The organism is Arthrobacter sp. Soil764 (assembly GCF_001428075.1).
In the GTDB taxonomy this organism is placed as follows: Bacteria; Actinomycetota; Actinomycetes; order Actinomycetales; family Micrococcaceae; genus Arthrobacter.
Genome location: NZ_LMSI01000025.1, coordinates 171,266 through 219,835 on the forward strand (window position 1 = coordinate 171,266; position 48,570 = coordinate 219,835).

General features: G+C 67.5%; 33 protein-coding genes, 2 pseudogenes and 2 riboswitches (1 of these 37 running past the window's edge). Of the genes and pseudogenes, 5 read left to right on the top strand and 30 right to left on the bottom strand.

Annotation, left to right across the window (positions count from 1 at the left end; genetic code table 11):
* Positions 1-105, bottom strand: partial view of a homoserine O-acetyltransferase MetX gene (gene metX / locus ASG86_RS19830; RefSeq protein ID WP_056338621.1) — the 5' portion only. The gene continues 1,011 nt to the left of window position 1, outside the view; the window shows 105 of its 1,116 coding nt (coding positions 1-105); its start codon is at positions 103-105; the stop codon falls past the left edge of the window.
* Positions 106-117: 12 nt separating this feature from the next.
* Positions 118-233: riboswitch (SAM riboswitch) on the bottom strand.
* Between the two features lie 102 nt (positions 234-335).
* Positions 336-1,658: a bifunctional o-acetylhomoserine/o-acetylserine sulfhydrylase gene (locus ASG86_RS19835; RefSeq protein WP_056338624.1), complete on the bottom strand. Its 1,323-nt coding sequence runs from the start codon at positions 1,656-1,658 to the stop codon at positions 336-338.
* Between the two features lie 43 nt (positions 1,659-1,701).
* Positions 1,702-1,816: riboswitch (SAM riboswitch) on the bottom strand.
* 217 nt (positions 1,817-2,033) lie between these two features.
* On the opposite strand from ASG86_RS19835, the gene ASG86_RS19840 reads away from it, so the two are divergent.
* On the top strand, positions 2,034-2,672 hold the full coding sequence (locus ASG86_RS19840; RefSeq protein WP_056338627.1) for a VOC family protein: 639 nt from the start codon (positions 2,034-2,036) through the stop codon (positions 2,670-2,672).
* A 192-nt stretch (positions 2,673-2,864) separates the two neighbouring features.
* A complete protein-coding gene (locus ASG86_RS19845; protein WP_056338631.1) occupies positions 2,865-4,736 on the top strand; it encodes an HNH endonuclease signature motif containing protein in 1,872 nt (623 codons plus the stop codon).
* A 534-nt stretch (positions 4,737-5,270) separates the two neighbouring features.
* Here ASG86_RS19845 and ASG86_RS19855 read toward each other — a convergent pair.
* The 6 genes from ASG86_RS19855 to tdh form a co-directional block, all read right to left on the bottom strand.
* A complete protein-coding gene (locus tag ASG86_RS19855) occupies positions 5,271-6,050 on the bottom strand; it encodes a CPBP family intramembrane glutamic endopeptidase (protein ID WP_056338638.1) in 780 nt (259 codons plus the stop codon).
* A 69-nt stretch (positions 6,051-6,119) separates the two neighbouring features.
* Positions 6,120-6,908 (bottom strand): DeoR/GlpR family DNA-binding transcription regulator, encoded by a 789-nt coding sequence (locus ASG86_RS19860; protein WP_056338641.1) that lies wholly within the window; start codon positions 6,906-6,908, stop codon positions 6,120-6,122.
* 100 nt (positions 6,909-7,008) lie between these two features.
* Positions 7,009-8,220, bottom strand: a complete 1,212-nt coding sequence (hutI, locus tag ASG86_RS19865) for an imidazolonepropionase (protein WP_056338643.1) — start codon at positions 8,218-8,220, stop codon at positions 7,009-7,011.
* A gap of 11 nt (positions 8,221-8,231) precedes the next feature.
* Positions 8,232-9,362, bottom strand: a complete 1,131-nt coding sequence (locus ASG86_RS19870; protein ID WP_056338646.1) for an NAD(P)/FAD-dependent oxidoreductase — start codon at positions 9,360-9,362, stop codon at positions 8,232-8,234.
* A 40-nt stretch (positions 9,363-9,402) separates the two neighbouring features.
* On the bottom strand, positions 9,403-10,599 hold the full coding sequence (locus tag ASG86_RS19875; protein WP_056338649.1) for a glycine C-acetyltransferase: 1,197 nt from the start codon (positions 10,597-10,599) through the stop codon (positions 9,403-9,405).
* 9 nt (positions 10,600-10,608) lie between these two features.
* Entirely contained in the window at positions 10,609-11,655 is a 1,047-nt protein-coding gene (gene tdh / locus ASG86_RS19880; RefSeq protein WP_056338652.1) for an L-threonine 3-dehydrogenase, read from the bottom strand.
* 129 nt (positions 11,656-11,784) lie between these two features.
* On the opposite strand from tdh, the gene ASG86_RS19885 reads away from it, so the two are divergent.
* Positions 11,785-12,696, top strand: a complete 912-nt coding sequence (locus tag ASG86_RS19885) for a LysR family transcriptional regulator (protein WP_056338654.1) — start codon at positions 11,785-11,787, stop codon at positions 12,694-12,696.
* A gap of 48 nt (positions 12,697-12,744) precedes the next feature.
* Here the strand turns inward: ASG86_RS19885 and ASG86_RS19890 are convergent, their stop codons facing one another.
* The 5 genes from ASG86_RS19890 to ASG86_RS19910 form a co-directional block, all read right to left on the bottom strand.
* Positions 12,745-13,455: a hypothetical protein gene (locus tag ASG86_RS19890; RefSeq protein ID WP_056338657.1), complete on the bottom strand. Its 711-nt coding sequence runs from the start codon at positions 13,453-13,455 to the stop codon at positions 12,745-12,747.
* 206 nt (positions 13,456-13,661) lie between these two features.
* On the bottom strand, positions 13,662-15,170 hold the full coding sequence (gatB, locus tag ASG86_RS19895) for an Asp-tRNA(Asn)/Glu-tRNA(Gln) amidotransferase subunit GatB (protein ID WP_056338661.1): 1,509 nt from the start codon (positions 15,168-15,170) through the stop codon (positions 13,662-13,664).
* Positions 15,170-16,744: an Asp-tRNA(Asn)/Glu-tRNA(Gln) amidotransferase subunit GatA gene (gatA, locus tag ASG86_RS19900; protein WP_056338664.1), complete on the bottom strand. Its 1,575-nt coding sequence runs from the start codon at positions 16,742-16,744 to the stop codon at positions 15,170-15,172. The genes gatB and gatA overlap by 1 nt, the downstream gene beginning before the upstream one ends.
* Positions 16,745-16,746: 2 nt before the next feature.
* The gene (gene gatC, locus ASG86_RS19905) at positions 16,747-17,043 is read right to left on the bottom strand and encodes an Asp-tRNA(Asn)/Glu-tRNA(Gln) amidotransferase subunit GatC (protein WP_043455998.1); all 297 of its coding nucleotides are present in this window, start codon (positions 17,041-17,043) and stop codon (positions 16,747-16,749) included.
* 146 nt (positions 17,044-17,189) lie between these two features.
* Entirely contained in the window at positions 17,190-18,644 is a 1,455-nt protein-coding gene (locus ASG86_RS19910; RefSeq protein ID WP_056338667.1) for a CitMHS family transporter, read from the bottom strand.
* A 200-nt stretch (positions 18,645-18,844) separates the two neighbouring features.
* On the opposite strand from ASG86_RS19910, the gene ASG86_RS19915 reads away from it, so the two are divergent.
* Both ASG86_RS19915 and ASG86_RS19920 read left to right on the top strand, forming a co-directional pair.
* Entirely contained in the window at positions 18,845-20,569 is a 1,725-nt protein-coding gene (locus ASG86_RS19915; protein ID WP_056338670.1) for a sensor histidine kinase, read from the top strand.
* Positions 20,562-21,224: a response regulator gene (locus tag ASG86_RS19920; RefSeq protein ID WP_056338674.1), complete on the top strand. Its 663-nt coding sequence runs from the start codon at positions 20,562-20,564 to the stop codon at positions 21,222-21,224. The genes ASG86_RS19915 and ASG86_RS19920 overlap by 8 nt, the downstream gene beginning before the upstream one ends.
* A 23-nt stretch (positions 21,225-21,247) precedes the next feature.
* Here the strand turns inward: ASG86_RS19920 and ASG86_RS19925 are convergent, their stop codons facing one another.
* The 17 genes and pseudogenes from ASG86_RS19925 to ASG86_RS21080 all read right to left on the bottom strand — a co-directional run.
* Positions 21,248-21,628 (bottom strand): RidA family protein, encoded by a 381-nt coding sequence (locus tag ASG86_RS19925; RefSeq protein ID WP_056338677.1) that lies wholly within the window; start codon positions 21,626-21,628, stop codon positions 21,248-21,250.
* Between the two features lie 46 nt (positions 21,629-21,674).
* Positions 21,675-22,178 (bottom strand): GNAT family N-acetyltransferase, encoded by a 504-nt coding sequence (locus ASG86_RS19930; protein WP_056338679.1) that lies wholly within the window; start codon positions 22,176-22,178, stop codon positions 21,675-21,677.
* A gap of 130 nt (positions 22,179-22,308) precedes the next feature.
* A complete protein-coding gene (locus ASG86_RS19935) occupies positions 22,309-23,118 on the bottom strand; it encodes an inositol monophosphatase family protein (protein ID WP_056338682.1) in 810 nt (269 codons plus the stop codon).
* Entirely contained in the window at positions 23,115-25,457 is a 2,343-nt protein-coding gene (ligA, locus tag ASG86_RS19940) for an NAD-dependent DNA ligase LigA (RefSeq protein ID WP_056338685.1), read from the bottom strand. Before ligA ends, ASG86_RS19935 begins: the two co-directional genes overlap by 4 nt.
* A gap of 56 nt (positions 25,458-25,513) precedes the next feature.
* Positions 25,514-26,119, bottom strand: a complete 606-nt coding sequence (locus ASG86_RS19945; protein ID WP_056338688.1) for a hypothetical protein — start codon at positions 26,117-26,119, stop codon at positions 25,514-25,516.
* A 121-nt stretch (positions 26,120-26,240) separates the two neighbouring features.
* A complete protein-coding gene (locus tag ASG86_RS19950) occupies positions 26,241-30,686 on the bottom strand; it encodes an FtsK/SpoIIIE domain-containing protein (RefSeq protein ID WP_056338691.1) in 4,446 nt (1,481 codons plus the stop codon).
* Positions 30,683-31,387, bottom strand: coding sequence for a hypothetical protein (locus ASG86_RS19955; protein ID WP_056338693.1), 705 nt, complete (start codon positions 31,385-31,387; stop codon positions 30,683-30,685). Before ASG86_RS19955 ends, ASG86_RS19950 begins: the two co-directional genes overlap by 4 nt.
* An 85-nt stretch (positions 31,388-31,472) precedes the next feature.
* The gene (locus tag ASG86_RS19960; protein WP_056338696.1) at positions 31,473-33,275 is read right to left on the bottom strand and encodes a serine/threonine-protein kinase; all 1,803 of its coding nucleotides are present in this window, start codon (positions 33,273-33,275) and stop codon (positions 31,473-31,475) included.
* Positions 33,272-35,371, bottom strand: a complete 2,100-nt coding sequence (locus ASG86_RS19965; RefSeq protein WP_056338699.1) for an FHA domain-containing protein — start codon at positions 35,369-35,371, stop codon at positions 33,272-33,274. Before ASG86_RS19965 ends, ASG86_RS19960 begins: the two co-directional genes overlap by 4 nt.
* On the bottom strand, positions 35,358-36,308 hold the full coding sequence (locus ASG86_RS19970; RefSeq protein WP_056338702.1) for a PP2C family protein-serine/threonine phosphatase: 951 nt from the start codon (positions 36,306-36,308) through the stop codon (positions 35,358-35,360). The genes ASG86_RS19965 and ASG86_RS19970 overlap by 14 nt, the downstream gene beginning before the upstream one ends.
* Positions 36,305-37,663: an RDD family protein gene (locus ASG86_RS19975; protein WP_056338705.1), complete on the bottom strand. Its 1,359-nt coding sequence runs from the start codon at positions 37,661-37,663 to the stop codon at positions 36,305-36,307. Before ASG86_RS19975 ends, ASG86_RS19970 begins: the two co-directional genes overlap by 4 nt.
* Before the next feature lie 288 nt (positions 37,664-37,951).
* Positions 37,952-38,008: pseudogene (locus ASG86_RS21240) on the bottom strand (hypothetical protein); the annotation flags it as partial.
* The gene (locus tag ASG86_RS19980; RefSeq protein ID WP_056338707.1) at positions 38,005-40,563 is read right to left on the bottom strand and encodes a transglutaminase-like domain-containing protein; all 2,559 of its coding nucleotides are present in this window, start codon (positions 40,561-40,563) and stop codon (positions 38,005-38,007) included. The gene ASG86_RS19980 and the pseudogene ASG86_RS21240, both read right to left, overlap by 4 nt.
* Positions 40,560-41,903 (bottom strand): DUF58 domain-containing protein, encoded by a 1,344-nt coding sequence (locus tag ASG86_RS19985; RefSeq protein WP_056338710.1) that lies wholly within the window; start codon positions 41,901-41,903, stop codon positions 40,560-40,562. The genes ASG86_RS19980 and ASG86_RS19985 overlap by 4 nt, the downstream gene beginning before the upstream one ends.
* A 73-nt stretch (positions 41,904-41,976) precedes the next feature.
* A complete protein-coding gene (locus ASG86_RS19990; RefSeq protein ID WP_056338713.1) occupies positions 41,977-42,948 on the bottom strand; it encodes an AAA family ATPase in 972 nt (323 codons plus the stop codon).
* A 77-nt stretch (positions 42,949-43,025) separates the two neighbouring features.
* Complete coding sequence (locus ASG86_RS19995; protein ID WP_442854312.1) at positions 43,026-48,173, bottom strand: Ig-like domain-containing protein; 5,148 nt, start codon at positions 48,171-48,173, stop codon at positions 43,026-43,028.
* 25 nt (positions 48,174-48,198) lie between these two features.
* A pseudogene (locus ASG86_RS21080) lies at positions 48,199-48,570 on the bottom strand (hypothetical protein); the annotation flags it as partial.

The window sequence follows — 48,570 nt, forward strand, 5'->3', positions numbered from 1 at the left end:
GACGTCCGGCAGGTAGCCGCCGGCTTCAAGGTCCAGTCCCCCGATCGAGGCGTAGCGGACGATTCCGTGTTCGGGGATGGTGGTTCGGGCGACGGTAACCGTCATGGCAAGACCTCTTCTACGCGCTTGCCCGCCGTCATTTGACCGGCAGGCCAGGTCCTCACCCGGGGCACCCCACCGCGGATGGAGGGTTGCCGGCCAGCAAGCCGGGGCTGTCACTGGCACTCATGACCTGGTTCGAGTGTACGAAACACCCCCCGTTCCAAGCCAAGAGTGTGACTGGTTGTGACTTTCCCGGCTTGCCGGCGGCACTCACTGCAGCCCCGGCTGTTGTCTTAGGCCGCGGCGCCCTTGGCTGCGCGGAAGCCCGCTTCCAGGTCGGCCAGGATGTCATCGATGTGCTCCAGGCCGACGGACAGCCGGACCAGTCCCGGGGTCACCCCCGCCACTGCCTGCTGCTCAGGCGAAAGCTGGCTGTGGGTGGTCGACGCCGGGTGGATGACAAGGGAGCGGACGTCGCCGATGTTCGCAACATGGGAGTGCAGTTCAAGGGCGTCGACGAAGCGCTTGCCCGCTTCCGCCCCGCCGGCCAGGTTGAAAGCCACCACGGCCCCCGTCCCCTTGGGCCCGTACTTGCGGCCACGTTCGTACCAGGGGCTGGAGGGCAGCCCCGCGTAGGCGACGGATTCGACGTCGTCCCTTCCTTCCAGCCAGCGCGCCACCTCCGTGGCGTTGGCAACGTGACGCTCCACCCGCAGGCTCAGCGTCTCCAGGCCCTGGGAGATCAGGAAGGCGTTGAACGGGGATACCGCCGAGCCAAGATCTCGCAGCAGCTGGACCCGGGCCTTGAGGATGTAGGAGAGGTTGGCTCCCAGCGCACCACCCTCGCCAAGGTCACGTGCGTAGACCAGGCCGTTGTACGTTGGGTCAGGAGTGTTGAAGCCGGGGAATCGTTCAGGATCCTTGCTGAAGTCGAACTTTCCGGAATCGACAATGACGCCGGCAATGGCCGAACCGTGGCCGCCCAGGTATTTGGTGGCCGAGTGGATCACGATGTCGGCGCCCCACTCCAGCGGGCGGATCAGGTACGGGGTGGACAGGGTATTGTCCACGATCAGCGGCACGCCCGCCTGGTGGGCCACCCCGGAGATGCCTTCGATATCCAGGACGTCCTGGCGGGGATTGGACACCACTTCGCCGAAAAAGAGCTTGGTGTTCGGCTGCACGGCGCCGCGCCACTGGTCCAGGTTGTCCGGATCGTCCACGAAGGTGACCGAAATGCCGAACTTCTTCAGGGTGTGGGCGAACAGGTTGTACGTTCCGCCGTAAAGGCTGGGGCTGGCCACGATGTGGTCCCCGGCCTCCGCGATGTTCAGGACTGCGAAGGTCTCCGCCGCCTGCCCCGAGCTGAGCAGCAAAGCGGCCAGGCCTCCCTCAAGGCTGGCGATCCGCTGTTCGACGGCGTCCTGCGTGGGGTTGCCGATTCGGGTGTAGATGGGCGCAAGTTCAGCCAGGGCAAAGCGGTTGGCTGCACTTTCGGCGCTGGGGAACACGAACGACGTGGTCTGGTAGATCGGCAGCGCGCGGGCTCCAGTGGCACTGTCCACTTCCTGGCCTGCATGGATCTGGCGGGTTTCGAAGGACCATCCGTTGGACATCCAAATCTCCTTTGACATGGGCCCGGCATGCATGGAGCAGTACGGGCCGCGCTTGCTTCCGGCTGGTGCCGGACAGCCAGGTCCTCACCCGGGGCACCCCACCGCGGATGGAGGGTTGCCGGCCAGCGAGCCGGGGCTTGGCGCTGGCGCTCATGACCTGCGCCCAGTCTAGGAACCGGGCGGCCGCTGAGGACAGCATTGTGACGAACAAGGTCTTCGGGTGTGCCTTCGTGCTCGCGCGGTGGCCCTCCGGCATCCGCTCGGGAACGCCGCCGTCGTCCTGCTTGCCACTGTTTCCGGCACTTTCGGCAGGACGCGTTTCCAGTAAGGGTACCCTTAGCTGAGAGCCCGATCACAAAGTGCCAAGATGTTGCCATGCGCATGGATCACGTCTCTTACGCCTGTGAAACCGATGGCCTCGCGGCCACTACCGAACGTATTTCATCTGCCCTCGGCGTTGAGGCAGTGAAGGGCGGGGTCCACCCCCGGTTCGGAACCCGGAATATGATCATCCCGCTCGCCGGGCACAAGTACCTGGAAGTCGTGGAGGTCCTGGACCACCCGGCATCGGACAAGGCACCGTTCGGGCAGGCAGTCCGTGCCCGTTCCGCAGCCGGTGGCGGCTGGATGGGCTGGTGCGTCGAAGTGGACGACCTCGCCCCCTTCGAGACCCGCCTTGGCCGCGCCGCCGTAAACGGCAACCGCAAGTTCCCGGACGGCCGGGAGCTGGTCTGGAAGCAGATTGGCATCCTTGGCCTTATCGCCGACCCCCAGGTCCCGTACATGCTCAAGTGGGAAGGTGACCCGTCGCTGCACCCGTCCAACGCCTACCCCAGCAACATCAAGATGAGCTGCCTGACCATCGCCGGTTCCGCCTCGCGCGTGACCGAGTGGCTGGGTGAGCCGGTGGAGAAGCCGCTTGAGGACGTTGCGGTTGAGTGGGTGGCCCCACACGGAACGCCGGGAATCCTGTCGGTCACGTTCGAAACCGCCAACGGAGCCGTCACCATCTAAACGCTCCGGCCCTCTTTCCCGGCATGTCCGGGAGTGGGTTTGCCGGGCCCTTGCCCGGATATGCTTCGGCCGCCATCAGGTGGTGACAACGGCGTCACTACCCGATGGCGGCCGAATTCATTTAAGTGACTGCCAGGCCCGCAAAGATGCCTGCGAACTTCGATTGTCAGACCCCTGTTGGATGATGTTTTCATGACGATCAGCGGCAGCGGTAAGGCGGTTTTGGAGGGTGTTCATGCCTCTGTTGCTGCCCTTGATGCGCTTGCTGTTGAGGATGCTTTCCTGGCTTCCGGGGTTGGTGTTGGTGCTGGTGTTGATGTGTTGCAGCGGCGGTACGAACTCCGGCTGGAACGGCTGGAGGTGGTGTCCCGTTTGGAGGCGCAGCTCGCCGCCGTCAAGGCCCGTGATATCGCCGAGGCCGTTGGGTTCCAGCACGCGATACTTGCCCCGGACGCTGCGGTGCATGAGCGCACGTTCGCGGAGATGTCAGCGGTAGAGGAGATCGCAGGGGTCCTGACCATCAGTTCAGGCGCTGCCGGGGCGTTCGTGGAGCAATCCCGGCGGGTGTGTACCCTCCCGCCCGTCCTGGAGGCTTTGGCCGCCGGGGACCTGTCCTGGCAACACGCCAAAATTGTCGCCGACGAAACCGAAGGCCTCACCCCCGACGCCGCCGCCGCCCTCGTGGCCCACTTCTTCGACCCCGACGCCCCCAACCCTCCCCGCGGCGCCGCCCCCGGCGAGCTCGTGCCCTCCCGGTTCCGGACGAAGGTCCGTAACTGGCGGGAACGCCACCACCCCGAAACCCTGGAGAAACGGCACGCCAAGGGTGTCGCGGACCGGCGGATGGAATACACCCCGGACCGGGACGGCATGGCCTGGATCTCGCTCCACCTCCCCGGCGACACCGCCTGCGCCATCTGGAACCGCACCACCGCCACCGCCCGCGGCCTCCAAGGCCCCAACGAACCCCGCACCATCACCCAACTCCGCCCCGACATCGCCGCATCACTACTCCTCGGCGCCGGCCTGCCTGCTAACAGAGACACCACCAATGCCGCTGACGCCGCCGCACGTTCCGGGAGCGTCCCGGCTGAGGCAACCGCTACTGATACCGCCCCGAGTCCCGGGAGCGCCCCGGGTCCCGGGAGCGCGCCGGGTGCAGGCAGCGTCTCCGGCACGGCCGGTCTGGGAGCCACTACGGAAATCGGGAAAGTCCCCACTCCGCGGGCCGACGTGCTGGTCATGGTCCCGGTGTTCTCCCTGCTCGGCCAGACGGACGAACCCGCGGTGCTGGACGGTTTCGGCCCCATCCCGGCGTCCATGGCCCGGAAACTCGTCGCGGACGGGGCGGAATCGTTCTACCGGGTCTTGGTCGACCCCCGCGACGGGGCACCACTGGAGATCGGCCGCACCCGCTACCGCCTCCCGGAAACCATCAAACAATGGATCCGGATGCGCGACGGCAAATGCACCTTCCCCGGCTGCAGCAACCACACCCCTGACAACGACACCGACCACCTCACCGCCTGGGAACACGGCGGAACCACAGGCACCAACAACCTGGCACAACTCTGCCCCAAACATCACCGGCTCAAGCACGCACGGCCATGGATCCCCGACCCCGCAACCCACAACGGACCGCCCGGATGGACCTCACCAACCGGCCGCCACTACAAACCCGAACACCCCAACACCGAACCAACCCACTGGCCACCAGGAATATGGCCGTCGGATACATCCATCCTCGCACCGGAAGCCGCACCACTTGCGACGGGTGTACCAGCGCCATCGGTTGCCGCAGCCTCAGGGCAGGCCGGAGGGCGCAATGTCGCAGGACCAGTGGAGGATTTGCCCTGCCAACCGCTGCTTGCAGGGGCGCCAACATCGCTGGAAGCCTTGCCGGAGCTGGAGGCACCTGAACCTGAGGAACCTGACGGCGACAACCTGCTGGACCCGGACCACCTTTCACCGACGGATCCGCTATGGGACGACTTTTACGCGAAGCCCTTCGTATTGCCGCCTGACCCGCAGGCGGACTGGCAGTTGCTGCTGTCGCTGTTGTGACGGCAGCGAACCGCAATCGCCTCAGGCCCCAGAATGGGATGGTCTCCGTATAGCAACGGCCCGTGGCCCAGGAAGGGGTCACTGGAAAATCAGGGACCGCCCAGCAGGCCGCAACCAAACGTCCCCTCAGCCGTTCGAACCAGGATGAAGACCTTTGCTTCGCCCAAAGGAGGTTCCGCAAGGATCTCGGCCCCACCTGCTGTCGTGCCTTGTCGCGTCATTCCGCTCACCTCGTGGCGTGCCATCGCGGGAGTCGGGCCACAGTTGTAGTCACGGCCGGCGAACTGCACCCGTGAAGGAATCTCCTTGGGCCACAGAACCCAGTCCGATGTTTGCTGATGGACCCACCACAACCGCCCAAGAACCAGAAGTCCGGCCAGCATGGTGGCCGCAAACAGCGCCAAGAGTGTCAACCGCGGCCCGGGACTCATGACCCAAACGATCCACGAAAGCCATCTAATGATCAACAGGCAGCGCGAACAGGTCTCCTCGAAACCAGCTGCTGACAGCCGTTCCCGCCCGATGTTCCAGGCCCTACCCCAGCCCCACGGCTTTGCCGAACAGGCTGAAACCCACGAAGGCCACGACGTCGAGCAGTGCGTGGGCGATGACGAGTGGCATGACCCGGCGGGTTCGTGTGTACAGCCAGGCGAAGAGCACGCCCATCACGGCATTGCCAATGAAGGGACCGAAGCCCTGATACAGGTGGTAGCTGCCGCGCAGCAGGGAGCTCACCGCGATGGCCAGCGGCATGCTCCAGCCGAACTTGCCAAAGCGGTCCAGAAGGTAGCCCACCACAATGACTTCCTCAAGTACTGCGTGGCGGATGGCGGACAGGATGAGTACAGGCACCGTCCACCAGTAGGCATCCAGGGCGCTGGGGATAATGGCGGTGGTGATCCCCAGCGCCCGGCCGGCCGCATAGAGGCCCAGTGAGGGTATGCCGATCAGCGCGGCCAGGCCCATACCCTGCAGCAGATCCTTCCCGGGCCGGGCGAAATTGAACCCGAGCTTCTGGAACGCCGAGCGGGAGTTCCCGGCATCACCTGGCCCTGCCTGGCGCTGGTCCGTAAGGAAGTAGAGGACCAGCAGCACCGGCACCAGGGCAAAGATGATGTCCAGCAGCTGGTACGTGAGATCGAAGTACTCACGGGTGCTCTGGGAGCGGTTCAAGGTGGAGGTGCCCTCTGCCAGCGGGGCACGGGTCATCTTGTCCAGCAGCTGCACCACGGAGTAGACAGCCGACTGGCCCAGGGACAGGCCCAGGACGATCCATACTTCGAGCCGCAGGCGACGGCGGGAGGGAACCAGCATGTTCCCATCTTGCCTTCAGTTTCTGGATCCGGGCTGATGGAACTGCCGAACCACTGGACTCCCCGGAAATCAGGCGGGCGCGACGATCACTTCCGTGCCGTTGGCCTCAAAGGCTGCCTTGTCCCGGGGTGAGATGCCGGCATCGGTAATGAGCCGGGTGAAGTGGTAGCCATCCATGGTGGCGAAGGCCCGCACGCCCACCTTGGAGGAATCGGCAAGGACATAGGACACCCGGGCCCTGCTGGCGAGCAGGGCGTTCACGGATGCCTCCCCCTCCCCCGTGTTGGTTGGACCGACTTCGGGATCAATGCCGTTGACGCCGATGAACGCGATGTCCAGCACCACCTTCTGCATGATGATGTCCGTATAGGGACCTACGAGTTCATAGGACCGCGGGTTGAGGATTCCGCCGGTGACCATCACCTTGATGTTGGGCCGCACGGCCAGTTGCCCGGCGATGTTGATGGCATTGGTGACCACGGTGAGGGTGGGTTGGTTGGACGGGGCGTTCAGGTCCTCACGGGTGGCGAGGATCTGCGCGAGCGCGGTGCTGGTTGTCCCTCCGCACAGGCCAACCACCGCCCCGGGCCGGATCAACGCCGAGGCACACTGGGCGATCTGTTCCTTGGCCTCCGCGTGGTCGTCGCGGTTATAGCGGCCGGGAAGATCGTAAGCGAGGGCGCCGGTGGTGGCGCCACCACGGGTACGCGTCAAAAGCCGCCGTTTGGCGAGGCTGTCCAGGTCCCGCCGCGCAGTGGCCGGGGAGACATTGAGGGTGCTGACAATCTCGTCAACCTCCACCTGCCCGGTCCTGGCCAGCAGGTCAAGGATCGCCGTCAGCCGGTCAGTACGCGTCATGCAAACGGGGCCTTTCGATACATCAGCCACCACTGTCGATGACGTTTCCTGATTATAAACCAAGAGAAAGAATCAGGAACAATCAGAACCGTGGCTGGGACTACCGCTCCCTGGCTCCCGCCCGCCACACAGCGTACGTCAACGGCATGCCGGGACGGTAAGCGAGATGCGTCGCGGAAGGAGCATTCAGCAGGTGCAGGTCGGCACGGTGCCCGACGGCGATGGACCCCACGGCGCGTTCCCCGTCGGCATCACGGCCGCTTTCCCGGTGCAACGCCAGCGCACCGCCATAAGTGGCCGCGCGGACGGCCTCGTGCACGCTCAGGTGCATCTGGAGGACAGCCGTGGTGACACAGAATGCCATTGAACTTGTGTACGACGTGCCGGGGTTGCAGTTGGAGGCAAGCGCCACCTGCACTCCCGCGTCGAGAAGCTCGCGGGCGGGGGCCAACGGTTGCCGGGTTGAAAGGTCGCAGGCCGGGAGGCAGGTGGCCACCGTGCCCCGCTCACCGGTTCCCGCGGCGGCGTCCCACCCGGACCAGGAAGCCGCAAGGGCCTTGACGTCCTGCCGGGCCAGATAGTTGACGTGGTCCACGCTCGCCGCGCCCAGCTCCACGGCAAGCTGCACGCCAGGGCCCTCGCCCAGCTGGTTGCCGTGCACGCGCAGGCCCAGGCCGGCATCGCGGCAGGCTGTCAGCACGCGCCGGGATTGTTCCGCCGTGAACGCACCCTCCTCGCAAAAGACGTCGGCCCACTGGACGTACGGGCGGACCGCGTCAAGCATCGGCCCGCAGACCAGGTCGGTGTACTCCTCCGGGTCCTGGCCGGCAGGTACCAAGTGGGCGCCAAGGTAGGTCACCTGGTCTGCTACGGTGGCGGCGATGCGCGCGCTCCGGGCCTCGTTCCCGATATCCAGGCCGTAGCCGGTCTTCGTCTCCAGGTACGTCGTCCCCTGCGAAACCGCCTCGGCAACCCTGCCCATGGCCAGGCGGGTGAGGTCGAAATCCGACGTGGCACGGGTGGCATTCATGGTGACGGCGATGCCGCCGGCGGCGTAGGCCTCCCCCGCCATCCGGGCTTCGAATTCTGCAGTACGGTCCCCGGCGAACAGCAGGTGGCTGTGGGAGTCCACCCAGCCCGGGAGCATGGCCCGGCCACCGGCGTCCACTGCGTCATCCGCTGCCGGGGCATCCGCCGCGGCGCCGAGCCACGAGATCCGTTCCCCTTCGACCACTACCGCCGCATCCTTCAGGACCCGGTGTTCCAGGTCCTGGGTCATCAGCTCGGCAATATTCGTGATCAGGGTACTCATGGAACCATTCTTCAGCGTCGGATGGACCACCGGCTGGCAGCCAGGGCCTGCACTGTCCGGGATGCCGGACCGTCGCCGGCCGCATCTCCAGGCGTCGCGCTTCCGGACGCCGCCTGGCCGGCAAGGATCTGGGTGGCCGCCAGCTCAGCCATGGCAGCAGAGGTCTGGAAGCCGTAGCCGCCCTGCCCGGCAAGCCAGTAGAACCCGGGAGCTTCCGCGTCGAACCCGGCCACCGGAACCCCGTCAGCGGCTTCGGTGCGCAGGCCGGTCCAGGCCCGGCGAATTCCGGTGATCCCCAGGCTGGTGACCGAGTTCAGCCTCTCGACGAGGCGTTCCACGTCACCGGGCCGCGGCTGCGCGTCCTCGGGACCGCTGGGCACGGTTTCGGACGGTGAAATCAGGACATCGCCGCCGTCCGGGCGGAAGTAGAACGTTTTGTCCGCGGCCGCCACCATGGGGGTGGCGGCAGGCAGTGGGCGTTCGACGGCGGCAATCGCCGCAGTGCGCCGGTACGGCTGCAGCCCCAGCTTCTCCACACCGCTGAGCACCGCGAGCTCGTCGGCCCACGCACCGGCCGCGTTGACCAACATTCCCGCTTCGAAGCCCTCGGCACCGGCACCTACCTGCCACCCGGAACCCAGCCGTTGCGCTGAATGCACGCGGGCGCCGGTGATGATGTCGGCGCCGGCCGCCTCAGCGCGTTGTCGGTGGTCGGCCAGCAGCAGGGGCGCGTTGCAGCCATAGGATCCGGTGTCCAGCCCGGCGGCGGCAAAGGTTTCCGGGAGCAGGGCAGGACAGAGCTCCAGCGCCCGGTCCACGGTGATGGCCTGCATATGCCCGCTGGCCTCCGCGGCAACATCCGCCTTTGAGCCAATCAGCATGAAACTGCGCGGCGTCAGGACCGGTTCCGGCAGTTCCGCGTCCCGGGCCGCAATCAGCTCAAGGGTCCGGACCGTGAGTTCCTGCACCACGGGAGGGCCGTAGCTGGGGATCAGCTGGCGGGCCGAGCGGGAGGACGTGTGGTACGCCAGATCCTGCTCAGCCTCCACCAGCGCCACGCTGCAGCGGCCGGCCAGCTCGGAGGCCAGGGACAGGCCGGCAATGCCGCCGCCCACGATCAGGACATCGTAATGTGCTGCCATCCGTCCATCCTCGCAGAGTTCGCGTCCCGTGGAACGCCCGTCAGGCTGCTGCCTCGGCACGGCTGGCGACGAAGGCACCCACGCACGCTTCGACGTCGTCCGCTGAATGTGCAGCTGACAGCTGCACCCGGATCCTCGCGGCACCCCGCGGGACCACGGGGAAGCTGAAGGCCGTGACGAAGACGCCGTGCTGCAGCATGCGGTCAGCCACCTTGGCGGCCATCACGGCGTCACCAAACATCACCGGCACGATGGCGTGTTCCCCGGGAAGCAGGTCGAAGCCCTCCTCGGTCATGCGGCGGCGGAAGAGTTCGGCGTTTTCGAACAGGCGGCGGCGCAGGCCCGCCGAGTTTTCCACCAGGTCCAGCGCCTTGAGGGTGGCGGCCACAATGGCGGGGGCCAGGGAGTTGGAGAACAGGTAGGGCCGGGCCTTCTGCCGCAGCATGGCAACGATCTCCCTGCGGCCAGAAACATAACCGCCCGACGCCCCGCCCAGGGCCTTGCCGAACGTGCCGGTGTAGATATCCACCCGGTGTGACACCCCGGCATGTTCAGGAGTGCCCGCCCCGGTGGAACCCATGAAGCCCACGGCATGCGAGTCATCCACCATCACCAGGGCGTCGTATTTCTCGGCCAGATCGCAGATGGCTTCCAGCGGGGCCAGGTAGCCGTCCATGGAAAACACGCCGTCCGTGACGATGATCTTCCGGCGGGCGTCCTGCGCCTCCTGCAGCCGGGCCTCGAGGTCTGCCATGTCCTGGTTGGCGTAACGGTAGCGGCGGGCCTTGCACAGGCGGATGCCGTCGATGATGGAGGCGTGGTTGAGGGCGTCGGAAATGACCGCATCCTCGGGACCGAAGAGGGATTCGAAGACGCCGCCGTTGGCGTCGAAGCAGCTGGAAAACAGGATGGTGTCTTCGGTCCCCAGGAACTTGGAGACCCGGGCCTCAAGTTCCAGGTGCAGGTCCTGGGTTCCGCAGATGAAACGGACACTGGCCATGCCGAAGCCGCGCTCATCCATGGCAGCCTTGGCGGCCTTGATGATGTCCGGGTGGTCCGCCAGGCCCAGGTAGTTGTTCGCGCAGAAGTTCAGCACGTCCGCGCCCGGGCCGCCGATCCGGCCGGCCGTGATGTGGCTGGACTGCGGCGAGCTGATGCTGCGTTCGGTCTTGTAGAGCCCGGCGGTGCGGATTTCTTCCAGCTCGTCGTGGAGCTGGTCCTTGATGGAGGTGTACATGGGTTTTCCTTACAGTCGGGTCCAGTCGAGGACAACTTTGCCGCCCACGCCGCTGCGGGCAATGTCGAAGCCCTTCTCCCACTCGGTGGCCGGCAGCGTATCGGTGACCACGGCGGAGATGCCCGCGTGCAGGACCGGGTTGGAGGAGAGCATGGCGCTCATGGCGTACCAGGTTTCGTACATCTCGCGGCCATAGATGCCTTTGAGGGTCAGCATGTGGGTGACCACCTTGCCCCAGTCAATGGTGATCTCCTGGCTGGGCAGCCCCAGCATGGCGATCCGGCCGCCGTGGTTCATGTTGTCGATCATCTCAGGCAGGGCGGAAGGGTGGCCTGACATTTCCATTCCGACGTCGAAGCCTTCGCGCATGCCGAGCTCGCGCTGGGCGTCGCGGACGCGGGTGGTGGAGACGTCGATGGCAAGGTCCGCCCCGAGCTGCCGGGCCAGGTCCAGCCTCGGCTTGGAAACGTCCGTGATGGCAATCTTGCGTGCCCCTGCGTGCCGGGCGACCGCGATGGCCATCAGGCCGATGGGGCCGGCGCCCGTGATCAGGACGTCCTCCCCCACCAGCGGGAAGCTCAGGGCTGTGTGGGTAGCGTTGCCGAACGGGTCGAAGATGGCGCCGAGTTCCGGGGTGACGGAGGGGTCGTGGTGGACCCAGACGTTGGTTTCGGGAATCACCACGTACTCGGCGAAGGCACCGTCGCGCTGGACTCCCACGCTGACAGTGTGAATGCACATCTGGCGCCGCCCGGCCCGGCAGTTGCGGCAAATGCCGCACACCACGTGGCCTTCACCGGAGACCCGGTCACCCACTTTGACGTCGCGGACATCTTCCCCCACCTCCACCACTTCGCCGTAGAACTCGTGGCCGGCAATGAGGGGCGCTTCGATGATCCCCTGGGCCCAGGAGTCCCAGGACTGGATGTGCAGGTCCGTGCCGCAGATCCCCGTGGTCATGACCCGGATCTTCACGTCCGCCGGGCCGGCCTCAGGCTCGGGCCGGTCAACGAGTTCGAAACCGGCGTGCGGGCCGGCCTTGTAGAGGGCCTTCATTGGCGTCCTTACTTCTTCGCGTGTAAATCAGAGGTCTTGTCCTCCTCATTGAAGCCCTGGGAAAGCATTAGCACAACAAGGATCTTCTCAATCGACGGTGTAGTGACAGCTAATGATTAGACTGGGAGCGTGGAAGTACATCAGCTGGAGATCCTGCGCGAACTGGGAGCACTCGGAAGCGTCAAGGCCGTGGCAGACACACTCATGGTCACTCCTTCGGCCGTCTCGCAGCAACTGGCCCACCTGCAGCGGACGGTCGAGGTGCCCCTGACGCGCAAGGAGGGCCGGAACCTGGTGCTTACGGAAGCCGGACAGGTACTCGCGGACGCAGGCGCCGCCGTCGTCAGTGCCATGGCCGACGCCCGCGGCGCCCTGAGCACCTATCACCAGTCGCCGGCGGGCCGGGTGACCCTCAGCGGGTTCCACAGCGCCGGGCAGGCGTTGTTTGCGCCGCTGGCACGGATGCTGGACCGGCCGGAGCACCCGCGGATCGAACTGTCCGACGAGGACGTGGCCCAGCAGGACTTCCCTGCCCTCACGGCGCGGTACGACTTGGTCCTGGCGCACCGCATGGACCACAGTCCCCGCTGGCCCGCAGAACGGGTGGCTGTGATCCCGCTGGCGCACGAACCCCTTGACGTGGCACTGCCCGCCGCCCACCCGTTGGCGCAAAAGGACACGGTCACGGCGGACGACGTGGGCGCCGAGGCCTGGGTGACCAGCCACCCCGGCTACTCCCCCGCCGACGTCCTGTCCGCCGTCGCTGCCGTCTCCAGCCGCGAGCCGAACATTGTCCACCGCATCAACGACTACTCCACGGTGGCGGCGCTGGTTGCCGCCGGCGGCGTGGTGGGCCTGCTGCCCAGGTATACGGCAGGGCCGGTCCTCAACCCGGACATCGTGCTGCGGCCGCTGGAGGGCATCAGCACGCGCCGCAGGATCGACCTGCTGGCCAGGCCCGAAAACCTGAAGCGCCGGGCCGTGGTGATGGTCTGCGAGGCCCTGGAAGACATCATGGCCGGGCTGGTGCGGCAGGGCTGAGCCGGGCCGTCCGGATTAAGAACGCCGGACCGGGCAGGGATGCAGGCCTTACGCCCCGTCGTCGTCCTGGTGGTTGCCGTCGTCCTGGTGGTTGCCCTGGCCCATCTTGTGTCCCAGGCCGTGGCCGCGTCCCAAGCCCCTTCCCAAGCCAAGGCCCGGCCCGTCACCGGCACCCTTCACAACCCGCCCGGCGGTGGCCTTGTCCCCGTCCTTCACGCCCGAGATGCGTACGGTGTCCCCCACGGCGATGTCCGTGATGGTTCCGTCCGCCGGCTTAAGCCGCTTGCCGCCGTCGCCTGTAGCATTTGGGCCGTTTGTCCCTGAGCCGCTTGTCCCTGAACCATCCGCGGCCGGGGCAGGTATAACGGTGATCTTTGTATCACCGTTCACCGTGTACGTCTGGGAGAAGCCGTCCTCGCTCTTGACGGTAATGGCCGAATCGCTGACCGATTCCACGGTTCCGCGCTGTTCCAGCTTGGTCTGGAAGGTTCCGTCGGGGTTCTTGACCACGCCCTCGCCATGGAGCGGCTGCGGTCGCTGGGCCTTCCTGTCCAGTTTGTCCTGCTGGCCGGGTGCCGTGGCCTTCCCGGGCGCCTTTTCCTGGCCCGGCGCTGACTGGCCGGGTGCCGCCTGGGAGGGCGACGGCGCGGGCGTGCCGGTGGCCGACCAGGCCAGGGCGGCTCCCGTGCCCGACAAGGCCAGGGCCACTGCCCCGGCCAGCGCTGCCTTGCGCACTTTCAGCGGGTCCCCAACAAACATGTCTGTCTCCTCCACAGCTCCAGTACGGCCAGGTCAGCGCCCAGAGCCGCATCCTGCGCATCAGTCTAGGGCCGCACTCCGTTGCTGGAAATAAGTACTTTGGCCGCATGCGCACATGAGTACTTAAAGCAAAAAACTGGGTAGCAGCAGGTGTCGTTATGAGTCCTCAAAACGACACCTGCTGCTACCCAGTTGGGTGGGAAAGGCTAGACGGTGACGCCCAGCTTCTCCAGGATCAGTTCCTTCACGCGGCCGGCATCGGCCTGCCCGCGGGTGGCCTTCATGACCGCGCCAACGATGGCACCGACGGCCTGGACCTTGCCGCCGCGGATCTTCTCCGCGACGCCGGGCTGGGCAGCCAGTGCGGCGTCGATGGCTTCCAGGAGGGGCCCGTCGTCGGACACCACGGCGAGGCCGCGCTTTTCGACGATCTCTTCAGGGCTGCCCTCGCCGGCGAGCACGCCGTCCAGCACCTGGGTAGCCATCTTGTTGTTGATCTTGCCGGCTTCCACCATCCGGCTGAGCTCCACGATGGTGGCGGGCTGGACGCCCAACTGGCCGGGGTCAACGTCGGCGGCCTTGGCGCGGCCCACGATCTCGCCCATCCACCACTTGCGGGCCACGGACGCCGAAGCGCCGGCCGCGATGGTTTCCTCGATCTCATCCAGGACGCCGGCGTTCACCACGTCGCGGAATTCCAGGTCCGAGTAGCCCCAGTCCGCCTTGAGGCGCTTGCGGCGCTCGGCCGGGGGCTCGGGCAGCGTGGCGCGCAGTTCCTCCACCCATTCGCGGGAGGCAACCACGGGGACCAAATCCGGTTCCGGGAAGTAGCGGTAGTCGTCCGCGTCGGACTTGGGCCGGCCCGAGGTGGTGGTGCGGGTGTCCTCGTGCCAGTGCCGGGTCTCCTGCACCACAGGGCTGCCGGAGTCCAGGACGGCGGCGTGGCGCTGGATTTCGTAGCGGACGGCGTGTTCGACGGCGCGCAGCGAGTTAACGTTCTTGGTTTCGGACCGGATGCCGAACCGTTCGCGCCCGTGCGGGCGGAGCGAGACGTTGGCATCGCACCGCACGTTGCCGCGTTCCATGCGGGCATCGGAGACACCCAGGTTCTTCACGATCTCGCGGATGGCGGCCACGTACGCCTTGGCCAGTTCCGGCGCCCGCGAACCGGCACCTTCGATGGGCTTGGTGACAATTTCCACCAGCGGAACACCGGCGCGGTTGTAATCCACCAGGGAGAAGTCGGCGCCGTGGATGCGGCCGGTGGCGCCGCCCATGTGGGTCAGCTTTCCGGCGTCCTCCTCCATGTGCGCGCGCTCGATATCCACGCGGAACACGGTGCCGTCCTCGAGTTCAACGTCCAGGTAGCCGTCGTAGGCGATGGGCTCGTCGTACTGGGAGGTCTGGAAGTTCTTGGGGGTGTCCGGGTAGAAGTAGTTCTTCCGGGCGAACCGGCAGGATTCGGCGATCTTGCAGTTCAGTGCCAGGCCGATCTTGATGGAGGACTCCACCGCCGTCTTGTTGACCACGGGCAGGACGCCCGGCATGCCCAGGTCCACCTCGTTGACGTTGGTGTTGGGCTCGTCACCGAAGACGTTGGGGGCCGAGGAGAACATCTTGGTCTTGGTGTTGAGCTCCACGTGGACCTCGAAGCCCAGGACGGGGTCGTACTTCTCCATGGCCTCGTCGAAGCTCAGGATTGCCTCGGTGTTCATTATTTTGCCTCCTGGGTTTCGAGGGTGACGGCTGCGGCGAGCTCGGGAGCCTGGGCCAGCAGCGGGCCGCCCCACTTGGCTTCAAGCAGCGATTCCAGGACCGCGCCCACCCGGTAGAGGCGGGCGTCCTCGCGGGCCGGGGCCAGCAGCTGGATGCCGACGGGCAGTCCGTCCTCGTCGGCCAGGCCGCCGGGAAGTGACAGGCCGGGAACACCTGCAAGGTTGGCGGGGATGGTGGCGACGTCGTTCAGGTACATCGCCAGGGGATCGTCCAGTTTTTCGCCTAGCGGGAAAGCCGTGGTGGGGGCGGTGGGCGAGATCAGGACGTCGGCCTGTTCAAAGGCGGCGTCAAAGTCCCGCTGGACCAGCGTGCGCACCTTCTGGGCGGAGCCGTAGTACGCGTCATAGTAGCCCGCGGACAGGGCGTAGGTGCCCAGGATGATGCGGCGCTTGACTTCGTCGCCGAAGCCGGCGGCGCGGGTGGCACCCATGACGCGTTCGATGGTCATGGGACCGTCCTCGGGGAGGACGCGCAGGCCGTACCGGACGCCGTCGAACTTGGCCAGGTTGGAGGAGGCCTCGGACGGCATGATCAGGTAGTAGGCGCCCAGGGCGTACTGGAAGTTGGGGCAGGAGACCTCCACGATCTCTGCACCGGCTTCCTTAAGCAGCTCCAGGGCGTCATTGAAGCGGTATTCGACGCCGGCCTGGTAGCCCTCGCCGTGCAGTTCCTTGATGATGCCGATCCGCAGGCCCTCCACGTTGCCAGTCTTTGCGGCGGCGACGAGGTCAGCGAGCGGGTCCGGCAAGGAGGTGGAGTCACGGGGATCGTGGCCGCCGATGACCTGATGCAGCAGGGCGGAGTCCAGGACGGTGCGGGTTACGGGGCCGATCTGGTCCAGCGAGGAGGCCATGGCGATGGCGCCGTAGCGGGAGACGCTGCCGTAGGTGGGCTTCACGCCAACGGTTCCCGTGACGGCACCGGGCTGGCGGATGGAGCCGCCGGTGTCCGTCCCCAGGGCGAGGGGTGCTTCGAATGCGGCAACGGCAGCAGCCGAGCCACCGCCGGAACCGCCAGGGATCCGGTCCAGGTCCCATGGGTTGCGGGTGGGGCCGTAGGCCGAGTGCTCGGTGGAGGAGCCCATGGCGAATTCGTCCAGGTTGGTCTTGCCCAGGATGGGCATCTTCGCGGCGCGCAGGCGCTCCACCACGGTTGCGTCGTACGGGCTGTGCCAGCCTTCGAGGATCTTCGAGCCCGCGGTGGTGGGCTGTCCAACGGTGACGATGAGGTCCTTGACGGCGATGGGGACGCCGGCGAGGACGTGCAGTGCCTCGGCCTCAGCGCCGCCGGCGGCACGGATGGCGTCCACCTCGGCGGCGACGGCGAGCGCTTCCTCCGCGTTGACGTGCAGGTACGCGTTGACCAGGCCGTCCACGGCGGCGATGCGGTCCAGGTAGGCCTGGGTAACTTCGACGGCGGTGACCTCGCCGGCAGCGAGCTTCCCGGCAAGTTCGGCGGCGGACAGGCGGATCAGGGTGTCGGCGCTGGTGCCGGCGGTGTTCTGTTCAGTCATGGTTATGCCTCATCCAGGATGGCCGGGACCTTGAAACGGTTGTCATCGGAGTCCGGGGCGCCGGAGAGTGCCTGTTCCGCCGTGAAGGTGTGCCCCACAACGTCCTCGCGGAAGACGTTGGTGAGCGGAATGGGGTGGGAGGTGGCCGGGACGTCATCCCCGGCGGCCTCGCTGACGGACTTGACCGAATCAACGATGACGGCCAGCTCGCCGGCCATCCTGTCCAGCTCTTCAGCACTCATCTCGATGTGAGCGAGCCGCGCGAGATGCGCGACGTCGTCACGGTTGATCGCAGCCATGGATCTCCCCTGCAAAGTTCGAATTGTTTTCCGATCCAGTCTAGTGCGGAAACGAAGATGCCCGTCTGACGGCCCCCAGCGGGCGTCAGACGGGCACCTTCGAGACCCGGTCCTGCCACGGGGGCAGGAGCGCGGGCAGCTAAAGACTAACCGATTCCAATGGCTCCAGTCAGCAGTCCGACGCCAAGCATTACCAGGGAGATGACCGCGGTGCGCCACAGGACCTTCTTGTGGTGGTCGCCGAGGTCCACTTTGGCCAGCGACACCAGCAGCAGGATGGCAGGAACCAGCGGGCTCTGCAGGTGGAACGGCTGGCCGGTGATGGAGGCACGGGCCATGTCAGCAGCGCCCACCCCGTAGTGCGCTGCAGTCTCGCTCAGGACCGGCAGGACGCCGAAGTAGAACGCGTCATTGCTCATGAAGAACGTCATGGGGATGCTCAGGATGCCGGTAATGACGGCCATGAACGGGCCCATCGAGGACGGGATGATCTGGACCAGCCAGGCGGACATCGCCTCCACCATGCCCGTGCCCTTGAGGACACCGGTGAGGACGGCGGCGGCCATGACCATGCTGACCACGGCAACGATGGACGGTGCATGTGCGATCAGCTGGGCGCCCTGGTCCTTGACCTTGGGGAAGTTGACCAGCAGGGCGATGGCGGCGCCCACCATGAACACGAACGGCAGCGGGATGATGTTGGCCACGAGGACCACCATGACAGCGACAGTCAGGGCCAGGTTGAACCAGAACAGCTTGGGACGCAGGGTGCTTCGGTTGGGGTCCAGGGCGGTGTCCGCCATGGCGGAGTCGTGATCGTCCACCAGGGTTTCGGTGCGCTCCAGGACAGCCACGGATCCACCGGTGGGGGCTGCGCCGCCGGGGTTGCCGCCCTTGCGCCCACGGCCGGTGCCGGAGGCAGTTGCGGAGGTGCCGCCGTCGAACTCTTCTGCAGTGTCCGGGACGCCCCAGATCTCGGGTGCGGTGGCACGGAGGCGGTTGCGCTCCTGCAGGCCCAGCAGCCAGGCGAAGGCGAAGACGACCACCAGGCCGGCCACCAGGGACGGGATCATGGGGACGAAGACGTCGTTGACGTCGATCTTCAGGGCGGTGGCGGCGCGGGCGGTGGGGCCGCCCCACGGAAGGATGTTCATGGTGCCGTTGGCCAGGCCGGCCACGCAGGTGAGGACCACCGGGCTCATCTTGAGGCGCAGGTAGACCGGCAGCATGGCGGCGGTGGTGAGGATGAACGTGGTGGATCCATCGCCATCCAGCGACACGGCGGCCGCCAGGATGGCGGTGCCCAGGACAACCTTGGCGGGGTCGTTGCCCAGCTTGCGGAGGATGAACTTCATCAGCGGGTCAAAGAGCCCGACGTCGATCATCAGGCCGAAGTAGATGATGGCGAACATCAGCAGCGCGGCCGTGGAGGTCATGGACTTCATGGAGTCCATGACCATGTCGCCGATGCCGAGGCCGGCGCCGGCGAAAAGGCCAAAAACAGTAGGGACAATGATCAACGCCAGCACTGGCGTCAACTTCTTCGTCATGATCAGCACCATGAATACCGCGATCATGGCGAATCCAAGTATTACCAGCACAGCCGGCTCCTTCTTGTGAACGGCACCACAGCGTTGTGATGCGTGCTACAGACTGTAGGGTGGCGTCCGTCACGGCAGTGCCTTTGGCTCAATTGATTGGCATACTGCTTATTGGGAGCATTTTGCTCATTGTGCTCACAGCGCTTTCGAGCTGAAACCGCACCCTTCAACCGCACCGCCAACACCGTCAAGGAGGATGAATGCAGCGTTCCGCGCCCCGGCCGCCGCTGCGGTTTTCCACCCAGACGCTGCTGCTGCAGCTGGCGGTGGTGCTGCTGGTGGTGCTGCTCAGCGCGGCCGTACATGCCTGGCTGACGTACGACCGGGTAGGCAGCGACGCCGAGAACCAGGCGCTGACCCTGGCCCGGACCGTTGCCTCCGATCCGGAGGTCAGGGCCAATGTCCTGGCCATCAGCGAACAGCCCGGCACTCCCCCGCCCGCCGAACTTCTGGCCGGGCCGCTCCAGTCTTCAGCCGAGGCAGCGCGGACCCGGACCGGCGCGCTCTTCGTGGTCATCACCGACGAAACCGGCATCAGGCTGGCGCATCCGGACCCGCAGCGGCTGGGTGAGAAGGTGAGCACCGATCCGTCCGAGGCGCTGTCCGGGCAGGAAATCACCACCCGGAACACCGGCACCCTGGGTCCCTCCGCCGGCGCCAAGGTTCCCGTATATGCCCCAGGCACCGCCACGGTGGTGGGCGAAGTGAGCGTGGGCTACTCCATGGAAACCGTGGCCCAGAGCGTGGCCCGCGACATCGGACCGGTGGCGCTGACGGCCGCTGGCGCCCTGCTGGCCGGGATCCTGGGGTCATTCCTGCTGCGCCGCCGCCTGCAGCGGCTCACCCTGGGCCTGGAGCCGGAAGAGATCAGCACGCTGGTCCACGACCAGGTGGCGGTGCTGCAGGGGGTGGACGACGGCGTCATCGGCGTCAGTGCCGACGGCCGGGTGAGCGTCTTCAACGCTGCAGCCCAGCGCCTGCTGGAACTGCCCGACCTGGCAGGCACGCGGTGGGAGGATGCACCGGTTCCGGAGCAGCTGAAGTCACTCACGCGGACTGGCGGGGGCTCCCCCGTGGAAGCGCTGGAGTTGGTGGCCGGCGGCCGCGTCCTGGTGGCGAACGCCCGCAAGGCACTGCACCGGAGCGAGGACCTGGGCTGGGTCATCATGCTGCGCGACCGAACCGAGCTGCAGCAGCTGACCCGCCAGCTCGATGCCGTCGGCACCATGTCCACGGCGCTGCGGGCCCAGCGGCACGAGTTCGCCAACCAGCTGCACACGCTGGCGGGCTTCCTGGGCATCGGCCAGCACCAGGACGCACGCGAATACCTCGCCCGACTGGCCGCCACGGGACCGCTGAAGTTCCCGGTGGACCAGGCCGAACTGCTGCAGGACCCGTACCTTCAGGCCTTCGTGGGCGCCAAGGGCGTGGAGGCGGATGAGCGCGGCGTTGCACTCCGCATTGGCCCGGAGACCCTTGTCAGGGGGCAGGTCACGGAGGCCCAGGATGTCACCACGGTGCTGGGCAACTTGATCGACAACGCCGTCAACGCCGCCGTGGCAGGGTCCTCCACGGACCGCTGGATTGAGCTTGAAGTGCTGGATGAGCCGGCAGACGACGGCGGCACGCTGCATATCGTGGTGGCGGACTCCGGCGACGGGCTGGCAGAAGGCACGGAGGCCGAGAGAGTGTTTGCCGAAGGTTTCACCACGGCCTCCGGCCCCGTCCGGGCAGGTGGCGGGCAGGGCTTCGGACTGGCCCTGGCGCGCCAGCTGGCCCGGCGCCGCGGCGGCGACGTGAAGGTACTGGAGCGCGGAACCAACGGCGGACCGGGTGCCGTGTTCATGGCGACCCTTCCGCATACGACGGCGGGAAACCCTGCCGCCGCCACCCCGGGGGCAGCCGGAAAGGATGAGAATGGCTGACGATTTTCGGGTCCTGATCGTGGATGATGACTTCCACGTCGCCAAGCTCCACGCAGCCTATGTTGACTCGGTGGCAGGGTTCATGGCCCTGGCGCCTGTTGGCACGGCGTCGTTGGCGCTGCAGGCCATCCATAGCCTGCGGCCCGACCTGGTGCTGCTGGACGTCTACCTGCCGGACGCCTCCGGCCTGGACCTGCTGCAGCAGCTGGATGTGGACACCATCATCCTCAGCGCCGCCTCCGATGCCGCATCCCTCCGGGTGGCGTTCCGCCGCGGCGCCTTGGGGTACCTGCTCAAGCCCTTCACCGCGGAGTCGCTGTCCCAGCAGCTGCGCTCCTATGCCCGCTACCGGCGCCTCCTGGGCCAGCCCGGGGCATTGGACCAGGAAGCGGTGGAACGTGCGAAACGCTCGCTGATTCCGGGCGATGTCACGCCGTCGTCGAAACCCCGCTCGGCAACCGAAGCTGCGGTGCTGGAGTCCCTGGTTGCGGGAGAGCAGTACTCCGCCGCCGAAGTTGCCTCGCGCGTGGGCGTTTCCCGGGCCACCGCCCAGCGGTACCTGTCCTCCCTGGCCGACGACGGCGCGGTGGACATCCAGCTCCGCTACGGGACCACCGGCAGGCCGGAACACAGGTACGGCCTGCCGGCACGGTAGGACAGCGTGGAACAGGAAGAGCGTTAATCAGCTTTCTGGGCGACCAGTTCGATCTCGACGAGCATCTTCGGATCCAGGAACGGCAGGACGTGGACCAGGGAGAGGGTGGGGCGGATCTCCCCGAACACCTCGCCGTGGGCCCGGCCGGCTTCTTCCCATTTGCTGATGTCCGTCAGGTACAGCTTGGACTGCACCACGTCCCCGTAGGCGAAGCCGGCGTCGGCCAGCACCTTGCCGAGTTTCTGCAGGATGTACTGGGTCTGGGTGTAGAAGTCGTCCCCGACAATTCCGTCGTCCCCGCTTGCCGCGGTGGCGGAGATGTAGAGGGTGTTGTCCACCTGGACGGCGCGGGAATATCCGAGGGTCTGTTCCCAGACGGATCCGCTGCCGAAGGTTTTGCGCATGGGTGGCCTTTCAAAGCTGGAATGGGTCGCCACCACTGTAGGGCTGCTACAGGTTGCGCCGGTAAACCAGCAGTTTTATGTCGGTTCCGGGGACGAACCAGTCCCGTTCGGGCACGCGCTCGAAGCCGGTCTTGCGGTACAGGCCGTGCGCGCTTTCCCAGGCTTTGCCCGTGGTGAGGGACACGCCACGGATGCCCGGAAGGGTCTTGGCGTGGTCCAGGATGGCTTCCACCATGGCCTTGCCGGCGCCGCTGCGCTGGACGGCGGGGTCCACCACCAGCATGCGGAATTCCAGCTCGTCCTGCAGCGCAATGTCCGCGTAGGGTTCGCCCGCCAGCGCCAGGGTGACGGAGCCGATGACGGTTCCTTCCCGTTCAGCCACCCAGATGGTGGCCTGCCGGGCACGATCCGCAACGTCCATGATCTTGACCATGTAGGGATGGTCGGGGTCGTCGAAATAGCCTGCCGACAGGTACGAGTCGCCGGTGATGCGGGCCACGGCGGGGAAATCGGCTTCGACGGCGGGACGGATGGTTAACAGCTGCTGCACCCATCAATGGTAGTGGCGGGGAGGTCCCTGGTCCGGCGGAAACGCGCTTTCCGTGATCGAACTATCAGTACGGGATGGTCCGATGCGTCGCCGGGGCTGTAGGGAACCGCGGGGGCCGGGAAGCAGGTTTTTACAGCGGAAACTTGCCGGACAGTTCCAGGCTGGCCGCGCACGTCCAGGCATCCAGGCGCTCATCATCGGTGGGGCCGCCGTCGAGGGGGCTGGTCAGGCGCGGTCTGCGCACCCAGCACCCGGCTTCCTCCGCGATGAGTGCCCCGGCCGAGAAATCGTGCTCGTTCAGGCCCCGCTCGCCGTAGGCGTCATGGGTTCCGTCCGCCACCATGCACAGGTCCAGGGCCGCGGAGCCAAGCCTACGGACGTCCGCGAACCCATCCATCAGGGTGGCGAAGGCCTCAGCCTGCTGGGAACGGATGCCTGGTTCGTAGCTGAACCCGGTGGCCAGGATCTGCCCCTTCCGGCCGGGGACGGGGCCCTCGAGCCTGGTGACCGTGCCGCGCTCCTCCAGCCAGGCACCCTGGCCGCGGGCAGCGTAGTAGATGCGGCCCAGCGCAGGAGCGTTGACGACGCCGGCCAGCCAGGTGCCGTCGGCATCTGCAACTGCCACGGAGGTGGCGTAGTAGACGATATTGCGGATGAAGTTGGTGGTGCCGTCCAGCGGGTCGATGGACCAACGGTAGCCGCTGGGGTGTGCGGGGCGGGTGCTGCCCTGTTCCTCCCCGGTGATGCTGTCTCCCGGGCGGGCAGCGGCGATGACGTCCCGCACCGCGTTTTCGGCGGCGACGTCAAAGGCAGTGACCCAGTCCCCGGCCGCCCCCTTGTTGCTGGCGTCCAGCGCGTTGCCGTCCCGGCCGGAAAGGACCCTGGCACCGGCAGCGGCTGCCTGTTTGGCGACCTCCAGCAGTTCCGAAGCGGACGTCATGCGTTCTCCTCCATTGTGTCTTCCCCTGCAAAAGCCGGGACGGTCGCCTCTTCGTTATCATCTGCGTCCGGTGCAGCCTCGCCGCCACCAGGTGCCGCGCCGTCTGCTGCCGACTCCGCCAGGGCTGCCGGTCCGCCGTCGAGCAATTGCCGGAACCCGTCCTCGTCCAGCACCGGAATCCCCAGCTGCTCTGCTTTATCCAGTTTGCTGCCGGCGCTTTCACCGGCCACCACGTAGCTGGTGTTTTTCGAGACGGAGCCGGCGGCCTTGCCGCCGCGGAGCAGGATGGCCTCCTTGGCCTCGTCGCGGCTGAAGTTGGGCAGGGAACCGGTGACCACTACGGTCAGCCCTTCGAGCGTGCGCGGCATGGACTCGTCGCGTTCGTCCTCCATGCGCACCCCGGCGGCTGACCAGCGGTCGATGATGTCAAGGTGCCAGTCTTCGGCGAACCATTCCTTCAATGCCGCAGCGATGGTGGGGCCCACCCCGTCCACGTGGGCCAGTTCCTCCTCCGACGCTGCCCGGATGCGGTCCATGGAGCCGAATGCCTGCGCCAGGGCCCGTGACGCCCGCGGGCCCACGTGCCGGATGGACAGGGCAACCAGCACCCGCCACAGCGGCTGGGCCTTGGCTTTTTCGAGTTCCTTGAACAGTTTCTGCGTGGTGGCCGTGGGCTTGGACGGCGACTTGGCCGTGCCCTTGCTGAAGAAGTAGGGAACCAGCTCGTACTCGCCGGTGGGAACGCCCTTGGTTTTCTTCTCCCGCCGGATCCTGACGCCGGCCAGGTCCTCGGGCGTGAGATCGAACAGCCCGGCTTCGGAGGTCAGCGGAGGGACTTCGGGTTCGGCCGGCTGGGTCAGCGCAATGGCCGCCTCCCAGCCCAGGGCCTCGATATCAAAAGCGCCCCGGCCTGCAACGTGGAAGACCCGCTCGCGCAGCTGGGACGGGCAGGACCTGGCATTGGGGCAGCGGACGTCCACGTCCCCCTCCTTGGCCGGTGCCAGCGGTGTTCCACAGGAGGGGCATTCGGTGGGCATGACGAAGTCCCGCACCGGCGGGTCCTGCTGGTCCCGGAGGGAGAGGACGGGACCCACGATCTCGGGAATGACGTCTCCCGCTTTCCGCAGGATCACGATGTCACCGATCTTGACGCCCTTGGCCTTGACCACATCCTGGTTGTGCAGGGTGGCCATCTCCACCGTGGAGCCGGCGACCTTGACCGGCTCCATGACGCCGAAGGGGGTGACGCGGCCGGTGCGGCCAACATTGACCTGGATGTCGAGGAGCTTGGTGTGGACTTCCTCCGGCGGGTACTTGTAGGCCACGGCCCAGCGGGGAACGCGGGTGGTGTTGCCCAGGGCGCGCTGGGTGGCGAAGCTGTCCACCTTGATCACGATGCCGTCGATTTCGTGAAGCAGCTTGTGCCGCTGGTCCCCGTACCGTTTGATGAAGCCCAGGACGTCCTCCCGGGTCTCCAGCACCTCGAAGTAGGGGCTGACCGGCAGGCCCCACTCCTTGAGGAGCCCGTACGTTTCCGACTGGCTGCCGGCCGCAAGGCCTTCGCGGGCGCCGATGCCGTGGACGAACATCTTCAGGGGCCGCTTGGCCGTCTCTGCGGGATCCTTCTGCCGCAGGGAGCCGGCGGCAGCGTTGCGGGGATTGGCCAGCGGTGCCTTGCCGGCCTCGATCAGGGCCTCATTGAACTCAGCGAACGCCTTGGACGGGATGAAGACCTCGCCGCGCACCTCCATCTCGGCGGGGAAACCGCTGCCGCGCAGTTCCTGCGGTATTTCCTTGATGGTGAGCAGGTTGTGGGTGATGTCCTCGCCGGTGGTGCCGTCGCCGCGGGTGGCAGCCCGCACCAGCTTGCCGTCGCGGTACAGGAGGTTGACTGCCAGGCCGTCGATCTTGAGTTCAGTGAGCCAGGCTGCCTTGGCGCTCCCGTCCCCGATCTTTTCGATGCTGGCCTCGGCCCGGTTGAGCCAGGCTTCGAGCTCCTCCAGCGAGAAGACGTCTTCCAGGCTGTACATCCGCTGCAGGTGTTCCACGGGCGCGAACGCTGCGGAGACCTCGCCGCCCACTTCCTGGGTTGGCGAGTCGTTGGACACCAGTTCCGGGTGCAGCGCCTCGACCTCCTCGAGGCGGCGGAAAAGGGTGTCGAACTCGGCGTCCGAAACAAGGGGGGAATCCTCCTGGTAATACGCGAACCGGTACTTCCGCACTAGGTCGGCGAGGTTTTGGTATTCCTCGCGGATGGCTTCGGTGGGGACGGCCTGGGGCTCGTGGGGTGCCGCGGTCCGGGTGGCGGTCTGTTCTGCGGGTCCTGGTCCTGTGCTCACAGACCTATCTTGCCTTACACCTCTGACAGTCGCCCGGCACGGCGGCCAAACGGCTCTCAGTGCGCGCGGAACCGGTTCCTGTTTCGATTCCACCATGCGAAGGCACCGGCAGACGCCCCCACCAGCAGCGTGCCAAGGGCTATGGGCAGGGGCGCTGGTCCGCCGGGACCCTGGCCATGGGCGGGAGCGGCAGCAGCCAGCTGGGCGGGTCCGGCAGCCCGGGTGACGGGGCTGTTCCAGTCCACACCACTGGAGGGTCCGGTAGGCGGGCGGTAACCGGCAGCGGCTGAGGGGTTTTCGGTGGCGGGTTCCGCCGGGACGGCCGCTGCCGTGGCGGGTGGAGCGGCCGGGGCAGGAGCGCCTGTCCTGGGCGGCTGGGGCTGGGCAGGTTGGACGGGCCGCTGGGTGGAAGGCGCCGGCTGGGCCGTCGGCTGGACGGGCGCGCCGCCCTGCCCCGGTGGTTCGTCAGGCTTGCCCGGCCGCCCGTTCGATGTCTTGTCCGGTGAGGGTTCCGGGCCGGGTGCGGCAGTGGTGGCAGCGGGCGAGGGCTCGGGAGAATCAGCCAACGCCGGCGCAGTAGCGGACATTCCTATGGTGAGCGCCAGGAACGCCGCGGAGGCGGTGGCGGGCACAGCACGGATGAGCGGGGTGGAGGGGGTCACGGTTACCTTTCGACGCCCACGGATCCCCCCGTCCGCGGCCTTCTGGTTCCGCAGCAGTCTTCTACACTCAGCCGGACGGCCGCAAATCCGACACAGGAGCGGCCGTCCGGTTTCGGCGTGTTCAGTCCCGGTTTTCCGGCGGCAGCGCCACCTGGATTTTCCTGGCTTTGCCCCGTCCCACCACGTAACCGCGGCCCGGAATGAAGTCCGGGCTGACCCTGCCGAGCGAGGTGTTGAGAAGGCTGTCACCTTCGATGTCCCCGGGGTTGAGAAGCAGGCCGCGGCGGCCGGATTTGAAGGGCTGGGCAAGCTGCCAGGCGGAGGACCAGGTGGAGGACTCGGACTCGCCGATGACCCATTGGTCTGCCTTAAGGGACGCGGTGACCAGCTGCGCCATCCCGGACTCGGCAATGGTGTCGGTGAACTCTGTGAGGCCCTCGATGAAGAAGGCCACGGCTCCCGGGTTTCCGGTGGAGTGCTCCACCAGGTCCTCCACCACCTCGGCGAGGTCGTCCGGGCCCACCAGGGCCCGGTTCCAGATGGGGAGGGATGCGACGGCGGACCGGCGGGACCCGAGGTAGACCAGCTCGGTGGCGGGGTTGGAGCGGCGCAGCGCGTAGGCAAGGGTGACCAGGGCAACGGTGCGCCCGGCACCCGGCGGGCCGGCCAGCAGGAGCGCGCCGCGGGCCATGATTTCGGCCGGCTGCAGGGACTCGTCGTCCACGCCGATGACAGGGACGTCCGGGCTGCCGGCGGGCAGGACATCCAGGTCCACCTGCTCGGGGAGCCGCTCGATGCCCGGCGCGGTTTCCAGGCCCTGCCGAAGCATGGCTTCGCTGAGCTTGTGGACCTCACGTGCCTGCAGGGCCAGGTTCGAGTTCCCGCCCAGGACGGCCAGCTGGACTTCAAGCCCGTCCAGCAGGCCGCGGCCCGGGGGCGAGGTGGCGGTGAGGACGTCCCGGGGCACGTCCATGGAAATGTAGTCGTCCTCCGAGGAGAGGCGCAGGACAAGCCGGCGCTGGATGGAGGCGAGCAACGAGGCGGGAACGGCGTTGGGCCGGTCCCCCGTCACCACCAGGTGGATGCCCAGGGTCCGGCCGTCCGTGGCCAGCTGCAGGAAAATGTCCCAGAGCCCCGAAAGCTTGCTGTGCTCATACGCCTCACGGAAGGCGGACATGCCGTCCACCAGCACGAAGATCCGCTTCTCATCCGGCCGGTTGGCCAGCTTCCGGTACTCCACAATGGTGGAGGCGCGCACCTCGGCGAACTGCGCGGAACGCAGCTCGGCGATGTCCCGGAGGAGCCGCAGCAGCCGTCCCACCCGTTCGACGTCGTCGCCGTTGATGATCTCCCCCACGTGCGGAAGTTCCTCCAGCATCCGCAGCCCGGCAGAACCGCAGTCGATGCCATAGACGTGGACCGGGCCGCCGCGCGGTGTGACGGCCGCGGCAATCGCAATGCCGCGCAGGGCTGCGGACTTGCCGGAACCGCCTGTGCCGTAAATGGCCATGTTGCCGTCCCGGTCCGGTTCATAAAACACGGTGGGCTGGTCCTGGTGCACGGGGTCGTCCGCCACGCCCAGCAGCAGCTGTTCGTCCGTCCGGGGATTGGGCAGCTTGGAGAAGTCATAGGTCTTGGCCAGTTCGTCCAGCCATGGCTTCCGCGGCGGCCGCAGGGCCAGTGTGTCCGCGGCGTGCACGATGGTGGAGGTCATCCTGGCGATGTCGTTGGGGCCGGCCGGTTCCGGGGCCGCAGGCTTCTCGAGTGCCGGCGCTTCCCAGCTGGGGCCGGAGCCAAAGGCCATCTCCACGATGTCGATCTGGGGACGTTGCGGCTTATCCGTGGTCCAGCCGCCGGCATAGCCCGTCTGGAAGCCCTGGATCCGGCCAGGGCCGGTCTTGGCAGCACCGCGGCCCGGAATGGCGGGATCGAAGTAGGCCGCATCCGGAACACCCAGGATGTCGGTGGCGTCGTCCTCGTCAGCCATCCGCAGCGCCACGCGGAGGTTGGTGTTGGCACGCAGGCTGTCCTTGATGACGCCGGCGGGCCGCTGGGTGGCCAGGATGAGGTGCAGGCCCAGGGAGCGGCCACGGGCGGCCACGTCCACCACGCCGTCCACGAACTCGGGCACGTCGCTGGCCAGGGCGGCGAACTCGTCCACGATGATCACGAGGTACGGCGGGGCTTCCGGGTCCGCCTCCCGCTGCAGGGCCAGCAGGTCCTTGGCCTTCTTCCGGTTCAGCAGCTGCTCGCGGTAGTGCAGTTCGGCGCGAAGGGAGGTGAGGGCGCGGCGCACCAGGTGCGGCGAAAGGTCCGTGACCAGGCCCACGGTGTGCGGCAGGTTGATGCAGTCGGCGAATGCAGCCCCGCCCTTGTAGTCCACGAAGAGGAAGCTGACACGGTCCGGGCTGTAGGCCGCAGCCATGCCCATCACCCAGGACTGCAGGAACTCGGACTTACCGGCGCCGGTGGTGCCGCCCACCAGGGCGTGCGGCCCTTCGTTCTTCAGGTCCAGGTACAGCGGCTCGATGCCCTTGGACCCCACCAAGGCCCTGAGGGTGCCGTTGTCCTTGCGGTTGGCCACGGCGGTGGCGTGCAGCGAATTGTTCTCCGTCCAGCGCTCCACCACTGCCTGCGGATTGTCCAGGAAGTCCTTGCCGATCAGGGTCACGTAGGACACCGCGCGCGGCAGGTCGGAATCGTCGTTGACGGGCTTGCCCACATCCACCACGGGTGCCAGCATCCGGGCCAGCTGGGCGGCGAGCTCCGCGTCCACGCTCTCACAGCTGACCGGGTAGGTGTGGCGGCCCAGCCGGACCTGGCCGGTGGTGGCGCCGTGGTCGCCGTCCACCACCATGAAATCGCGGCAGGCGGCCGGGAGGGACTGGACGTCGGTAGCCACCCACAGGATGTGCACGCCCGAGTCAGGGCCGCGTTCGGCCAGCCGGGTCAGGCGGCCGCGGTCCACGGGGGCGTCATCTTCCACGATGACCAGCACGGACGGCAGCACGGGCTCTTCGAGCTCGTGCTTTACGGGGTCGATGCCGGGGCGCAGCTCAGGGCCTGAGCGCTTGGCCGCTGCCTCCCGGGCCTCGACCAGGTCCTCGAGGCGGGCCAGCAGGGAAGAGCCGCCGGCGGAACCGGCGGCCAGGTGGTCCCCGCCCAGCGGGCTGTGGCCCGAGCCAACGTGCGGCAGCCACTGCAGCCAGTTCCAGCGTTCCCGGGACCGGGCGGACGTGATGGCGGTGAGGACCACTTCGGCCGGGGAATGCAGTCCCACCAGCTGCAGCACCATGGCACGGGCTACGTCGTCCACCAGTCCGCGGGTACCGGCAATCCCCAAAGCACCGGAGGTCCGGAGCTGGGAAACAACAGGGACACCTTCGATCTCGCTGAACTGTTTGATGCAGTCCTGGATTTCGCGGCTGTACTGGACTTCCGTGTCGTTGTTGGAGGGCTCTTCCAGCGGGATGCGCGACGGCGCGGTCCCCAGACCGAACCGCAGGCCCAGGAATGTGGAGTGCTCCGGCCGGTGCGTCCACAGCAGCGGTCCCAGCTTGTAGATGGCGTCCACCGTGTCGCTGACGGACGGCGCTTCCTGCAGCCGCACCGCACGTTCCACCTGCTGCAGCCCCGTGAGGTCCTGCCGGAATGCGGCCATGGCGGCGCGGAACTGCTTGAGTTGTTCCTTCTGCTGCTTCCGGGTCCGCATCTTCTGGTCCACGTAATGGCCCACGATGAACAGTGGCATCATCAGCATGAACACCATGGACAGCACGTTCTGCGTGACGGCGAAAATGACGGCACCCATCATCAGCGGCGCCACCAGCATGATGTAGGGGAAGGGATGGTCCTCGGGGCGCTTGGGCCCGGCAGGCAGGACCCGCTTGGGGACCTCGAAGCGGGGCACCACCCGCGGGGAGCGGTTGAAGTCCACCAGGGGCGACGTCGGCGCTGCCGCATGGTTGTGCCCCAGCGGCACCACGGTGACGGTCGTGTCGCCCAGGGTCACCGTGTCGGAGGAGTTCAGTGTGGCACGGGTGACGGGCAGGCCGTCCATCAGGAGGCCGTTGGCGGAGTTGGTGTCCACGATCTCGACGGCGTCGCCCACCGTGATCCGGGCGTGCCGTTTGGAGGTGAGCGGGTCCGTGAGGCGGATGTCCACGTCCCGGTCCCGGCCGATGTAGCTGGTGCCGGTGGGCAGCGAAAATTCGCGTCCGACGTCGGGTCCGGACAGCACGCGCAGGGTGGCGGCAGCCGGTCCCCTGCCGGCACCGGCTTCGTGGAACTGTGCACTGACCTGGGCCAGCGATACCACCGAGCCGGGGCGCAGGCCGGATTCGAGGAGGTTGTCCTCCCGGGTCAGGATGTTCCCGCTGATCCCGGCACCCACGAAGGCTTCGTCGATCCGCAGGGAAAGGTTGTCCGGGGCGGGGGTCCCTTTGCGGTCGGGGTCCGCCGCCCACAACACGGTGGCGATGTCGGCCACGGTGGCCATGCCGTCCACCGTGACGGCCAGGTCCTTGGCGTCGGCGGGTTCGCGGCGGAGTGTCAGCCGGATCCTCATCCTTCGTCCACGCCCCTCATCTTCTCCAGGAGGTACAGGTCATCGGGCGTCACCAGGTGGGTGGTGACGGCGTGCTCCACCAGGCGTGCCCGGCGGTTGGTGGCGAGCTTGCCGCCCCCGCCGCGCAGTCCCACCACGCCCACCCGGTCCAGCTTGTCGCAGACGTTGTCCAGCTTGCGGTTGAACCGGGTCAGTGCCCAGCCCAGGGTCTTGGCGGCCGCCGCGGAGGACGGGATGGTGCTGAAGCCGGTGCCTTCGCGCCGGAGCACGGGCTCGGCGAGCGCCACGATCAGCGCCTTCTGGGCGTCCGTGAAGACCACGGGGCCGATGGTGGTGTCCCCGCTGGACACGCCTTCCCGGGTTTCCTGCCGGAAGGACGGCGTCTTCAGGTGGACGGCGAACTCGTAGGTGGTGGGCCCGGCCGTGAAGATGATGTTGGTGTGGCTGAAGACCAGCGGAATCCGGGCGCCGGGTGACAGCCAGGCCTGCATGCCGCCGGAGGCGTCGGCGACGGTGGCGGACAGCATGCTGCCCACGTTGCTGAGCCACCAGATGCCGTCGTAGCGGGCCACCTGCAGGAACTGCCGGTGCAGGTACGGGTTGTCGTCCACCTCCAGGTCGCCTTCACGGCCGATGTTGAAGATGTCCTCATCCGATGGCTCATACCATTCGCCACAGAAATCGATTGCTAGATCCCCCATGATCTGTGCCTCCTCAAGGCAGAACTGTTGCGGTAGTCGAAGTGCTGGTCATGCCGCGGAAACGGCGGCTGGCTGTGCAGCGGATTCATTGGCCGGCGCACGCGATGGACCCGGACCCCAGCGGTGAGAATGCGCCGTCGGTCCGCACGATCATCACCTGGATGCAGGTCTGCCCTGTCGGGTTGGGACGGACCCGGACTGGCGGCTGTGCGATGGCCTGGAATCCCCCCTCGCCGCCGCCGATGGTGTACACCTTCCACTTGTAGGTGTCCCCGTCCTTGGGCTGCGGGTTGGTCCACGTGAAGCTGGCTTCCCCGTCGCCGCCGATAGCGCCTTTGAGGCTTTCGACGTCAGGCACGGTGCCGTTATCCAATGCGTCGACCGGAGGTTTGCTGGCCTGCTGCGTTTCCACAACCTTGGGCGTGCCGGTGGCCGTGTTCGACACCACGATGCCCACCACTGCCGCCAGCGCCAGGAGGGTGCCGCCGGCGAGCGCGAGCCACAGGTTGCGCTTGCTGTGGTCCGCTTCCGGTATTTCGCCGGGCTCGTCCACCTGCACGGCCCGCTGCACTGTTGCGTCTGCAGTGTAGGCGGTGTCCTGCGCAGCTCCCGCCGTGCCCGTTACCGGCGCACCGTAGTTGGTCGTCCCGGTGCTGCCGCGCAGGACGGTGGACTGGGCCCACTCCCCCGGCCCGGCGCCGTCGTCCGCGCCTGTAAGAGGCGCGGCTGCCCCTGCCGACGCCGTTCCGGTGGCTGCAGCCCAGGTGGTGCGGGCCGGAATGGAGGGCACCGCCGGGGCAGGCTTGCCTTGGCCGGGCGGCACGGGGGCAAAGTGCGACGGCGGGACGGCGCCTCCCCCGCGGCCCGTTGCGTCTGTCCCGGCGCCGCCGGGGTTGGGGCGCGTACGGGCCGGGAACGTGGGCGCGCTGCCGGTCCGCTCCGGGTCGATGGCGGCAATGCTGCGGACGCGCGTCTCCTCGGTCCCGTCGTCCGGGTGGCTCTCCTCCTGCTGGGGTTCCTCCAGGACCTCGAAGGGCGTGACGGAAAGGTTGAGCTCGGCCTGGATGCGCTGCAGGGCAAGAGCGAAGGCGTGCGCCGAGGAGTACCGGGACCGGGGCGATTTGGCCATGGCCGTGGCCAGGGCAAGTTCCAGTGATTCCGGCACATCGGCACGGCCCAGCTTTGGCAGCGCCATGTTGCTGATCCGGTTGATCAGTTCACGCTGCGAGTTGTCCGCCCCGGGCATCACGAAGGGTGAGCGTCCGGCCAGGAGGGTGTACAGCGTGGCACCGAGGGCCCACACGTCCACCATGACGCCGTCAACGCTGCCGTCCCGGAACTGCTCCGGCGGGGACCAGGGAATGGACATGCCCGAATCGTCGTCTGAGTCCCCGGCCAGGGTGCCGGAAATACCGAAGTCGGTGAGGGCAGGACGGTTGTAGTCCGTCACCAGGATGTTGGCTGGCTTGATGTCGCGGTGGGCGATGCCGGCCCGGTGGGCGGTTTCGACGGCGGAGGCCACCTGGATGCCGACAGCGAGGACCTCGTCCACGCTGAAACGCTGGCGCCGGTACCGCACGTCAAGGCTGGGCCGGGAGCAGTACTCCATGGCCAGGTAGGAATGCCCGTCGTCCGTTACTTCCGCTTCGAAAATGGTGACGATGTACGGGTGTGACGACAGCTGGGCCATGAGGTTGGCTTCGGACTCGAAACGCCGCCGCGCGCCCTCGGTCTTCAGGTCGGAGAGCAGCACCTTGACGGCGACCTTACGGCGCGGCCGGTCCTGTTCATACAGGTAGACGTCGGAAAACCCGCCGGACCCCAGCAGGCTGATATAGCTGAACCCCGGAATGCGGGGCGGCGGCGCAACAGGCCGTTTGGAACTCAAGGAATCTCCTCAAAACGCAATGAGATGTTGTCGCCCAGTTCGGCGATGTCGCCGTCGAGCAGGATGGCCATCTCGTTCTGGGCCAGGCGCCGTGGCGGCTGCCCTTCCCGGACCAGAACCGTGCCGTTGGTGGCCTTTAGGTCGCAGAGCATCACGTGCCAGCCCTCCAGCCGGACCTCCAGGTGGGACCTGGAAATGTCCCCCCCGGGGCTTGCCACCTGGACCAGCCGCGGCATGACGCCGCCCTGGACCCGGGACACGGACGGCTGCCGGCCGATCACCATGGACTGATCGAGGTCCAGGAGTTCGCCGGTGGACAGGCGCATCCGCCCCAGCCGGGGACGGGCCACCTGCACGGCATCAGGCAGCAGGGCACCCCCGCAGGCGCTGCAGTGGGCACGTGTGGGCGGATTGGCGTGGCCCTGCGAGCAGACGCGGGCCAGCACCAGCGGCCCGCCGGCGGGGTCCTGCTGAACGGACGGCAATTTCGTTGCCTGGCCGGGTGCCCTTCCCGGGAGGCTGCTCTTCATGACCGTCTGGCCATCGTGGTCGGGGTCGAAGGCGGCGTCGAACCCGTCATCGGCTTCCTGGTGGGCGCTGTGTTCCTTGCCCGCGCCGGATCCGGGCGCGGGAACGGATCCTGATGCCGGCATGGATCCGGGCGCTGGGCCGGCGGGGCCAAGGCCGGGTGCAGCAGGCACCGGCGTGGATGGAGCCGGAACGTGACCTGCGGGCGGCGCGGCCGGTGTGGCTGCGGTTGGCGGCGGAGCGGGTGCCGGGGCGGCCGGTGCCGGAACCGCTCCCCCGATGCGCCACGGCACTGAATCGATGAGGCCTCCGGCGGAGGCAGGGCGGGGCAGCACGGCAGGCCCGTCATTCGGGCCGGCGTCAGGTCCGGAACCGGGACCGGGTCCGGGCTCGGCGCCGTCTTCTGCGTCTGTGCCGGTCCCGGAACCGGCCGGCGGAACTTCGGGGGCCGGTTCCCCTGCCGCGCCGAGGGCGGGCAGCGGTTCGGCCGCGGGCAGTGCCGGTTGCTGCCGGGAAATGTGGCCCGCGTCGGCGTCGGCGTCCTCACGCACGGCGGCGTCTTCGATATGCCGCATCACTGTTCGGTCCCAAAGGTGGTCGTAGGACGTCGTCATCTCCCCTGCGGGCCCGGCGCCGGCTGCGTCGGAGCCGCCGCCCGCAGCAGCTGCAGCCGATGCGTTGAGGAGTTCGGGCTCCGCGTCAGCTTCCCCGGCCGACTCCCCGTCGGCACTGACATCCCCGTTGTCCCCGTCCGGATGGTTCTCCCCGTCGACGCCAATCATGCCGTCCGGGGCAATCGTGGCGTCCGGGTCCAGCCCGCCCGCGGCCGGGAGATCCACAGCGGCGCCGGCCGGGTGTTCGTCGGCCGGGTCCTCATCGATGACTCCCAGCACCGTTTCGGCCGAGGCTCCATCTTCGGGAAGGAGGGTGGTTTCGGGAAGGAGGGTGGCTTGCGGCACGTCCTCCTTTTCGGGCAGGACGGCAGGGCGCACTGGGTCAGCGGCGGGAACATCAGCAGCCAGGACATCAGCCGCTGGGCCGGCCGCGGAAGTTTCCATAGGTGCTGCGGCATCCGCAGCGGCCGGGCCACCCACGGCAGCGGGGCCGGACGCTGCGGCCATGGTCAGGGACTGCAGCAACACCACGCCCTCAGCGAGCGGCAGTTCGGGTTGCTCCGCAGCGTGCGGGGAACTGCCGGCGCCACCGTCCGCGATCCTCACCCGGCACGTCCCGGCCAGCACGAATCTGCGTTCGTTCCAGGTGGTCACATCCCGGCCGTCAAGATCGATGGTTCCGGCGGGCTGCTCGACGGTGAGGTCGATGTCGCCGCGCAGGAAGACCCGCAGGGACCCGTTGAAGTCCAGGATGCCGAAGGACGGGATGCGGGTGAGGGATCCGCCGGAAGTGCTGGTGACGGCTGCGAGGACCTCGTGCGGCTCGGGCCGGTCTGCGAGGAGTTCCCACAGCGCACCTGCGAGTTCGGCGGGGCACCCGGGGCCCAGGAGGACCGCGGTCCGGGACCTGACAACGCCCAACCAGGTGCCCGGGATGTAGCTAGCGTCCGTCATTGCCCTGCTCCCCGTGCTGGACTGGAGCGTGCTGGTCGGCCGTCTCCTCAACCGGTGCGGGCAGGGGCTGCGTCACGGCTGCGGATGCCTGCGGACGCGGCAGGGTCACTTCGTCTCCGTCAGCGGAGGTGAGGCGGGGCGCTGTGGTGCCCGCGCCGTCGTCGTTCGCAACGTTCCTCGCGTCCACCACGATGGCCGTGACATTGTCCCGCCCGCCCTTGCGCAGCGCAGCCTGGATCAGGGCGTCCACAGCCTCCTGCGGATCCGCCACGGTGCCGAGGATCCCCAGGATTTCCTCGTCCGGGAGTTCCCCAGTGAGTCCGTCGGAGCAGACCAGGACGCGGTCGCCTTCCTCCACGGGGAGAAGCCAGTAGTCCGCCTCCGTCTCGTCCCCTGTGCCCAAGGCCCGGGTGACCACGTGCCGGCGCGGATGGACCGTTGCCTCCTGGGCGGTGATTTCGCCCGCGTCCACAAGTTCCTGGACCTCCGAGTGGTCAACGCTGATTTGTTCGAACCGCCCCTGGCTGAGCCGGTAGGTGCGGGAATCGCCGATGTTCAGGACCAGCCAGTACGGCATGCCCATCTGTTCCACCACCACCGCACCGGTGAGGGTGGTGCCGGCGCGGGCTCCGGTGGCCTCACGGATCGAATTGTCTGCACGGGCCACGTACTGCTGGAGGACGGCAGCGGTGATGCTCCGTTCCCCCGTGCTGACCTGGGGCATTTCGGCGAGCGCCCGCACGCAAAGGCCGCTGGCGATTTCGCCGGCTTCGTGGCCGCCCATGCCGTCGGCTACGGCGAAGACGGGGTCCGCCGCGATGTACGAATCTTCGTTCAGCTCCCGGCGGAGTCCCCTGTCCGTCCCGTAGCCATAGCTGAGGCTGGGTCGCGGCCCCGGCTGGATGGTGGAGGAAACACTGGCGGGGTGCTGGTTCATGCCTGTCCTAGGTAAAAGGTACGGTCTCCAAAATGCACGCTGGATCCCGGGGTAACAAATGTGGGGACGCCCGGCACTAGTGGGGTGCGCAGGCCGTCCGGGGTGGTGACGGCGCTTCCGTTGGTTGACTGCCGGTCCGTCACCCAAATACCTGCGCCGTCGGTGAGCAGGTGCAGGTGGGTCTTGGAGATGGAACGCCCGGGATCATCAACGGCCAGCAGCTGTGCGTGCTGTTCCCCGGCCTGCCCCACCGGGTTGCGGCCCACCAGGACGCTGCGGTCCAGCTGGAAGTCGCGGCCGTCGTCCAGGCGGATACGGAGGACGGCCACGGGGCCTGGGCCGCTTATTCCGGGCCGCACCTGCGTGCGTTCGACGTCGTCATCCAAGTGCTGCGGAGGAACCCGGTGGCCGGCGGAACCTGTCGGTGCAAAAACCTGCGGGAAAGCGGGCATCATCCCCTGGGCGGCAGCCTGCGCGGGTGCCGGCGGCGAAAAGGAGGCCGGCCCGGTGTAGGGCATGGTCTGCGACGGCATGGTGGCCGACGGCGAAGGTGCGGGGGGTGCCGCAGGCTGGGGTGCGGGGGGTGCCGCAGGCTGGGGTGCGGGGGGTGCCGCAGGCTGGGGCATCTGGGCTGCAGCAGATTGTGGCGCCGGGTTTTGCGGCGGCGGGGCCTGGTACACACGCGCCTGGGCCCCGGTGGCCCCGGCCACCGGGGACAGCACCTGCTGCACGGGCGGAAGGTCCAGCGGCGCGAAGCTGTAGGGGCCCTGGATGCCGCCGGTGGTGATGGGGTCGCGGCCGGCCTTGACGTCGAATGCCAGGGTCTTGGCGGCGGCGTCATTCCAGCCGCGCAGCCCGCCGTTCTTGTCCCAGCGGCTGGAAACGACCACCAGCACCGCCCAGACGGCACCCACCAGGAGCAGCGGACCAAGGATGAACACGGCGGCGTCGAACCACTTGAAGACCATCACCAGCACCGCGGCCAGCACGGCCAGCAGGATGCCGGCCCCGGTGATGAGGCCACGCAGGAACACGGCACCGGCGCCGGGAGCATAACCGTCCTGGTCCGCGCTGCGGATCCCCATGAGCAGGTTGCCGGGCGTCTTGCCGGTGCGGGCCTCCAGGCCGAGCACCACGAACAGGTAGGCCAGGGTCAGGCCAAGGCCGATGCCGCCAAAAAGGACCAGCGAGGAGGTGTCGTAGACAATGAAGCCGCCGCTCCTGGTCCGGGTGATCCCGGCAAATCCGATGGCAAACGCCACCACCAGCACCGCCACCCCCGGCAGCCAGTCAATGACCGCAGCGCCAAGCCGCTTGCCCGCCGCAGCCGGAACAAGCTGAAGGTTCACTGCCATTCCCGTTCCTCCCCCTGGAGCGGCCTCCACCCGTGTGGAACCGCCGGTCCTGCCCGGCGCGGTCCCCGTGGGCAAGGTGCCCGCCTGCGCGGTGCCCGTATATGCGGTGCCCGTCGGCTGACTTGCCGGGGGCATTTCTACTATCGGGATAGTACCGGGATTCCCGGGCGCGTGCGCGGGGCGCGCTTCCCCCGCGGCGCTCCTTCCGCGGTCCGCGGGCAGGCCCGGGCTGCGGGGACGGCGTGCCGCCCGGTTGGGCAGCGGCGCCCCGCAGGCGGGGCAAAAGGTGGCCCCCGCCCGGATGGGCTGGTGGCAGCGCGGGCAGTGTTCGTCGCCGGAAGTCACTGCCGACCGGATCCTTCCTGGCCGCGTCCTTCCCGGGCCGGCGGCGCGTCAGCACTTCCAGAGGCACGACGGCGGCGGGCGGCAACGAATGCGGAGACCGCAGGCAGTGCCAGCCGGCCCCCGCGAAGGCTGGGGGCCTTGCCGGAGTTCATGGCGGTCCGGGCGTCGGCAAGCAGCGAGCGCGGCGAGAACCGTGCCTGCTGCCGGCGCCAGAACCCCATGCCCGAGGTCATTTCCTTGAGCGACCCGTCAACGATGGTCCAATACTCGCGAACGTCCTCCTCGGTGGGCTCCCCCGCGCCAAAGATGGAGGCGTCCGCCCGGCGGGCCAGCAGGGTGGTGGTCCCTTGGGTTCCAGGGAACGCTTCGGCCAGGACGGCAGCGCTTTCGCGCCGCGTCGAGCGGGTGTCGACGGCGGCACCCAGGTCGGTCGCCAGGCTCACCACCTCGTTCCAGCCTCCGCCCACACGCTGGGCGGGGTGGCCGTCGCGGAAACGCGACTTCCGCCGTCGCGCCTTCAGCAGGGCAATCAGCAGCAGCGGCAGGGCAAGGACCAGCAACGGGATGGCGGCGATACCCAATGCACCCAAAAGGGCGCCCCAGAACAGCCATGGGTTGTTCTTCTTCTGGTCCGCGTCCAGAGCGTCCGGTGAAGAGTCCGGCGGCAGGTCCGCGGGCTCCTGCGGCGGGGGCGGCGGCTGCAGCACCTGGGGCTTGGGCTTGGACTTGTTCTCGGGGTCCGGGGGGATGGGGATGTTGTCCTTGGGCGGGGTGGGATCGAAGCTGACCCAGCCTACCCGCTCAAAGGCGACCTCCACCCAAGCGTGAACGTCCTTTCCGGTGATCTTCACCTCGCCGGCACCGTTCTCCGGGCTGGTGGGCTCCGGGTAGAACCCCATCACCACGCGGGAGGGGATGCCCAGGTGCCGGAGCATCAGGGACATGGCCACGGCGTACTGTTCATCGTCGCCGAGCATTTGCTTGGCGGTCAGCAGGTTGCGGATCCGGGCGGCGCCATGGCCTGAGACGCTGGGCAGCTGCCCCTCACTGACCAGGCCGTTGCTGAAGGCACCCGTCTTTTGAAAATGCGCCTCGATCTGGCGTACCCGGTCGATGGCGGTGGGAGCGTCGGCGGACAGGTCGTTGGCCTGGGAACCGATCACCGGCGGCACCTCCAGCGGGGCCGGCAGGGAGATTTTGGCGAAGTCGTACTGCGTCAGCTGCCCGTGTTCGAGCTTGGCCGGATCGGACACCTGCACGGTGTAGGCGTCGCCGCGGGACAGCCCGTTGGTGGTGACGGCGGTGTCCGTTCCCGTGTTGAAGTAAAGACCGGCAGCAGCGGCGGAACCTGACTGGTCAAAGCTGATGCCGGTGGTCTTCCGGCCGCCCGGGACAAAGTAGCCCTGGTAGTCCTCCACATTGATGCTGATCGAGTAGTCGTTGGTGGGCACTACTCCGGACGTGTCAGCGAGGGTGTTGATGGACTTGGCGTCGCCCACCTTGCTGAAGTTGCCGGAACCGTTGGGGTCCATGTTGTAGTTGGTGCCGTTGAAGGCGTCCAGGGCACCCAGGCGCACCCGGCCGTCGCGCGGGAGGCCCTTGACCACGAACAGGGTGTCGTCCTTCTTGTCCTTGACGTAGGTCCGGAAACTGGCCAGGGGCGTGATGTAGTCCTTGGGATCAAACGGCGGCACCACCACGTTGCGGAGGACTTTGCGGTCCTCGCCGGCGCTGACCAGGGGTGCGGCCACCGCGGTAATTCCCACGCTGGCGGCAATCACTCCCGCAGCCATGCCCAGCCGGCGGATCCTGGCGCGGCGGGCGGTGCCGTTGTCCGCCTGCGGATTGTTGACCGCCACCCTGCGTGCGCTGTTCCGCCGCAGGGTGTCCCGGCGGAAAGTTGCCCACGCAATGCCAAGGACCGTCAGGCCGATGCCACGTTCGAGGGTCAGGAATGCCGCGTTGGTGCTGAAGGCAATGCCCGTGACAAACAGGACCAGGACAGGGATGAGGGGCAGGTAGGGGCTCCTTGCCCGCCAGGTCAGGAGCGCTGCCACGAGTGCCGTAATCAATGAGCTCAGGAAGGGGACAATGAGCACGCCGCCGGCGGTTCCCACCGGCACGCCCACGGTGAGCATGTCCTTCCAGGCGAACACGACGCCCAGGAGCAGGGTGCGCAGCGAATCCAGGGAGGGGACAAATCCGGCAATGGCGGAGTCCGGCACGGCCAGCCAGGTCCCAAGCACCAGGTAGGCGGCCAGGGCCAGGGCGGTGGTGATCAGCAGGCCCAGGCGCAGATGGGCGTTGGCTGCGCCGATGGCCAGTCCCAGGATGATGCCGCCGAACCCGGACAGGAGATAGTAGGGGTCACCGCCGAAGCTCAGGCCGAAGCCGAGCAGGCCCAGGCCCAGCAGGACCACCAGGGCTCCGGCGTCGAGCATGAAATGCCAGGGCGGCTGGCCGGTGGTGAAGGCGGAGTCCGGGTTTGCGGCCTTGCGGCGGGTACGGGTTTGCGGGGACCGCGTTTGTGGGGGCTGGCCCGTTGCGGTGCTCATGCGGCGGCCTTTCTCAGCACGATGGCAAGGTCGGCAAGATCGCCGAGCGTCAGGACGGTGAGGTCTGCGATGTTGGCCCGGGTGGGCGCTGCACCGGCGTCCACCCGGACCGCCAGGCTGCGGACGCCGGGCGGGACGGAGGCGGCGGCGGAGCGGAGCTGGGTGGCCGTCACATTGCTGCCCACCACGAAGAACACCACGGAGGCGTTGGGCACGGTGTCGGCCAGTGTCCTGGCGAGGTCGACGGCGGTGCGGCGCATCGGAGTGCCCACGATCCGGGTCATGTCATCGAGCAGGTTGCGGCCGGTTTCGCAGCGGAGCGGGCCCTTCTGCGTGAGCACGTCGAGTTCGCGCTGTTCGCGGATGGCCTGCCGGCCGATGGAGGCAGCCACAGAGATGGCCATTTCGAATTCATTTTCGGAGGAGTACTCGTCGGTGTTGATGGACAGCGAAATGGCCAGGTGGGCGCGGCGGGTTTCCTCGAACTGCCGCACCATCAGTTTGTTGGTGCGGGCCGTGGTTTTCCAGTGGATGTGCCGGCGGTCATCGCCGGGTACGTAGTCGCGCAGGGCGTGGAAGGACACGTCGGCACTGGAGAGGTCGGTCGTGGGCATGCCCTCAAGGTCGCGGATGAAGCCTGCGGCAGAGCCTGCCAGGGCAACCGTGCGGGGGTGGACGAAGAGGTCCTCGGGTTCGGTCCAGAGGACCTGGCGCCGCAACAGGTGCAGGGGGTCGGCCCGGACGGAGCGGACCGGTCCCACCACGATCACGGCGCGCCGTGCGGTGGGGATGGTGAACAGGTCCTCATGGACCTGGCCGGGCTTCATCCGGGGAAGGTGGAAGACGGCCGTGGTGCTGCCCACCGGCAGTTCCAGCGCGGCCGGCAGCAGCGGGCGGGCCGAGGTGTTGGAGACGGCGATACTGCCGACGGCGCTGTCCCCCACCGCCACACGCGTCCGGGCGAGGTCCAGCAGCACGCCATAGGAGGACCGGCCGAGGATGAACGCGACGGCGATCACGAACATGGCGAACGCGGCGATGGACGCGGCCGTGGCTTCCTGCCAGCCGAATGCCTGGCCGGTGGTCCACAGCAGGATGGCGGCGGCCAGGACGGACCAGCCCAGGATGCTGACCACGGACAGCACCGGCCAGGCGTACTTCAGCCAGATCTCCCGGACTTTCCGCCAGGCGGGTGTCAGGGCCTGGAGGGCCGTGCTGCTGGCTTCGGACCAGACCGCTGCGGGGTGCAGGCGGGTGGGGCGGCCGTCCCGGTGGAAGGGCTGCTGGAGACGCTCCGCGAGCCGGGTCAGCCGGGTGCCGCTGGACGTGCCGTCGGACATAAGGGTTTGCCTTCGTTGTAGCGCTGGAATGACAGTGGCGGCAGCTGCAGCTTCAGGCTGCAGGCCGGGCGGCTCAGGCGTTGGTGCGCTGCTGCGGGGCGGCGACGTCGGCCAGGATCCTGGTCAGCACAGCCTCGGCGGTGGCACCGGAGAACTCGGCTTCGGGATCCATGACGAACCGGTGGGTCCACACCACGGGTGCCAGTTCCTTGATGTCATCCGGCAGCACGAAGTTCCGCCCCTGCGCGGCAGCCCAGACCTTCGCGGCACGGACCATGGCCAGGGCGCCGCGGACCGAGACGCCAAGCCGGGTCTCGGGTGCGCTGCGGGTTTCCTCGCAGAGCCGGGAGATGTACTCCAGCACCGCGGTGTCAACGTGCGCCGTGGCGGCGAGATCGGCCATGTCCGCCACCGCCTGGGTGGTGATCACGGCAGTGAGGTCCTTGGAGCGGTCCTTCAGGTTGTTGCCGCCCAGGAGCCGGACTGTGGAGGCGTGGTCCGGGTATCCGATGGAGGTCTTGATCAGGAAGCGGTCCAGCTGGGCCTCGGGCAGGCGGTAAGTGCCTGCCTGCTCGATCGGGTTCTGGGTGGCCATGACCATGAAGGGGCGGCCCGCGGAGTAGGTGACGCCGTCCACGGTGACGCGGGACTCCTCCATGACCTCCAGCAGCGCCGACTGGGTCTTCGGCGAGGCACGGTTGATTTCATCGGCCAGGACGATGTTGTTGAAGATTGGCCCCTTGTGGAACTCGAACTTCTGCGTCTTCTGGTCGTAGATGGTCACGCCGGTCACGTCCGAGGGAAGCAGGTCCGGGGTGAACTGGATGCGGTTGTTGGAGCCCTGCACAGTGGCAGCCAGGGCCCGGGCCAGGGAGGTTTTACCAGTACCGGGCGCGTCCTCGAACAGGACGTGTCCCTCGGCCAGCATGGCGGTGAAGGTCAGCCGGATGACGTGTTCCTTGCCCAGCACCGCCTGCCCCACATTGGCAACCAGCTTTTCGAATGTGCCGGCAAACCACTCGGCCTGCTCCATGGTCATGGTCATGACAGTTGCTTCCTTCTTCTGGGTCGAATTTCTGTGCGGGCCCGGACGGACTCCGCGTTGCGGTGCAGTGTTTCCTGCTAACGGTTTGGCATGCCGGCCGGCGGATTGCAGCCGACGTTTGACGTGTCACAGCGGAGCCAGTGGCCGGAGGCCATGCCGGAGCTCAGGTGGTACCAGATGCCGCTGGGGTTGTTGGACGTCTTGTACCAGACCTGGTACCGGTCGGCAGTGGACGGGGCACCGGCGTCGAGCCATATACCCTCGCCCGTGCACTGGGACGGATTGCCTGCAACATAGCTGTCGGTGCCCTTTCGCGGCTCCGTGCAACTGCGGACAGGGCTTGCCGTGACGTTCCACGACGTGGGTACCGGGGGCGGTGGCTCCGATCCGCTGCGGGACGTGTCGCTGCCAATCCGGCCGGGCTGGCCTGCGCTGACGGCCCGCACCTCCAGTTTGTGCGTCTCACTGTATCCAACAGTCTTGGAAAAGGTTCGCTGCTGGGTGTCCTGCCACGGACCGTTGTCCAGGCTGTACTGGTACCCGGTCACTGCCCGCCCGTTGCCGCTTGGCTGGTTCCACGTCCACGAAACTGTCTTGTCGCCAACTCCGCTGCTGTTGCTGCCGTTGACCGTTGGAGCGAACGCGAGGCCGTAGGGGTTGACGGCGTTGGAGGGTGTGCTTGCGTCGCCGGCGTTGGTGCTCCGGGACGATACAGCCCACACCACCACAGAGGTCTGCGTGCCGTTCGGCGCCGGGACGATGCCCCCGCCGGCGGGGATGGTTCCGCTGCCACCGCCGGAAGTCAGGCTGTATCGATAGGAGATTTCATCCCCCGTCGATCCATTGCGCTGCGCAGCTGTGAGCTGCGGGAACCGGACATCGATCTTGCCCCCGTTGCCACCTGTGTCGTAGAGCGTTGCGGTGGGGGTGCCCACCATTCCCGGCTTGCCGACCGCACGGACAGGAGCCGAACTGGCGCTGGTGCCGCTGGTCCCAGCCTTGTTCGTCGCTGAAACTGTGAAGGTGTAGTTTGTTTCCGAGTTGTCCACCGTCACGTTCTGCGAGGTGGCAGCAACCTGTTGACTGGAGACCACGGACCCGCCGCGAAGCGTGGTGAGGGTGTAGGACGAGATGGCATCACCGTTGTTGTTCGGTGCAGTCCACACCACCCTGAGCTGGCTCTGTGAACCAACCGGGGTTGCCTGGGCCACGCTGGGCGCGGCCGGAGTTGCGGGGACACCGGCCGGTACTTCTGCAGCCGAATAGGGGCTCCACTCGGACGGGTCCTTGGCGTCGTTGCGGGCCAGGACCCGGACCTTGTAGGAGACGCCGTTCTGCAGGCCCTTCCAGACGTAGCTGACGGACGTCAGTCCCTGGATTTGGGCGTTCTGGCCGGCGGGCGCCGGGGAGATCTCCAGGTCGTAGGACTTCACCGGGGAACCCTTGCTCGCCGGAGCGGCCCAATTAACTGCCAGTTGCTTGTCGCCGAACTTCAGCGACGGCGCCAGCGGCGTATCCGGCTTCACGTCCGGGCGGACATCGGCCGAAGCCGGCGACCGGTCCGAGTCACCGAACTCGTTGGTGGCCGTCACCTGGAAGTGGTAGGTGGTGTTGTTGGTCAAGCCGTTCAGTGTGCAGGTGTTGGCGGGGCAGTCCTGCCGGAATCCGCCCTCACCATAGACCGTGTACTTGGTAATGGGTGAGCCCCGGTCAGCCGGTGCAGACCAGTTGAGCAGCGCGGTTTGGTCACCGACGCTCTGCGCCTGCGGTGTGGTGGGTGCTGCAGGTTTGTCCTTGACGGTCAGCCGGACACGCGCCGTGGCATGCCGGGAGCTGTCCTGTGTCTTGTCCTCCACGGTGTAGGCCACCACCAGGGTGCCGGTGAAGCCGGGCGCAGGCGTAACCGTGATCGAGTCACCGTTGACGCCCACGTTGCCGCTGCCCGTTTCGGTATTGGCGGCAATGATCTTCAGCGGAGTTTCCGGGAACGGGTTCGCGTCGTTGGCCAGGACGTTAATGGTCACCGGTTTGCCGGCGGCGGCGTTGTCCTGAACGTCGTCGTTGGCCACCGGCTTGGGCCGGTTGGAGGCGGTCACCGCGAGCTGGTACGTGGCGGTGGCTTCAAGCCCGCGGGGGTCGGTGGCCTTGACCTGTACGGCGGCCCGGGTTCCCGTGGCCGTCGAATCTGCCGCCGAAACCTTGAGGGTCCGGCCTTCGAGGCGTGCGTTGAAGCCGCCGGGCGAGTCTCCCACCAGCTGGTACTTCATCTTCTCGACGTCGTCCTGGTCGGGATCCGAGGTCAGCTTTCCCAGATCGGTGCCGGCCGAGTCGCCCTTGGGGACATCCAGGCTGGCGCCCAGCAACTCTGGCGGGTTGTTCTTGTCGGGATTCGGGAGGACCTTGGTGCGGATGCTCAGGGTGGACTTCATGCCGGCTGCATCGTCCGGTCCGGTGCCGTCGGTCACCTCGAACGTGAGCGATCCCGGGCCCACGTAGTCGGCTCCCGCCGCGTACTTCAGGCCGGCGCCGTCGCGCGTGACGGGGTCGCCGCCGTCGGCCCCAATGAGCTTGATCCGGTCCGCCTGGGTCAGCCGGGGCGACCGGCCTTCCCGTACCTTGACCCACTCCTTCAGGTCCACGTCGACGGACTGCCCGGCGACCACTTCGATGACCTCATCCTTGGCCAGGGTGGGAACCTGCTGGCCCAGGCCCGGCACCCAAATGATGGCGGTGGACTGCTGGCCGTCCACGTCTTCCACCGTGTATGGGATGAGCTGGGGCTGTTCGGTGAGGTCCACCAGCACGTTGCCGTTGCCGCCGGGCCGTGCTGTGGTTGCCTCGGTGCTGATCTTCAGGTTCTCACCCACGCCGTCGGGATCCTCGTCGTTCTTGAGGACGGGAACATCCACGGCCGTCTTGCCCATGGCCTGGGCTGAGGTCACCCTGTCGTCGCGGGCAACCGGCGCCTTGAGGGGCACGTCATTGTCCACCACCAGTCGGATCGTGGCCTGCGCGGCAGCGTCCCGGTCGTCCGCGACGGTGTAGCGCACGTTGACGGTTCCGGCCTCGTTCGGGGCCAGGAGGATGATCCGGCCACTGTTCCTGCTCACGGTCGCCTGCAGCGCGGGGTCCGCCTCGATGCCGTCGGTGAGGATGCGGATGCGGTCGCCGTCGGGATCGGTGTCATTGGCGGTCGCGTCAACGGCGATCTGCCGGCCCGGACGCACCCGGACCTCGTCATCCACCGGGGTGGGCTTCTGGTTGGTCTCGCCGCGCGGCGCGACGCCAACGGTCACGGTGCCCGTGTTGATGGCTCCCTGGCGGTCCACCACCTTGTAGCGGAAGGTGTCGGTCCCGGCACCGTCGCCTGCAGCGGTGAAATCGATGAAGTTGCTGCCTACCGTGGCGGTTCCCATGGCAGGGGTGCTGTCGATGCCGGTCAGCTGCACGGAGTCGCCGTCGGGATCGATTCCGTCCAGCGGCACCGGGATCCGGACGGTGCCGGCAGCCACCACCCGGGCGGTCAGGTTGCGCGGCTGGGGCCGGGAATTCTCCGCGCCCTCCAGGGGCAGGATGTGGATGGTGACGGCGGCTGCGCTCTTCTGGCCCTGCGGATCCACGGCGTTATAGATGGCGCGTACCGTCTTGGGCTGGGCGCCGGCGATGAAGCGGAGCGTGTTCTCCGAGACGAAGCTCTTCCCGTCGCCGGGATCCACTGACTGCGGCAGGACGGGGTCCACGGTAAGTTCCTGCCCCTGCGGGTGGGTGTCGTTGTCCAGGACCGGGATGGTGACAACGTCATTGACGCGGACATTCACCTCATCCGGCTTGGGCTGCGGGGCTTCCACCACTGCAGGGGCGGGGACGGGCACCACGGAGACGCTGCCGGTGGCCGATTTCCTGCCGTTGGACATGGTGTATTCGAACAGGACGGGGTCCTTGGTCCCCAGGATGTCGGTGATCCGCAGGACACTGTGGTTGATCACGCTGACAGATACGGTGGCGTTGTCAGGGAGTTTGACGGACTGCAGCACCAGGACGCCGCCGGAGGGGTCGGAGTCGTTGGCCAGGGGGTCCAGCAGCACGCTGCCGCCGGTGGGCATGAGTGCCACGTCATGGACCGCCACGGGGTCGCCGCCGTCGTTGCCGGATTCGACGTCGACGCGGATGAGGCCCTGGCTGCTTTGCGGCCCGTTGCTGGCAATGTAGGTGAGGTAGACCGGGCCGGGGGTGGTGCTGCGGAAGGTGAAGGTACCGCCGTCTGTGACGGGGCCAAGTTCGGCGGGGCCGTTGGCTTCCACCTGGGCCAGGCGGAGGGCGCCGCCGTTGGGATCGACGTCGTTCTTCAGTGGGGAGATGACCAGGTCCTGGCCCACGACGGCGGTGACGTGGTCGGCGTTGACCACGGGCGCCAGGGCGCCTGGCGGCTGGACGTTGACCACTACCTTGCCGGTGACGGTGGCGCGGCCGTCCCAGATGCTGACCTGGACGTTTTTCTTGCCGGCGGTTGCGCCGGAGTCCTGGAAGGTGAGCAGGCCGTCGCGCCGTACCTTGACCTGGTCCTGGTCGTTGTCGGCTTTCGCGTCCAGCAGGACCAGGTCGTCGCCGTCGGGGTCTATCCAGTCGGTAAGGATGTTCTGGCTGACCGTCTTGCCCTGTTCCACCAGCATGGTGGTGTCTTCGCCGCGCTTGAACTTCGGCGGTTTGTTTTCGTCCGGTCCCACCACGCTCAGCGTGACCTGGCCGCCGGCGGACAGACCCCGGCCGTCCGAGGCACTGTAGTTGAAGGTCTCGGTGCCGGGTTTGGCGTCGGCCGGGACAGTGATTTGGAACGCTGTGCCGCCGTAGATGCTTTCCAGGGTGCCGGACTTGGGCCCGGAGTCCCCCACGGCCGCGGTGAGGACGTCGCCGTCGGGGTCGGAGTCGTTGTCCAGGACGCTGAGGATGGTGGTGCGGCCCGGGCGGACGCCGACGGCGTCGGGCTTGGTTTCCGGCGGCCGGTTGGGTTTGGTGCGGTCCGGCAGGATGTTGATGGTGTTGTTGTCCGCCGATTCCTGGTCCTGGTCATCGGATTGGTTCTTGGGTGGGATGACGTCGTCCCAGTTGTTGACCAGCTGCATGTTCTGGTTCACCAACCACACATTGCCCGAGTTCACATCATTCAGGACCACCAGGTCCCGGTTCACCCGGAAAACATACGACGGCGACGCACTCGCCTTGGGCACGTCCACCTTCTTATCGTCCCCATCNGAGTTCACATCATTCAGGACCACCAGGTCCCGGTTCACCCGGAAAACATACGACGGCGACGCACTCGCCTTGGGCACGTCCACCTTCTTATCGTCCCCATCGTTGGTGCAGTCCCGGACGTACTTGTTCGCCCCCGACCACGCCGCATGCACACACCCGCCCAACTGCACAGGAGCAGCAGGAACACCCTCGCCGTCGAACCCCACCGTCTTCGCCGTGGAACCATCAAGGGGCTGCTTCAACAACGCCTTCCGCGTCGCCACCGCAACAACGTCACTGCCCGGGCCCGCCTGCTGCAACTTCGCATCCCGCGCCCCCTCCAACGCCAACCGCTTACCACCGGGCAAAAACAGGTTCCCCGCCGCAGCATCC

Coding starts and splice junctions, on each gene's coding strand:
- ASG86_RS19890 (WP_056338657.1), bottom strand. CDS start 13,455: ATGTTTGTTGGGGACCCGCTGAAAGTGCGCAAGGCAGCGCTGGCCGGG.
- ASG86_RS19990 (WP_056338713.1), bottom strand. CDS start 42,948: ATGACCATGACCATGGAGCAGGCCGAGTGGTTTGCCGGCACATTCGAA.
- ASG86_RS19975 (WP_056338705.1), bottom strand. CDS start 37,663: ATGGCAGTGAACCTTCAGCTTGTTCCGGCTGCGGCGGGCAAGCGGCTT.
- ASG86_RS19840 (WP_056338627.1), top strand. CDS start 2,034: ATGCGCATGGATCACGTCTCTTACGCCTGTGAAACCGATGGCCTCGCG.
- ASG86_RS19875 (WP_056338649.1), bottom strand. CDS start 10,599: ATGTACACCTCCATCAAGGACCAGCTCCACGACGAGCTGGAAGAAATC.
- ASG86_RS19860 (WP_056338641.1), bottom strand. CDS start 6,908: ATGACGCGTACTGACCGGCTGACGGCGATCCTTGACCTGCTGGCCAGG.
- ASG86_RS19950 (WP_056338691.1), bottom strand. CDS start 30,686: ATGAGGATCCGGCTGACACTCCGCCGCGAACCCGCCGACGCCAAGGAC.
- ASG86_RS19925 (WP_056338677.1), bottom strand. CDS start 21,628: ATGCGCAAAACCTTCGGCAGCGGATCCGTCTGGGAACAGACCCTCGGA.
- ASG86_RS19855 (WP_056338638.1), bottom strand. CDS start 6,050: ATGCTGGTTCCCTCCCGCCGTCGCCTGCGGCTCGAAGTATGGATCGTC.
- ASG86_RS19870 (WP_056338646.1), bottom strand. CDS start 9,362: ATGGCAGCACATTACGATGTCCTGATCGTGGGCGGCGGCATTGCCGGC.
- gatB (WP_056338661.1), bottom strand. CDS start 15,170: ATGAACACCGAGGCAATCCTGAGCTTCGACGAGGCCATGGAGAAGTAC.
- ASG86_RS19955 (WP_056338693.1), bottom strand. CDS start 31,387: ATGGGGGATCTAGCAATCGATTTCTGTGGCGAATGGTATGAGCCATCG.
- ASG86_RS19970 (WP_056338702.1), bottom strand. CDS start 36,308: ATGAACCAGCACCCCGCCAGTGTTTCCTCCACCATCCAGCCGGGGCCG.
- ASG86_RS19935 (WP_056338682.1), bottom strand. CDS start 23,118: ATGACGTCCGCTTCGGAACTGCTGGAGGTCGCCAAACAGGCAGCCGCT.
- gatC (WP_043455998.1), bottom strand. CDS start 17,043: ATGGCTGCGATCAACCGTGACGACGTCGCGCATCTCGCGCGGCTCGCT.
- ASG86_RS19845 (WP_056338631.1), top strand. CDS start 2,865: ATGACGATCAGCGGCAGCGGTAAGGCGGTTTTGGAGGGTGTTCATGCC.
- ASG86_RS19915 (WP_056338670.1), top strand. CDS start 18,845: ATGCAGCGTTCCGCGCCCCGGCCGCCGCTGCGGTTTTCCACCCAGACG.
- tdh (WP_056338652.1), bottom strand. CDS start 11,655: ATGAAGGCCCTCTACAAGGCCGGCCCGCACGCCGGTTTCGAACTCGTT.
- ASG86_RS19835 (WP_056338624.1), bottom strand. CDS start 1,658: ATGTCCAACGGATGGTCCTTCGAAACCCGCCAGATCCATGCAGGCCAG.
- ASG86_RS19920 (WP_056338674.1), top strand. CDS start 20,562: ATGGCTGACGATTTTCGGGTCCTGATCGTGGATGATGACTTCCACGTC.
- hutI (WP_056338643.1), bottom strand. CDS start 8,220: ATGAGTACCCTGATCACGAATATTGCCGAGCTGATGACCCAGGACCTG.
- ASG86_RS19965 (WP_056338699.1), bottom strand. CDS start 35,371: ATGACGGACGCTAGCTACATCCCGGGCACCTGGTTGGGCGTTGTCAGG.
- ASG86_RS19980 (WP_056338707.1), bottom strand. CDS start 40,563: ATGAGCACCGCAACGGGCCAGCCCCCACAAACGCGGTCCCCGCAAACC.
- gatA (WP_056338664.1), bottom strand. CDS start 16,744: ATGACTGAACAGAACACCGCCGGCACCAGCGCCGACACCCTGATCCGC.
- ASG86_RS19985 (WP_056338710.1), bottom strand. CDS start 41,903: ATGTCCGACGGCACGTCCAGCGGCACCCGGCTGACCCGGCTCGCGGAG.